Source organism: Frankia sp. AgB1.9, assembly GCF_016786355.1.
In the GTDB taxonomy this organism is placed as follows: Bacteria; Actinomycetota; Actinomycetes; order Frankiales; family Frankiaceae; genus Pseudofrankia.
This window is the reverse complement of sequence record NZ_JADWYX010000010.1, coordinates 1-48,362: the sequence shown is the minus strand read 5'-3', so window position 1 is coordinate 48,362 and position 48,362 is coordinate 1. Positions and strand designations below refer to the sequence as shown.

Genomic DNA, 48,362 nt, shown 5'->3' with positions numbered 1-48,362 from the left:
CGAGCAGGTGGCCCTCGTCTCCCTAGCCGCCCGCGGCATCGGCGCCGCCCCCGGCCCCCCCCGGGGGCCCCCCCCCCCCCCCGCCGGGCCCCCCCCCCCCCCCCCCCCCGGATGTGTCGTCTGGGGCAGGTAGCTCAGTCGGTACGAGCGTCCGCCTGAAAAGCGGAAGGTCGGCGGTTCGACCCCGCCCCTGCCCACCACTTCTGACCAGCGGTTTTGCCTCGCCATTGAGATCGTTCGAGGCAATTTGAAGATCTTTATGTGGCAACGGCTGTAGCAACGGCGACTGCGGTTGGACGGCGGGCGGTCGCCCGCAAACCCCCGCTGACCTGCACAGGCACTTCCGGCAGATCGTCCGCTTCGAGACAGCACGGTCAAGCCGGTTCTCTCGTCCGCCGTGGTGCCACGCCGAGCGCGTCCGACGTTGCGCAAATGCCCTGGTCAGGCGTCCGCTCCCTGACCCAGATCCGGCACCGCTCCGCCTTGAACGGGCTGCTGAAGGCGCAGGATCTGCGCGTCCACACTCGCGGTCCGGCTCGCCTCGTGACTCTCGGGACGGACACCGGCCGTTGCTAGATCGGTAGCTACACATGCGCCGCAGATTCTGACGGAGCCAGCTGATGCAGCCGTCTGACCTGCGCCGACGTGCGCAGCAGAGCGGCCGGACCGTCCGTTTCAACGGCGGATCTCGGGGATGCCCCAGCGGACAGGAACAGAGGTCTCCAAGGCAGTTCGCACGGCGGGCATAGACGGCGCGACGCGCAGAACGGGAGCGCCGTCGGTGATGACGCGGTAGGTGCCGGGGTCGATCGGGTCGTACTAGCGGAAGCGGCACTGGGAGTAGCGTGCACTCCAGGAGGTGGGACGAGGGCGCGAAGGTATGAGGGGCGAGGCGGGCGGATGAAACCCGAGGGATCGGAGCCGGTGCTGTTGAGCCTCGCGACGCTCAACACCCGTGGCGTGCCGCTGACGGGCACGCGCCGTACCGAGCGGTTCGCAGCCATCGGCGTGGAGCTCGAGAGTTCGGCGGTCGAGGTCGTCGGTCTCCAGGAGGTATACACATATCACCACCTCAAGCTGCTCAAGACCCATTTGCCCGCGTTTCCGCATGTAGCGTTCGCCCGCACGCCGGTCGGCCCGGCCGGCGGGGTGGCGACCTTCTCCAGGGTCCCGTTTACCGAGAAGCGGTTCGAGCGATTCGGCCGCCCGCGCGAGGCCTCCGGTGTGCGTTGGCGCACCAGGATCATGGCCGGGCTCAACGGAAACCTGATCACCCGCGTCGCTGGCTACGACCTCTACATCGTCAACACCCATCCGATCGCCAACATGGATGGCGACTGGAGCGAGACAAACCGCTTCTACGCGCTTCAGAGGAGCCAATACGCGGCGCTGACCCGACTCGTAGGCAGGCTCGGGCCGCGCGTGGCGGTCATCGGCGACTTCAACGCGCCTCGTGTCAGCGCCGTCCACACGGCGCTGATGGCCGATACCGGTCTGCGCGACACCTTCGGCCAGCAGTGCCCGCCGACCTTTCACGCCGAATACCTCAGCGGCGGGCGCGAACCGCAGTGCATCGACTTCATCCTGGCCAGCGAGCCACTCGCCGTGAAGCGCGCCGAGCTGCTGCTGGCGGAGAAAGTGTCGATGCCTGGCGGCGCGGGTTTCGCCTCCGACCACGTCGGGCTGCGCGCCGACCTGCTCGTTCCGGTCTAGCTAGAGCTTCGGGCCGGAGGAGGAGTCACGGGCCTCGTTGATCCGGCCCATGAGTCTTGATCGGATGGTCGAACAGCACCGCGGTCTGCGGTGCTAACAGCTCCGAGCGCACCGGGAAGTTGAGGTTGCGGTGGGTGAGGTGGGAGTAGGGCTCGTGCGGCCGATAGTCGATGTAGAAGTGGACGCTGACGCCTATGTCACCACCCACTGTCGAGCGCGCCAGCTGAACGGGGTCAGTCATTCGCTCTCCCGGTCTGCTCGGTCACCGTGACAGCGACACGTCGTCCGTCCGGATCTTCGAGGACGTGATTGCCGGGGGAGAGAGGAATGGTGATGTTGCCGCGTTCCACGGTCAGCCCGATTCGGATCGGATTCGTCGGCTCACGCTGGTCGGCCGGATAGAGCTCGAGCACCGCCCCCCCGGAGGTCCGCGCTGCGAAATGCACGGGGCCGGTGCCGTGCTGCTCCCGGTCCAACGTGAGTCCCAGCGACTCGTAGAACTCGCGGCAGGCTGTGATGTCGGAGCAGTAAAGGACGACCAGCGTCAACGCGGGCCCCGCCATCTGGATCTGGTTCATCGTCCTCCGCACCTGGCGCTCTCTGGCCGGACTCGCGTGCCGTCGCACACATTCTCGGGATTGTGACGCCCTCTGTCGGATTCCGCACTGTATTGAACGTAGCGGCTTCTGACGGGTATGGCGCCGGGGCCGCATAGCCGTGTGCGCTTCACAGGGAAGCGGAAGATCATCGAGGTCGACGTCCACCAGGGCCCCGAAAGCCTCTACGCTTACTGTCGCTTGGACTTTCACCCCGAGACCGCCAAGTGGGTCGTGCATGCAGGGTATTCGCTTTCTCCGGGTTCCGCTGCCCCCGATTCCCGACGACGTCTACGACAGGCTCCCGCAATGACCGCGCCGCGAGGATGCGGCCCGGATCCGTCGCGAAGGCACCCGCGGCTCCGGCAGGCACCGTTCCGGCCGGCCTTCCGCCGGTCGGCCGGCCCCAGGCCGCACCAGCGGACCCCGACGCGGCGGTGCAGCGTCTCCCTGAACTGTCTGGTCTCCCGCCAGATCGCGTCGATGACGGACGGTGTGACGGCGTCGAAGCCGGCCGTCCGTCTCGCAGCTTGCCTTTCTGCGCGTCACTGCCGCGTCCCGCCCTCGCCGGGCCGTCGAGCGGCCATCCGGCAAAACACGGGCGAGCAATGGGCGTGTCACCACTCTGACGGACCAGCATGCACCGTAGGCGCCGAAGGCTCGGGCGGCGGTGCCGAGGGGGCCGTCAGCTGATGGACGAGCCTGATTCACAGCTGACGTGTTCTGACCAGGATCCCCGCGAGGTCTCTGCCTGCGGCGCCGACCGCATGACCTGGCCGGCCTGCGGCTGGAGACTGACAACAGTTTGTGACGTCGCCTGGTCATCGGCCTCGAACCCCTCAACAGGGCGTTTACAGAGTCGCGGCGCTATCAAGGTGTCCGTGCGCGGCGGCCGAGTACGGCCAGGCCGCGCTGCCGACGGCACCATAGTTGGCTTTCCAGCAGCTCCGATGCGTCGTTGTCGCTGCCCGCCATCGTCATGCCACACTGTGGAGTACAGTGCCAGCGAACAAGTGCGCCGGTCGCGACCACGGGGGTGTCGTGCCATTTTTTGCCGTGCCAGAATTTTTCTGTCTGCTCAGCTGCGGGCGTGACCAGCCACGACGGTAGGGCCCTTAAGCCGCGACGGCGTGCGGGGCGCGTCCGATATCCCCGCGCCCGTTGCCACGTACTGAACTGCCGGCGCCGCGACCCATCTTCGCGGTCCCTCACAGGGCTTCCACCAGGCCACCTGGCCCTCCGTCTCCTGGACGGCCAGGACCTGCCTACAGACCCCCGCCGCCCCGCGCACCAAGAATCGGCCGCCCGGCATGAATCTTGCCCGTCATGACCAGCTCCGACGCCTGACCAGGCGCTTTCTACCTGCGAAACGCGAAGGTGTCTGATAGCCGGGTGCCCGGTACCGCCCGGTCACCCGGAAATCGCCGCTGAGACCGCTCCGGCAAGCTACCGAGGCTCCAGCAGAACAGGGCGCCGTGCCCGAGTGCGGGACGCTTGGCGACAAGGCATTCGTTCCATGGCTCGGGGACAGCCGAGCTTCGCTGGCCAGGAGGTATGTGTGGCGGAAGCATCCGACACAGCGTCGAGCGTGGGTCCACGCCCCGGGCTCGTCGGCGACCCGGCGCCCGAACACGGGCCGCTGGCGACGACGGCGCCGGCCGCCGACGGAACCGAAGCGGCGTCGTACCCGCGGTCCGCGCCCGCCGGACCCTACGCGGCCGTCCCGGCCGAACACCCAGCGGCGGATCCACCGGTAGCCGCGGATTCCCTGATCGCCTTGGAGATGGTGGCGGCGCTGCGCGCGGTGGAGCAGCAGGCCCAGGCGTTTCACACCCGGGCGCAGAACTACGAGAACATCGTCCAGCAGATGCAGAGTCGCATCGAGCGGCTGCAGGGCGACCAGATCCAGGCCTTGCTGCGGCCACTCATCCAGCGCATCGCCACGCTGCACGCGCAGGCCGCCCAGGCCGCGCAGGCCGCCCGGGAACGCGGCGAAACGGCAGAGAAGGACCTCAGCTACTTCGCGGTCGCCATCGAGGAAGCCCTCGGGCTGCTCGACATCGAGTCCGTGGCGGCCGCGCCGTCTGTCCGGTTCGACGCGAAGCGGCACCACGCCTCAGGAGTCGTTTCGACCGACGACCCTGGCCAGGACGGCCACATCCACCGTGTCCTGCGGCAGGGCTTCACTTACGTGGGCGCCACAAGGGTATTCCTGCCGGCCCAGGTCAGCATCTTCCGCTATGAACCGCCCGCCGCCGACGCATCGGCGGGCTCGGACCTGGCGCGCGAGCGCGGCGAAGGAGCATCCCTTGACTGACGGCGTGTACGGCATCGACCTCGGAACGACCTACTCCGTCATCGCGCGCATCAACGATCTCGGTCAGGCGGAGCAGCTGCTCAACAATGACAGCCTCCCGACGACGCCCTCGGTCGTGTACTTCGAGGGCGACAGCGACGTGATCGTGGGTGCCGAGGCGAAGCGCCTTCAGCTGCGCGACCCTGACAACGCGTGCTCGCTCATCAAGCGGCATATGGGGACGGATTACCCGCTGGATTTCCGTGGGCAGAAGCACACGCCAGAGAGCATCTCGGCGCTCATCCTCAAGGAGCTCGTGGCGTTCGCCAACGCCGAGACGGGCGAGGAGGTCAGCAAGGTCGTCATCACCGTCCCGGCGTATTTCGGCATCCAGGAGCGGGAGGCGACCAAGCAGGCCGGCAAGATCGCGGGCCTTGAGGTCGTCGGCATCGTCACCGAGCCCGTCGCGGCGGCACTGTCGCTTCGTATCGGTGGCGAGCAGCCGGAGACGCTGCTCGTCTACGACCTTGGCGGCGGAACCTTCGACACGACGGTCATCCGGGCCGAGGCCGGCAAGATCGAAGTCATCGCGATCGATGGCAACAAGGCGCTCGGCGGCGCGGACTGGGACGAGGCCCTGGCGCAGCTGATCGCGGGCGAGTTCATCGCGCAGGCCGGACTGGGCGACGACGACCCCCGGGTCGACGCCGAGTTCGAGGCCGAGCTGATGGGGCTCGCGGAGGACACCAAGAAGGCGCTGACGAAGCGGGAGCAGGCGACGGTCCGCTGCCGGTACGGCGACAAGGACGAGCAGGTGACCGTGACCCGTGCGCGGTTCGAGGACGCGACGCGGCACCTGGTGAGCCAGACGATCGAGATCTCGCAGCGCGTCCTCGCCACCGCCGAGCAGAAGGTGCCGGGCCTGACGGTGGACCGGGTGCTGCTGGTCGGCGGTTCGTCGAACATGCCGATGATCGAGAACGCCCTGCAGAACGAGCTCGGCCGAACTCCGGCGAAGACGCAGTTCGACCTGGCCGTCGCCAAGGGCGCGGCGATCTACGGCCAAGCGGCGATCGACGAGGTCATCTCAACCGACGGGGAGGCGCCCGCGGTGGCCGCCGACGCGGAGGAGAAGTACTACCTCGGCGGCTCCAAGACGCTGCAGCTGACGAACGCGCTCTCGCGCGGCCTTGGCGTCGAGTTCGTCCATGAGGGCACGGAGGACAAGTACGTCGGGTTCATCATGCACGCCAACGACACGATTCCCGCCGTGTCACCGACGATCACCGCGCGAACGGTCGCGAACCGGCAGACCGCCGTCAACGTCGTGCTCTACGAGCAGATCGGCGAGGTCGAGTCGGACGCGACCAGCGACAACAAGCACCTCAAGGACAGCGAGCTGCCGATCCCGTCCCTGCCGAAGGGCTCTCCCATCGAGCTGACGCTCGAGGTGACGTCAGAGGGCCTGGCCAGGGTGACCGCGCACGACCCGGCGGGCGGCAAGTCCATCACCGTCGAGGCCAAAGTGTCCATCCTCAGCGAGGAGGACGTCGATCAGGCGGCCGGCGTGGTCGCCGGCATCAGCCTGCGGTCCTGAAAGGCGCTGAGCCCCGGATGGCATTCGATCCCGCCAAGTACCGCGCCACGGTTCTCGCACCGCTGGCAAAGGACAAGGCACGCACCGAGGCCCTCCAGCAGGTCATTCGTGACCTGCAGGGCGCCGCCGGCCTCGCGGCCGTGGCGCGGCTCGACATGGTGACGCTGTTCGCCGTCGAGCCGTCGATGTCGGCCGCGGACCTGGCGAATCATCTCGAGCGTCTCGTCGCGGCCTTCAACAAGAACAAGAACCTGGCCTCGGCCCAGCTGCTCAAGCGCCTGGTGGAGCTGATCGGCAAGGCGGGCGGGAAGGTCTCCGACCCGTCCTTCTGGGCCAACCTCGCGGCCGCCCGCCAAGGGGTTCTCAGGGCCCAGCTGGACGACCTGGCGCAGGAGCTCGCCCAGGAGTTCTCGCTGAAGGTCATCACACCGGAGCAGGTGGCCGAGCAGGTGGCCAGCGCCGGGCTCGGCGCCCAGGCTGAGGGCCCGCTCCAGGCCGCCCTGGCCAAGCACGGTGTGAACGTGCGGCCCGACTTCGAGCTACCCAAGGTCACCGTGCCAGCCCCTCTCCGCAAGGTGGTGGAGTTCCCGGAGTTCCGCACGGTCGTCGACGTCATCACACGCCCGAAGCGGCTGGAGGACATCGCTGTCGTTGACGAGCTCTCCTACGGCAGCCCCGCGCGGCGCCTCGAGCCGAGCGATGTCGCCGCCGCGAAGCTGCGGTTGCAGCAACAGGAGGCGCAGGTCGAGGAGCGGGCCCGGCACGCGGCGCAGAACGCGCTCGCCGCGCTCACGCAGTACACCTCGCCCGCGGGCCTGCATGCTGTCACCCTTGCCCTGCTCGCCGACACCGTCCGGGACCTGTTGGGGCGGGGCCGATCCAGGCTCACCGTCCGCAACGAGCTGATGCGGCGAGGCGTGCGTGAGGTCGACGCTGCGCGGCTCGTCGCCAAGCTCGCGTCATCGACCCAGGTGCTCAGGTCAGCGGACGTGGCCGACCGGCTGGCCGCGGGCGCCCTGGCCGAGGCGCGCAGGCTGTTCGACGCGCTCCCGGCGCCCGATGGCGCCGACGCCTCCGAGCGGGCGGCCGTCGAGGCAACCCTGGTGACCGCGGAGAAGAAGAAGGCCACCTTCCAGTCCCAGTACGACGCGGCGATGGCCACGCGGAACTACGCCGCTGCGGCGACCGCGCTGCGCGGTGCTCTGACCGTGGACACCGCGGACGAGGATCTCCGACGGCGGCTCACCGCGCTGCCGCCGCTGCCGCCGCTGACCCTCTCGCTACGGGTCGAGGGACGCGCGCTCGACGTCACCTGGCCCGGCGGCGAGGAAGGAAGCCGCTACAGCGTCGTCCGGACGCTCGGGGCGGTACCGGTCCACCACAGCGACGGCGAGGTTCTCGCCGGCAATCTGACCACCACTCGCCATCGCGACCCGCGACCGCCCGTCGGGCGACAGGTGCGCTACGCGGTTTTCGTGACGCGCGACGGCGTCTCCTACTCCGACCCGGTCACGGCCACCGCGGTCGTCCTGCCGGCGCCGACGGCCCTGCGCGCCGACGCCCAGGCGGACGCGGTCTCCTTGTCGTGGTCGACGCCGCCTGAGGCCGCCGGTGTGGTGGTCACCCAGACGGCGCTCGACGGCGCCCAGCAGGCACTGCGGCCGACGACTCCGGGCCAGCTCTCGGTCACCGGGCTGGCCCTCGGTACGCGGTACCTGTTCTCCGTCCGCGCGGTGTACCTGCTGCCCGGTGGCGAGCGACGCGAATCGGCCGCGACGGAGGCGGACGTCACGCCGCGCGGCGTCATCCGGCCCGTGGACGACCTGCGCCTCGAGACGGCGACGGACGCGGGGTATCAGGCAAGCTGGTCGCCTGTCGCGGGTTATGGCGTCGAGCTGTGGGCGCTGCCAGTGACGGCCCAGGTGACCACCGGGGCCAGGCTGTCCTTCACCGCGCTGGAGAGCCAGGGCGGCCGGCGCCTGGCGCTGCGGCCCGCCCAGGCGGCCGGCGGCCGGACGGCCCGCACGCTGGACCCGATGCCCGACGTGCGCCTCTTGGCACCGGTGACCGTCGACGGGGACGGCGGGCTGGTGGGACCGTCCACTGTGATCGGGAACGTGCCGTCGGTCCGGCGGCCGGCGGCTGACCGGTTCGGCTCCGAGCTGCGCCTGTCCTGGGAGTGGCCCCGGGGCGACTACCTCGTCGAGGTGCGCTGGTCCGTCGGCGGCGGCCCGCGGGTCCAGCGCGTCTCGCGTGCCGGCTACGACCAGGACGGCGGCGTCCGGCTCGCCGACGCCGAGGCGGTCAGCGACGTCACCGTCGCGACGGTGGTCCGTGCCGGCTCTCGGGAGTGGCTCTCGCCGGCGGCCGTCGTCCCGGTACCGGGCGGCGGGACGCCCAGAGTCGGATACTCGCTCGCGGTACGGCGCTCCGCGTTCCGTGGCCTCGGCTCGGTGACGGTGACCATCGAGCCCGGCCCGTTCCGGGGCACGGTCGCGGCCCTGGTCGTATTGCGGGAGGCGAAATTCCCGCCCGGCAGCCCCGCCAACGGGACGGTCGTCGAGCGGCGGGTGGTGAACCTCGCGACCGGCGAGCCGGTCAGCTTCACCCTCGACCTGGGCAAGGTCGCGTCGCCGTTCTGGATTCGGCTGTTCCCGGATGCGGGCAGCGACGTGCGCTTCGCAGATCCACCGACCAGTGACATGCGGGGGTAGTCAATGAAGTTGTTCAATCCCGCGACGCCATGCCCGTACTGCTACACGGCGATCAATCCGCACCGGCTGGCGTACAGATGTTCGGGGCGGCACGCCGCCGGCCGGGAGCAGTGCCTGAAGACGCCAGACCAGGCCAGGATCACCCATTTCAATGATTCGGACCCGTACTGGCCGGTCATCATGCCAACCGGATCGGCCTCCGCGCGCTGCCCCCGCTGCGACGCGGCGCCCGGGCCACCGATGTGCCCAGAATGCCATTCACTGCTACCCGCGGAGTACGGGTCGGACTCCGCGCTCATCGGCCTCGTCGGGGTACGCCAGTCGGGGAAGACAGTCATGCTCTCCGTGCTGGACTACGAGCTGCAGAACGCGGTGGCGGACCGTTTCGACGCGACGATCGACGCGCCGGGCGGCCGCTCGGAGCTCGCCCGAAATCTACGGATCTACCGCGACATCATGCTCAAGACCGACGGGCAGCTACCTCAGCAGACCGCGGTCAACAACAGCTCCGCCGCCATCGCGAAGAAGGACCCGGCGGTCTACGCCTGGCGGTATTCCCGCAAGATGGCGATCGGCATCAGCCGCACGCACTCCACCGTCTTCTCCTTCTACGACAACGCCGGCGAGGACTTCGCGACACCGGACAAGGCAATGAGCCAGCTGTACCTCGGCGCCGCGTCCGGGGTAATCCTGCTGCTGGACCCGTTCGGGTTCCCGGCAAACCGGGGGCGCGCCGACGCGCGCGGCGCCTCGCTGCCGGAGACCGGCCCGGAGGCGGTGCTGGACGCCATCACGCTCGTGCTGCGGACGGCGAAAAGAGTCAAGCGCAACGGCCGTATCAAGGAGCCCATCGCGGTCGTGATCTCGAAGATCGACGCTTTCTTCGACGACATTCCACCGGATCACCCGGTCCGCCGGCCGTCGTCGTCGCGCCCCTTCTTCGACGAGACCGAGTCACGCACGGTCCACGACCACATCGGCGCGATGGTCGAGCAGTGGGGCGGCGGATCCCTCATCCGCAAGCTCGACAACAACTACGCCAGCTTCCGCCTGTTCGGGGCGTCAGCGCTGGGCGCCGAGCCCGAGTACTCGTCCGGGCGCGTCAGTAGCCGCGGGCTCCTGCCGCACCGGGTCGCCGAGCCCCTCCTCTGGCTCATGGCGACCCGGAACTTCATTCCCATGACGGGAGCCTGACGTGGCGTTCGACGTGGCCGTCTACACCGACGTGCTCGCGCGGGAGGCCATCGACGGTATCGACGGCTTCAACTTCCAGGCTGTGTCACCGGGAATTTCAGGGACCGACCGGCAGCGGATACGCGAGGGCCTGCTTCACCGGGTGATCCCCTCCTGGTCGCTGGCCCACGACGACCTGAGCCACCCGCCCACCTGCGCCTACATCCAGGTCGACGGGCGGGCATACCTAACCCGCGGCAAGTCCACCGGCCGGACCAACAGCGGGCGCCCGGGCAACCAGCTCACCCAGGCCATCGTCACGTCCGACCTCGACGACTTCGTCCCGTACCGGCCCGCCCAGCTGTACGGCGCACTCACCTGGAACCTGGCGAAGGCGCCGGGTGCCCAGCTTGACCCGTGGACCTCTCCGCTGGAGATCCGCCCCGAGTTCGAAGCCGCCGCGCTGATGGAGTACCTGCGGGCGGACACGTGGGCGGTCGGAGTGCTGCCGCAGTTCCTTACGATGCTCGACGGGGTGCTGGCCGACGAGCCACGCAAGCTGGTCCTCCTGCACCCCGACCTGGACGTCGTCATGCGGTGGATCGCGCTCGGCACCTTGTTCGTCGATGCGGAGACCGCCCGCAAGCTGCAGTTCCGGGCTCTGGTCGACGACCCGAGGCGGGTCAACGCCGGGATCGTCGGGGTCAGCCCGGAGTTCTCCGGCACCGATCTCGGCACGGCCAACGTGCTCGACCTCGTGCGGCGGTCCGCCCCGGGCGTCGGCGTCAGCGACAGCGCGCGCGTCCGCGCGACGTGGTTCCTGGAGCGCGGGGCGGACGAGGCGCTGACCGCCATCGAAATCGCCCAGCGATGGGAGCCGGCACTCGGATCCGCCCTGGCGACCGAGACGGCGCGGCTCATCGCGCTGCCGGGGGACGACCTCGACCGCCAAGCCGCCTGGCAGACGTCGCTGGCCGCCGTCACCGGCCTGGCGGCGGCGGGTCTCGCGGACGATCTGGCGCTGTACGCCGAGGACCTCTGCGAGGCGGCGGCCACCTACGGCCCGACGTCGCCCGCGGAGTTCGGCGTGGCGGCGGCCGCGATGCGCCGGGCGCACGAGGCCGGTGTGGACGAGTTGGCGGCCGGGATCGCGATGCCCACGTTGGAAGCGCTCGCCCGGGTTCCCGCCGCGGCGGAGATCTTCGCGGCGGAGCTGGTCGGTGCGGCGCGGCCGATCACCTGGGGCTCGGCCGAGGCGCGGGAGCAGGCTGGCGGGTATCTGACCGAGGTCCTGGCCGGCGCGCCGCTGGAGCTGTTGCCCGAGCTCTTCACAGCGGCGCTGGTGCTCGGCGCCACCGTTTCGGCGGAACGCCTCGCACGGTCGGCCGCTGACCTCGCCGACCTGTGGCTGCGCGATCCCAGGATCGGACGCGAGCGGTGGCGGCGTTGGTTCGGGAAGGAGCTCGTGGTCGCGGCCGCCGCGGCCAAGCTCGTGACCGCCTACCGGGCGAACGACGGCGTGGCGGTGCAAAGGCTGATGCGCGGCGAATGGGACTTCCTGGCCGCGGCGGACCCGACGCTCGCGGGCTGGATCACAGCCGGCCAGATCGGCCGGCTGCCGGCGACTGAGCGGGCCGCCCGCCTGGCCGGGGTGGCGACGGTCCCGACCGAGGCCTGGCGGGTCGTGCTGTCGAGCACGCGGTTGCCGAACGATGCGGCCCTCTGGGGGGTGTGGATCGCGAAACGTGGGCTGACCGCCGACCTCGCCGGGCTCACCCGCATGTGGCTCGACCAGGCCCTGAAGACCGACCCCAATGACCCGAATGCGCCCATTCCAGGCGACTGGAGCCCGGTCATGCGGAGCCTCGAGGATGCCGGAGACCCTGACCTGGCCCGGATCGCCGGGGAGTACGCGCGGGCGAAGACTGCTTTGGACAAGGCGCGGTCGGCCATCTACGAGAAGCCCAACGTCTCGCTGGACGGCTGCGTGTCCGGGGCGAAGGCGTTCACCCAGCTATTTCTCGTGGAGATCGGCCGGTTGCTGGTCGGTTCCACGAACGCGGACGGCGTCCGCGCGCTGTTGGCCGCGACCGGGCCGTCCGGTCCCACGTCGATCCGCGTCTACCTTCATCGGCTGGTGGACACCGGCCAAGGGTCTCGCGCGATCGCGCTGGCTCTGGCCGCTCGGGAACGGCCGGTCGAAGTGGTCGCCCTCGCAGTCGAGAAGGTCCTTGACCAGATCGCTGCCTCACGGCCCGAGGTCATCCGTGAGGCCCGGCAGGACCGGAGCCTCCGCGAGGAGCTGCAGAACTACCTGACCAGAGGCAGGGAACCCCGCCAGACGCCGCGCAAGTTCGGCAGGCCGTTCAATCGCGGAAAGGAGGGCTAGGTGGAGGAAGTTGTCCTCTGGGTCGTCCTAGGGGCGATCGCGATAGCTGCCGCCGTCTTCGTCGCGTGGGTCGTCCTCGCGCTGGTGGTCCGTATCTTCGCCTGGGTGCTTGTGCTCTGGGCCGTGACCTTCGGGCTCGGGATCGCGGCCGGGTTCTTGATTGGCGTGGTCATCCCACCCGGCGTCCTGCGGGGCAAGGCGACGAACAAGCCGAAAATCGTCACGCCTGACGACGTCGTCGCGGGCAAAGTGCTGGGCAAGGCGCCGCGGGGCCCGGCCAGGAACTTCGGCTGGGACCGGGCCTGGCCCGTCTACAACCCGCACCAGGCGCGGCATGACGCGAACGCCGTCATCGCCCGGGCCCGCGCCGTCGTGCCGGCGCCCTTCCACTGGTTGTTCAAGCAGGACCTGGCCTCAGTCCTGGCCGCCGTACTGTTTCCGCCGTTACTCGGGTTCGCCATCGGTGCCTGGATCTCGGTTCTCGGCTGGTACTGCGTCATGGGGGTCGTCGGCGGCGCCGTCTATCTCGGGCAGCAGGTCGCCATCGCCGGGTACCGCTCCTACGACAGCCTCACCCGGCGCCGCCGCAAGGCGATCCTGCGCTGCGCGCAGTGCTACCGGACGACCTTCGTCCCGAGTTACCGGTGCGCGGGTACGACGTGCACCACCGTCCATCACGACGTCCGGCCTGGCCCGCTCGGAATCGTGCGCCGGCGGTGCGGCTGTGGCACCAGCATTCCCGCGACCGTGGGCGCGGCCGCCCGGCACCTGGCGACGGTCTGCCCCTTCTGCCTCAACGACGTGCCGACCGGCAGCGGGACCCGTCGGGTGCTGCCGCTGCCCGTGATCGGGTCGACCGGCGCTGGCAAGACCCAGTTTCTCTCCAGCGGCGCGGTCGCGTTGAGGACCAAGGTGTTACAGCTGTCCGGTTCGCTGGAGCCGCTGTCGCCCGTCGCCGAGTCGTTTCTGACGGACGCCGCGGCAAACCTCAGCGCCAGGCTGCACATGGCCCCGACGGCCTGGAAGAACCGGCCCGAGGGGGTGCCCCTGCTCCTGACGAGGGGGGGCCGCGAGCTGGAGCTGCAGCTGATGGACGCCGCGGGAGAGGCGTTCGCGGACTGGGAGCGGGCCCGCGACCTGGGCTACATCGACACCGCCGACGTCCTGATCTTCATCCTCGACCCGCTCGCGCTGCCGCCGGTGACGGACCTGCTGCGGGTCGAGAACAAGACCGGCGTGGTGCCGATCGCGATGGGCGACCAGGAGAGCTCCTACGCCGCCGTCGTCGACCGGCTGCGTGCCGAGGAGGTGCGGATCGACGCCAAACGTCTGGCCGTGGTCGTCACCAAGGTCGACGTGCTGCGGACCCTGAGTCAGACCGAGGCCTTCGACCCCGCGGACGGCGAGACCATCCGGCTCTGGCTGCGGGCGAACGGCGCCGACGGGTTCGTCCGGCGTATCGCGCAGGACTTCAAGAACGTCAGCTTCTTCGCCGTCGACTCCTTCGGCCCGCGGGAGAGCTTCGACCCACTGCACCCGCTGCACGTCTTTGACTGGGCGATCACGACGACCGACCGACGACTCAGCGTCCTGCCGCCGCCCGCGGCCGTACTACCCGCCTAAGGAGAGTGGCGTGAAGGACGGAATTCCGCTTGTCTACTGGACATTCCGCACGGCGTGGACGGCATTGCACTTCCTCGTCGTGCTGACGGCCGCGATCCTGCTGCTATGGCTGTACCTCCGCGGCGGGGACGGCAACAGGGCGCTCGGGTCGGCCCTGCACGACCTGCTGGACGTCCAACGCGCGGTGGCCAGGGCCATCCCGTGGCCGTGGCGAGCGTAGGCGCGGCGCCGTGAGCACCAGCGTCGGCATCGATCTCGGGACCACTTACTCGTGCGCGATACATCAGGCACCGGGTGGCGCGGAGACCGCCGTCGAGGCGCACGACGGTGGCGAGCTGACCCCGTCCGTCGTCTATTTCGGCGCCGACGGCCAGGCGGTCGTGGGCGCCGAGGCGAAGCGCATGCTCGGGCGCGATCCCGCGAACGTCGTGACCGGGATCAAGCGGCAGATGGGCCACGTCTTCCCGCTCGAGTTCCATGGGCAGCGCTACACGCCGGAGTCCATCTCCGGTCTTATCCTGCGCAGGCTGGCCGCCGATGCCGCCCAGGTGCTGTCCGTGCCCGTGGCCGACCTGGCCGCGGTGATCACCGTTCCGGCCTACTTCGGTGTCGCCGAGCGGGAGGCGACGTACGCGGCCGCCGAGATCGCGGGCCTGCGCTGTCTGCAGCTGCTCGCGGAGCCCGTCGCGGCGGCGTACGCGTATGGCCTCGCGACCGAGCCCAAGGTGACGTCGCTGGTCTTCGACCTGGGCGGCGGGACCTTCGACGTTGCGGTAGTCGGGATGCACCGCGGTGCCCCGCGGGTCTGGGCCGTCGACGGCGAGACCCAGCTGGGCGGCATCGACTGGGACAGCCGCGTCCAGGACCTGCTGTGGGCGCAGGTCGACGAGCTCCCGGACGCGGAGGAGCTCCGCTACGACGAGGACGTGATGGGCGCCGTGGAGGACGCGGCCGAGCGGGTCAAGCGTCAGCTCACCGGCCGCGCGGGCGTGACCGAGCGCGTCCGGCTGCGCGGGCGGACGCTGCAGCTGCGGGTGGATCGCGAGGCGTTCGAGGAAGCGGCGGGCGACCTGGTGGTGCGCTGCCTCGACACGGTGATCCGGGTCGTCGAGAAGGCGGCCGCGCTCGACGCACCGGCCGTCGGCCAGGTCCTTCTGGTCGGCGGATCGACCCGGATGCCCATGATCCGCGAGGCGCTCCGGACGCGGCTGCGCCTCCCGGTGCGCCTCACGGACCCGGACAAGGCGGTTGCCCGCGGCGCGGCGCTACTGGCCGCGCAGCTTGCCGCCGGTGTGGGTAAGGGCCCCGGTGGCGGCACCGGTCCGACACCGATCACGCCGGTCCTGCCACGGTCCATCGGCATCCTGCTGCGGTCCAGCCGGGAGCCGTACCGGGAGGAGCCGTACGTCCAGCACTTCGTCCCCGCCAATACCCCGCTGCCCATCGACCGCAGGGAGCACGTCGTCGCGACCGTCGCGAACGGGCAGGAGCGGGCGCGCATCCAGCTCTACGAGCAGGGCGGAGCCGTGCCGTCGCCCGAGCCCGCGGACAACCGCGTCCTGCTCGACGGGGAGATCGTCGGCATTCCGCCCCATCCTGCGGGGAGCCCGCTCTCGCTGTTCGTCTCGGTAGATCTGGACGGCCGCCTCACGGTCGCGTCCGCCGACGGCGCTGGCCGCCGGGTCACGCTCGAGGTCGAGGCGTTCATCCACGGAGTACTCGACGACGCCGAGGTGGCCGAGCAGCGCCGGCTCGTCGCCGGTCTGACCCTGGAGGGAAGCGCGTGACGGTCCGGTGGCGCAGGCGCACCTTCGATGCGGCGGGGCTGACCGAGTATCCGGCCGGCCCCGCGCTCAGCAGGCTCGCCGGCGAGCAGAAGGTCTACGTGACCACGCCCGGGTACGACAACATCGGCGAGATTCTGACCTCGATGGGAGTGGAGTTCGAGCCGTTTCGCGGGGAGTTCGACTGCAACCTGCTCTTCGTCAACTGTGGAACGGCCGACCGGGTCGATCCGCGGGCGCTCGCCGAATACGTACGCGGCGGCGGCTGCGTGTACGCCTCGGACCACGAGGATGCCCTCATCAGCGAGGCGTTTCCGGGAGTCTTCGACTTCGCCGGCCACCACGGCAGCCGCTGCCAGCTCACCGCGGACGTGCTCGACCCGGAGCTGCGCGGCATCATCGGCGAGCGGATCACCATCGAGTTCGACATGGGCATCTGGGCGACGATGCGCGATGGGCGGGCAGAGGTGCTGTTGCGGTCCCCGCAGGGGCCCATCATGGTCTACGCGGAACACGGCGAGGGCTCGATCTTCTTCACCTCGTTCCACAACAAGGCGCAGCTCTCGGACCATGAGAAGCAGCTGCTCCAGCTGCTGGTGGCGAAGCAGTTCAGTACGACCACCCATCAGTCGCTCGAGCAGACCAGTCGAGCGTTGGGCCTGTCCCTCGATGCGATCCGGCGTGGTATCGCTCACTGAGAGTCCCGTCAGGACGGCCTCGACCGGTCCTGTTCACGCGAAAGGCGAGGCCTGCGGGATCGTGTCCGGCGAGCGGCGCCGCACCGGCGCGGGTCAACGGGCCGGGCAGAGGGCGAACATGTCCAGCAGCGCGATGTTGTAGAGAACGGCCTGGTCGGCTGTCGAACTGCCCAGGCTGTAACGCTTTCCCATCGAGGGCGTGACCACCTTCCAACTGGCGGCCATATCCGAGCAGTCAGCCTCGCCGTCGCCGAGAATCTGCGCGTCGGTCTTGCCGTCGGCCTGGTCGGGAAACTCCCGGCGAAACCGGCTGACATACCCTGAGGTGTCGTCCTGGTTGCCGGTCTCGCTCGTCGGGCTCGCCGGTGCGTATGTCGTGACGAATGATGGCGTCACATTCGCGGCCGGGGTACCGGTCGCCGTGTCCGCTGGCCTGCAGGCCGCCAACGACGCAATGGCCGCGCCGACAAGGATGAGTCGCCCGTACATATTATTTCCCTTCCGGACCGTTCGTTGCGTGGATATGGATGGTCTCCACGGTGGGCTGACAGGTGCTGCGGGCAGCGGACCGGCATGAATTTTCAGTCCCGATATCCGGCCGTTGCGTGCGAGATGAGTCTGTCCGACAGGGCCCAATCTGACGTCCTACGTGAGCCGACAATCCGGGCTACCACCGTCGCGGTATGCGAGGCGCGCACACGCCGGCGGGAGCAGGCGGTGGCTGGACGTACTGCGCTGGTGGTAGGCGCGGATGACGCCGTCGGGCGGATGTGTCGAGCTGGCGTCCGCGGGACCGTGAACTGCCCGCTTCGAACTCCTGGAAGGCAGTTCCGTGTCTGTTCTTGCCCGGTGGTGCGCTCGCCATCGCCTCGTCGTCGTAGGGGGTTGGGCCGGGATGTTCGTCGTCCTGGTCGCCCTGGTCATTGGGATGGGAAGCAGCTTCAAGACCGTCGCCGACCTGCCGAACAGTGAGTCGGCGCACGCCTATGCGCTGCTGGGGCCGTCGGACGGCTCGACCGAGACCGGCCGGATCGTCTGGCACACCACCGGTCAGGCGGTGGACGCGGCCGAGGTGCGCGGTGAGGTCTCCGGCATGCTGACGAGGGTCGCGGCGCTACCCGGCGTCACGGCCGTGCAGAGCCCGTACACGCCTGGCGGCAGCGGGCAGCTCAACGCGGGCCAGAACACGGCCTACGCGCTCGTGACGGTGACCGACGCCAAGGTGGGCCAAGTCGAGCAGGCCGCGCAGTCGATTGACAGCAGCCGGCTGCAGGTCGAACTCGGTGGTCAGGCGTTCGCGCCGCAGACCAAGGCGGGTGGAATCTCGGAGATCGTCGGCATTCTGGCGGCGCTGGCGATCCTGCTGCTGATGTTCCGGTCGGTGTGGGCGGCGGCCCTTCCGATCGTGACCGGCGTGGCCGGGGTCGTCGTCTCGCTGCTGTTCGTCATGGTCGGCTCGCACGTCGTCAACCTGTCGAGCGACTCGATCACGATGGGGTCGTTGATCGGTCTGGGCGTGGGTATCGACTACGCCCTGTTCATCGTCAACCGGTACCGCAAGGCTTTGGTGGGCGGAACGTCGGTCACCGAGGCGATCGTGCAGGCCGTGACCACCTCCGGCCGAGCCGTCATCTTCGCCGGTCTGACGGTGATCGCCGCGTTGTTGGCGATGTTCGTCGTCGGCATGGGCGTGCTCACCGGGATGGGCCAGGCGGCCGCGGTCACCGTGTTGTTCACCGTGCTCGCGGCGATCACCCTGCTGCCCGCGCTGCTGTCCGCACTCGGTCTGCGTGTGCTGTCCAAGCGTCAGCGCCGCCTGTTGCTGGCCGGTGCGACGCCGGGGGTGTCCGGGGCGGGTGCCGAGACCGGCTCGCGCCGCACCCCGGCCGGCCGGTGGGCCGGGCTGGTGACCCGCCTGCCGGTGCCGATGGCGGCGCTCGCCCTGATTCTGCTGGCCGCGCTGGCGATCCCGGTGCTGTCGATGCGGGTCGGCGAGGCAGATGCCAGCAGCGACCCGACCGGCTCCGCGTCGCGTCAGTACTACGAGCTCATGAGCCCCGCGTTCGGCGCCGGCGTCGACGCGACCCTCCTCCTGGTCGCGGAGACTCCTGACGCCAGGTCCGCCCAGGCGCTGGACACGCTGGCCGGCGACCTGCGCTCGGTACCGGACGTCGCCGCCGTCTCGACACCGTCCTCGGCCCACGCGGGGCTCGCGGTCATCCAGGTCACCCCGACGAGCAGCGCCGGGGCCAAGGCGACCGTCGACCTGGTCGGTCACCTGCGCCAGGACGTGATCCCGGCCGCCGAGAGCGGCAGCGACCTGCGGGTGTACGTCGGCGGCAAGACGGCAACCGACATCGACGTCGCGCACGCGCTGATGAGCAAGCTGCCGCTGTATCTGGGCCTGGTCGCCGTGCTTGGGTTCCTGCTGCTCGCGCTGGCGTTCCGCAGCCTGCTGCTGCCGCTGGTCGGCGCGGTCAGCAACCTCACGACGATCGTCGTCGGCCTCGGCGCGATCACCGCGATCTTCCAGTGGGGCTGGGCCAGCAACCTGCTCGGCGTCGGTGACGGCGCGCCGATCTCCTACATCGTCCCCGTCATGATCGTCGGCGTGATGTTCGGTCTCTCGATGGACTACCAGGTGTTCCTGGTCAGCCGCATGCACGAGGAGTGGACCAACACCCGCGACAACACCCGGGCGATTCGCGTGGGCCTCGGCGAGACCGCGAAGGTCATCGGAACCGCCGCCGTGATCATGCTGTGCGTCTTCTCCTCGTTCGGGTTCAGCGGTCAGCGAATCGTTGCCTGCATCGGCATCGGCTTGGCGCTCGCGGTCATCGTGGACGCCTTCGTGGTCCGCATGGTGCTCATCCCGGCGCTCATGCGGCTGATCGGCGCGCGGGTGTGGGCCTACCCCCGATGGGCCGACCGCATTACCCCCCACCTGTCGGTCGAGGGAGCCGGACCCCAGAATGACGCGGACGGCGACTCCGCTCGTGTCCTGGCAAAGGCCTCATAACCGAGCAGCCGTGACGGCCATTGGGGTCCCCGGGGCCGAGCCTGCCAGCAGCACCACGTGCCCCGGGTCCCCTGGTGGGACGGTCAGCTGAGCGTGTCGAGGGCGCTTCCGTCGGGGTCGACGGCGCGTACGATTCGGCGCCCGATGTCGCCCAGCTGCCGCTGCTGCGTGCGGGTGAGGGGATCGAAGACGAGGGCACGGACCGCCGCGACGTGCCCGGGGGCGGTCGCGACGACCTTGTCCCGGCCCGCATCCGTGAGGATCGCCAGGGTGTAGCGGCCGTCGGTGGGATCTGGTGCGCGGCGTATCCAGCCGGCCTTCTCCAGCCGCCCGGCCACATGGGAGAGCCGGGAGAGCGACCCGTTGGCGAACACGGCCAGAGTGCTCATCCGCAGGGTGCGCTCGGGGGCCTCGGACAGCATGGCCAGCACCTGGTATTCGAAGTGACTGACCCCGGCATCGCGCTGGAGCTGGTCGTCGAGCGCCGCGGGAAGCCTGACCAGCACCTTGGCCAGGGTCAGCCAGACCTGCATCTCCTCGTCGGCCAGCCAGCGCGGCTCGTGCACGTCCACGTCGTCAGCCTAGCTTGAAGCATCAACCGAACCAAACTGACGGATCACTTGACACATCAAGTGATCCGTCTCTAGTTTTGAGTTGAAGCTTCAAGTTATCGGCGCCCGTGGCGGCCAGTCAGGTCGCGAGGCGCACCCGCCCGCCGGGCTCGTCCTCGGGCCCGATCTCCTTGGGAGCACCCATGCGCGCACTAAATGTCCCGACCGCGGGCGAGCAGCCCCGCCTGTCGGACCTTCCCGTCCCCAGCACGACCGAGGGCACCGTTCTGGTCCGGGTGAAGGCGGCCGGTCTCAATGCCCTGGACAACGCCCTGGCCGCCGGGGTGATGGCCGAGATGCTGCCGCACCTGTACCCGCTGGTCCTCGGCCGTGATGCCGCCGGCGTCGTCGAGGCAGTGGGAGCCGGCGTCGACCACGTGGCCGTCGGCGACGAGGTGATCGGCCACATGCTGCTGGCCCCGCCGATCCAGGCCGGCACCCTCGCCGAGTACGCACTGCTGCCCGCCGCCGCCGTCACCCACAAGCCCGCCGGTCTCAGCTTCACCACGGCCGCGGCCCTTCCCCTCGCCGCGGCCGCCGCCCAGGCCGCGGTCGATGCCGTCGAGCCCGAGCAGGGACAGACCGTTCTCGTCGTTGGGGCAGGCGGTGGCGTGGGTTCGTACGCCGTCCAGCTGCTCGCTGCTCGCGGCGTCACCGTCGTGGCCACCGGCACGGCCGACGACGCGGGCAGGCTGACCGCGCTCGGCGCGACCACGGTCGTCGACTACACCGCCGGCCAGGTAGCCGAGCAGGTGCAGGCCGCCTACCCGGACGGTGTCGACGCCCTGATCGACCTCGTCGCCTACACCGCCGAAGGAGCACCGCTCGGGGCGGTCCGCAAGGGCGGCAAGGTGGCCAGCACCCTGGGCGCCGCCGCCGACGAACAAGCCCTCGCCGCCGCCGGTCTGACCGGCACCAGTGTCATGGCCGCGCCGCTGCGTGCGGTTGTCGCGGAGCTCGCGGAGCGCGCCGCGGCCGGCACCCTGAAGGTTGACGTCACCACCGTCCTGCCCCTCGAGCAGGCCACCGACGGGCTCGCCACCCTCGGGGCCGGCGCCGCCCGCGGAAAGATCGTCGTCGAGATCGGCGCCTGACAGGACGCGCGCCGCCCCGTCCGCACGGATCGGCGGCGCACCGTACGCCCCGGCTGGTGCCCGCCCACAACGAAGCGGCGCGGAACCAGCCGGGGTCCCGCGGACGGGGCCACAGAAATCCTCGTCAACGCCCGGCGACCACTCCGCTCGTGTGGCCCTGATCGTTGTTTTGGCCCTGGAATGGTCGTGATGGGACGTTTCCACGACCATTCCATGGCCTAAAACGGCAATCAAGCCGGCACGCCGACCTTGGCGGTCGCGGCACTGATGTCTCGGACTATCAGGAGGATTGACATGCAGATCAAGGAGCTCGGACATCTCGTCTTGTACGTGCGGGACGTCGGCCGGTCGGCCGCCTTCTACCGGGACGTGCTGGGCTGGCGCCAGATCATGCCCGACCCGGCGGGGTCGGCTTCGAGCCGCGTCCGGGCCGCGGCGTTCTCGGCCGGCCAGAGGACACACCACGAGCTGCTCCTCCTTGAGGTAGGCGAGAACGCCGTGCCGATTCCAACCGGGCGCCGTGTCGGGATGTACCACTTCGGGCTAAAAGTCGGCGACAGCGACGACGAGCTGCGCGAGGCATTCGCCCACATCACGAAGGCCGGCGTGAAAATCGTTGGTGCGTCCGACCACACCATCACCCACAGCCTCTACATCCAGGACCCGGACGGAAATGAGATCGAGCTGTATGTCGACGTCCCCGGTATTGACTGGAAGACCGACCCGACCCTGGTGGCCGCCCCGATCCGGCCGCTTCGCCTCTAGCCTCGTGCTGGCCTCGGCCCGACCCCGTCGGGAGACGGATCGTTGTTACGACCCGCTGGGAAGGTCTGGCCTCTAGGGTCGGTGAGGCTGGCGTACCAGGCCCGTCTGGTAGGCGATGACGACGAGTTGAGCTCGGTCGCGGGCGTGGAGTTTGGTCATGGCCCGATGGACGTGGGTGCGGGCGGTCAGTGGGCTGATGACCAGGCGGGCGGCGATCTCGTCGTTGGAGTAGCCCTCGGCGACGAGCGCGACCACCTCCCGTTCGCGCGTGGTCAGGACCGTCAGGGTGTCGGGGGTCGCGCGCGCCATCGTGGGTTCGGGCACGGCGAGGAACCGGGTGATCAGCGCGCGGGTGGCGGCTGGCGAGAGGAGCGCGTCGCCGGCGGCCACCAGCCGGATCGCGGCGAGCAGTTCCTCGGCGCCGACGCCCTTCCCGAGGAATCCGCTGGCCCCTGCTCGCAGGGCGTGGGCCACGTATTCGTCGAGTTCGAAGGTGGTCAGGATGAGCACCCGGGTGGCGGCCAGGTCCGGGTCTGCGCCAATGACGGTGGTCGCGGCGAGGCCATCGGTGCCGGGCATGCGGATATCCATCAGGACGAGGTCCGGATGGTGTTGACGGGCGCGAGTGACTGCCTCTGCGCCGTCGGCGGCCTCGGCGACGACCACCATGTCCGCCTGGGAGTCGATCAGCATTCGGAAGGTGGCCCGCAGCAGAGCCTGGTCATCGGCGAGCAGTACGCGGATCGTCATCGATACCCGTTTTCGTCACTGAGGTGGGCGGCAGCGGAACGCACATGGCAACCTCGAACCCACCCTCGGGCCGGGGGCCGGCGGTCAGCTCGCCGCCGACGGAGCGGGCGCGTTCGCGCATACCGATGAGGCCGAACCCGCCGGGGATCCCCCTGGAGGCCGCCGGTCCGCGGCTGCCGCCCGCCTCCTCCTGATCGGCGCCGGTACGCGTGGGGTGCGGCCGGCCCGTCGGGGCGCCTTCATTGGTGACGCTCATGGTGAGGATGTCGCGGTAGTAAGTGATCTGTACGCGCGCGGTGCTGGTGGCCGCGTGTTTGGCCACGTTGGTCAACGCCTCCTGGGCGACGCGGAACGCGGTCAGATCCACTCCGGGGGAAAGCGGTCTCGCCTTCCCGGCAACGTCGATGGTGACCGCGAGACCGGCTTCGCCGAGCGCGGCGGTCAGGTCGGGTAGCCGCGCGAGTCCAGGGGCGGGTTCCAGCGGGGCGTGTGGGCTGTCGTCCGCCCGCAGCAGGCCGACGGTGGCCTTGAGGTCGCGCAGCGCCGCCGAGGTGGTCGCGGTCAGGCCGGCCAGGATCTCCCGGGCCTGCTCGGGTCGGGTCGTGGAGAGGTGGGCGGCGGTGCTGGCCTGGGCGTTGGCCAGAGTGATGTGGTGGGCCACGACGTCATGCAGCTCCCGGGCGATCCGGGTGCGTTCGTCGGTCACCCGCCGGCGAGCCTCCTGCTCCCGGGTGTGCTCGGCGTGCTCGGCGCGGGCCCGTTCGGCGGCGAGGTAGGCACGGCGTAGCCGCGAGGTGTTGCCGAGCGCGGCGGGGAGGATCAGCCAGGCGGTCGGCCCGATGGTCTTCAGCACCAGCGGGTAGCTGGCTGGATCACCGATCAGCGCGGCGCTCACGAGCAGGGTGGCGGTGGCGCCGGTGAACACGACCGCGGTCGTCCGGTCGGTGTGATCGGCCAGCCAGTAGAGCGCGGCCATGGCAGGGGCGATCAGCAACATGCTCAGCAGGTAGCCGTGCAGCGCCATGCTGGCGGTGCAGACGGCGGCGACCGTCACGACCGTGCGCGGCCGGCGTTCGTGCCACAGCAGCGCGACGCAGGAGATCGCGGCGAGCAGCACCGCCGGCCAGGCGGCGCTGGGGCGGGTGGCGTTGCCGGGAGCGAGCCGGCTACCGGGCCCGGCCGCGACGAACATCAACAGCGCGATCGCCGCGGTGGTTGGCCCTGGGTGGTCGCTCGTGAACCGCCGCCAGCCCGTCACCATGATCATGAATTCCTGTCGGTAGGCGCCGCGCATACGGTACGTGTTCGCCGACCGGCGTAGCTCAGGGTCGTCGGGATGGACCGCCGGGCTGGGGACTCTCATCGGACCGCGGCGGGCTCGCCGGGAGCGCGGCTACCGGTCAGGAAACTTGCCACGAAAGGTCTCCGTGTCTTCTCGGGTCCGTTCAGGCTGCCCTGCCGACCCCCACCCGTCGTCGTCCCTACGCCGACAGTTCCGCGTACCACCAGCGCAGTACCCGCCGCTCAGCCGCGCCGAGCACGGACGCCCCGCCTGTTCACGGTCGCGCGGCGTCGTTCAGGTCGTCAGGGGTTGATGACGGGGGCCAGGGCGTCGCGGACGGCGGTGCTGACCGTGGAGTCCGGCACGTCCACGTACATGTCCGGGGATGGGCCGGTGTCGAAGTAGCCGAGCGTCGTGTAGTTGATGACGCTCGGGCAGCTGGCGCCGGTGACCTGAACGCGCAGGTCGGCCACCACGTGGCCGGTCAGGACCTCGACCACGCGGATCGGAACGGCGACCTTGTGGAACGACACGGTCCTGGTCCCGAAGACGCTCGTCAGACCTGCGTCGGAGTCGTAGTCGCAGCTCTGGACGACGTCCCCGTACTCCTTCGGGCTGACGCAGATCACGAGCGGCGCCCTGGCGACGTCGTCCACCAGCCAGTCGCCCGGCAGCTGGTTCGTGTAGGTGTTCTGGCCGTGGAGCACGGCCCGGTTCGGCGAGGCGGCGCGATACGGGGTCGCGCCGCTCCAGGTGACCGGGTCCGAACAGTAGGACGTGTCCGGACCGGCGCCCAACGCGGCGCGTACGTGATCCAGCTCGATCGCTCGGTTGGCGGCGACGAGTCCGCCGAAGGCCTTGGGGGCCAGCGGGCTCTTCGGGTAGCCGTCGAGCAGCCGCTGGTAGGAGGACTTCGCGCCGTTCCAGTCCTTCGCCTGGAACTCGCGATCGCCGCACCCGAGGAGCGCCGACGGCGCGAGGCGGGGGACGGTGGCCCTCGCCTGGTCCCGGACGGCGTCCCGCGTGCTGTAGGCGCCGAGGGTGTCGAGCACCTTGACGGTGTCGCAGGGGTTCGAGAGCGGCAACCGGCCGAGGAAGTCGTCGAGGGTCCGCAGGACCATGCGGCCGTGGTCGGGCCGCGCGGCGAGAACGGCCGAAAGGTCCTTCAGCGCCGGTGGCAGCGAGCTTGGGTCGCTGTTCGTGACGACCGCGTCGAGGCGGCCCGCGGTGTCCCCGAGCCGGCCGCAGACCCGCCCGGTGCCCGCACCGCGGACGGCACCGGGGGCGTCCGCCAGATAGTCGCCCGCCCAGCGGTCGGCCAGGGCGGCGGTGGCGCGTGGGCAGTCGCCGGTCCGGACCGCGGCGGTGACCCGGCTGTTGATCGAGGCGACGTGGACGCGTAGCAGGGTGGCGGCCACCAGGACCGGCAGGAAGAAGGCCGCACCGAGGAAGAGGCGACTTCTGCTCCCGGCCCGGCGGCGCCGCTGCGGCCAGCCGCCGGCCAGGTACCAGCCGTGCGCGACGAGGGTGAACCACCACAGCAGGACGACGATCTCGAACCACAGGGTCCGCGCGGCGGTGCCGAGGATGATGAGCAGCACGAGCGTGACCAGCCCGGTGAGCGCCGCGAGTCCACGGCGGCCCAGCATCAGGTAGCCGACGTTCAACAGGGACGCGTTTCCAAGTGCCACGGCCACCGGGTCGCTGTTGACGGGTTGTGCCAGGTCGGCGGTGCCCTCGGGGCCGGGCTCCGGCGCGCTCACGAAACAGTTCCCGCGCTGCCGTCGCGCGCGGCGTGGGCTGACATCCCGCGACCCCCTCAGCCGAGCCGGGGCCGGCCCGGCGGGTCCGCTGCATGGTAGGGGTGCGGCGCGCCGCTCTGAGTTGGTTTTGCGCCAATCTTCCGCGGTCATCCAGGCGACAGCGGGAGTTCCTGCCACGGCCGGACGGCGCGTGGCGGGAAGGTGCTGCGCCTGGGTTTCTTGCGAGTGCGAGCGGGCCCATGCTAGACAGTCGCTAACGAAATTTGGCGATCGCCAAATCGTGGGCACCGCGTCTCCAGGACAACGTCGTCCGGGACGCGGTCTGTCCGAGGCCTGGAAGGCGGCAGGGTGACCGACTGGAAGACCATCGACTTCTTCAACGACACGTCACTCGTCGAGGATCCCTATCCCTACTTCGACGACCTGCGTGCCCAGTGCCCGGTGCTGCCGCTGCCGCATCTCGGGGTGGTCGCGGTGACCGGCTACGACGAGGCGCACGAGGTGTACCGCGACGTGGACACCTTCTCCTCGTGCAACTCGGTGATCGGCCCGTTCGCGACCTTCCCGGTGCCGCTCGAGGGCGACGTCGGCGCGATCATCGATCAATATCGGGACCAGATCCCGATGAACGAGCACATGGTCACGATGGACCCGCCGATGCACACCCGCGAGCGCGCCCTCGTCATGCGGATGCTCACGCCGAAGCGGCTCCAGGAGAACGAGGCGTTCATCTGGCGGCTGGCCGACCAGCAGCTCGACGAGTTTCTCGCGGACGGCCGGTGCGAGTTCATCCGCGCGTTCGCGCAGCCCTTCGCGATGCTGACCGTGGCGGACGTCCTGGGGGTGCCCGAGGCGGATCACGAGCGGTTCCGCAGCGGTTTCGGCCTGACCGCGACCCCCGGTGAGGTCGGCGCCGGCGGCGGGCACGAGGACGAGCTGAACGCCCTCGGGTGGCTCGACGACACGTTCGCCCGCTATATCGAGGACCGCCGGACGGCCCCGCGCAATGACGTGCTGACGCAGATGGCGGCCGCGACCTACCCGGACGGAAGCATTCCGGAGGTGGTCTCGGTCGTCCGCGCGGCCACGTTCCTGTTCGCCGCCGGGCAGGAGACCACCGCGCGGCTGCTTGGCGAGCTGCTGAAGTACCTCGCCCAGCATCCGGACGTCCAGGACGACCTGCGGGCGCACCCCGACCGCATCCCGGACCTGATCGAGGAGACGCTGCGCGTCGAGAGCCCGGTGAAGACCGACTTCCGCCTTACCAGGCGGGCCACGAGCATCGGTGGCGTGGAGATCGCGGCGGGTACCCCGGTCATGCTGCTCAACGGCGCGGCCAACCGCGACCCCCGGCATTTCGAGTGCCCGGCCACGGTCGACATCGACCGCAAGAACGTTCGCCAGCACATCGCCTTCGGCCGCGGCGTCCACTCCTGCCCCGGCGGTCCGCTCGCCCGCGTCGAAGGGCGGATCAGTCTGGAGCGCATCCTCGCCCGCACCCGCGACATCCGGCTCTCCGAGGAACACCACGGGCCGGCCGGTGAGCGGCGTTTCCGCTACGAGCCGACCTGGGTGCTCCGTGGCCTGACCGAGCTTCACCTGGAGTTCACGGCCGTCGAGGGAGCAGCCCGATGAGCAGGGTCGCAGTGGTGACGGGTGGCGCTTCGGGTATCGGCCTCGGTGTGGCCCGGCAGTTTCTCGCCGACGGCTACCAGGTCGCCATCCTCGATCGGGACGGCGTCGCGGCGCAGGCCGCCGCCGCCGACCTAGCGGCCGCCGGCAAGGTCCTGGCCATCGAGACCGACGTGGCCGACCGGGCCGCCGTCCAGGGCGCGTTCGACCGGGTGCGGGCCGAGCTAGGGCCGGTCGGGATTCTGGTGACCAGCGCGGGCATCGAGATGTTCACCCCGTTGCTCGACATCACCCCGGAGACCTGGGAACGGGTGCTCGCCGTCAATCTCACCGGGACGTTCACCTGCGTCCAGACCGCCGCGGCGGACATGATTGCCGGTCGCTGGGGCCGTATTGTCACGATTTCCTCGTCCAGTGCGCAGTCCGGCGCGGGAAACATGGCGCACTACACGGCCTCGAAAGGCGGCGTCATCGCGCTGACGAAGTCGCTGGCCCGGGAGCTCGCCCCGCACGGCATCACCGTCAACACCATTCCGCCGACCCTGGTCGACACACCGATGGCGCGTAAGGGCGAGGCCGACGGTGACATTCCAGGGGTCGACCTGATCGCGTCCATGGTGCCGCTCGGCCGGGCCGGCACGGCCGCCGACATTGCCGCTGCCTGTTCCTACCTGTGCTCCGACGGCGGGAGCTACGTCACCGGTCAGGTCATCGGCGTCAACGGCGGCATGTATATCTGACCGGCCCACCGGGCGGTGTCGGCGGCGAGAATCAAGGCCGCCTCGGGCGGCCGGACGGACCGTGGCTGGTTGCCGCCGCGTTCTGGCCCGGCCGTCCGATCTCCGTGTGGCCCTCGTGCCACACCGACCGGGCACCGAGGCCGTGCGGCCGTCCCGACGGTGGGCCTCCGGCGACTCCACGTCGCTTTCTGGCCGCAATGTGGCCGTGGGACGGCCGCAGGTGGGACGCGGCTCGCAGGTCCGGTGTGCGGGAGGCCGCGCTGCGATATGAAGGACAGATGGTCAGCCAACATCGGACGCCGGCGGAGCCGGGGAGGCGCGAGCAACTGCTCGACGCCGCCGAGTGGCTGCTGCTGGAGGAAGGCTACGCCGCCGTCACCTCGCGGCGGGTGGGCGCCCGAGCCGGCCTGACACCCCAGCTGGTGCATTACTACTTCCACACGATGGACGACCTTTTCCTACAGGTATTCCAGCGACGTGCGGAAGTCGGCCTGGCGGCGCTCCGCGAGGTCATGGGTTCCCGCCCGACATTGCGGCAGCTGTGGGACCTGCGCGAGACCGGTCTCACGACCACGAGGTTCAGCCTCGAGTTCATGGCGCTGGCCAACCACCGCAAGGTGATTCGGTCCGCACTCGTCGAGTACTACCAGCGCTATCGCCAGCTCCAGCTCGACGCGTTCACGGTGGCCCTCACCGACCGCGGTGTCCCGCCCGAACGGTGCCCGCCGTTGTTCGCCCAGCTCGCAATGATCGGGATAACCCAGATCATGACGATCGACGCCGACCTCGGTGTCGCCTACGACTTTGAATCCGTGAACGCCTACATCACCCGTCTGATCGAAGAAATCGACGAGCGGTAACGCCCGGGTTGCGCCGGGCGGCCAACCATTTCATCAGGCCTCCTGGGCCGGATAGACGGTGAGATCGGTCGCTTTGATCGTGGCCCAGACCGGCGTGCCCGGGGCGAGCCGGAGATCGGCGAGCGCGGCGGCCGTGATGTCGGCATGGATCGGTGGCTCGGAGGCGATGCTGACGCGGACCCGGTCACCGAACGGCTCGAGGGTCTCGACCGGGCCGGCCAGCACGTTGCGCGGGCTGCCCTGCGGAGGCTGGTCCGTGTACAGGGCGACCGCGGTCGGGCGGATCGCGACGAGAACGGCGGTGCCCCTCCCCGGCGGCGGGCTGTCGGCGGGAACGTGGAGCTGCCCGCCGCCATCGAGGGTGACCAGGTCGCCACTCGCGGTCCCCGCGTAGAGGTTGAGGCCGACGAGGCGGGCCACGTAGCGAGTACGGGGGCGGCGGGCGACCTCGGCGGCCGGGCCCTCCTGGACGATGCGGCCGGCCTCGAGGATGACGATCCGGTCGGCCAGGATCATCGCGTCGAGTGGGTCGTGGGTGACGAGCAGCACCGGCGTCGGTGAGGCGGCGAGCGTGCGGGCGAGGTGGGCCCGTACGTCGGAGCGGGTGGCGACGTCGAGGGCGGCCAGCGGCTCGTCGAGCAGCAGGAGCCGGGGCGCGGGTGCCAGCGCGCGGGCGAGGGCGACGCGTTGCGCCTGCCCGCCGGACAGCTGGCCGGGCCGTCGGTCGGCGTGGTCGGCGAGGCCGAACCGGTCCAGCCAGCCGTCCGCGAGCTGGCGGGCCCGCCGCCGCCCGGTGCGCTCGCGGGCGCGCAGGCCGAAGGCGACGTTGTCGCGGGCGGACAGGTGCGGGAACAGCAGGTAGTCCTGGAAGACGACGCCGACCGGCCGGCGGTGCGCGGGCCTGAACAGGCCGGCGGCCGGGTCGTCGAGGACGTCGCCGTCGAGGACGATGCGCCCGGAGGTGATCGGGGCGAGCCCGGCCAGGGCGCGCAGCAGGGTGGTCTTGCCGGCGCCGTTCGGCCCGAGCACGCAGGTGACCTCGCCGGGGGTCACCGCGAGCGACACCTGGACCGTGAAGGCGCCGACGTCGACGACGATGTCCGCGACCAGCCCGGCCGGCGCGACCGGGCCGGTCGCGGGCGTGGGCCCGGCGACCACGGCGGTCTGGTCCGGGGTGGTCATGCGGCTGCGATCACGCCCCTGGCGCCGGACAGCCAACGGCGCCGCAGGGCGATCAGAACGGTCACACAGACCACGAGCAGCAACAGGGACAGCGCGATCGCGGCGTCCGGGTCGTTCTCCAGCGCCAGGTAGACGGCCAGCGGCATCGTCTGGGTGGTGCCCGGGAAGTTGCCGGCGAAGGTGATGGTGGCGCCGAACTCACCGAGCGCGCGGGCCCAGCACAGGACGGCGCCCGCCCCGACCGACGGGCCGATCATCGGCAGGGTGACCCGCCGGAAGGTCAGCCAGCGGTTGGCGCCGAGGGTGGCGGCGGCGTCCTCGAAGCGTCGATCGGCCGCGGCCAGCGCGCCCTCGACGGACACGACCAGGAACGGCATGGCGACGAACGTCTCGGCGATCACGACGCCGGTGGTCGTGAACGGCAGGGTGATCCCGAAGAGGCTGTCGAGGTAGCGGCCGACCACGCCGTTGCGGCCGAAAGCGAGCAGCAGCGCGACGCCGCCGACGACCGGGGGCAGCACCAGCGGCAGCGTGACCAGCGCCTGGAGCAGGGACCGGCCGGGCAGCCTGGTCCGCGCGAGCACCCAGGCCAGTGGCACCCCGACCAGGATCGAGATGCCGGTCGCCAGGGTCGCCGTCTCCAGCGACAGGACGAGGGCCTGGCGGACCTCCGCCTGCCCGAGCAGGCTCGGCAGCCGTCGCCACGGTGCCCGGACCAGCAGCCCGACGAGCGGGAGGACCAGGAACGCGATGGCCAGGCCGGCGGGCAGGGCCAGCGGCCAGGGCGCCCATCCCTGGCCGGCGCGCCGTGGCCGACCGCGCCCGCGCCCACCGCCGGTGGCGAGGGACTGGGCGGGGCCGGTCACGGGCGGGGCGGTCACGGCTGGGCGAAGCCAGCCTTGGTCAGGACCGTGCGGCCGGTCGCGGACAGCACGTAGGCGACGAAGGCGTCGGCCACGGCCTTGTTCTTCGACGCGGTGAGGGCGGCGATCGGGTAGGCGGTGGAGGCGTTCTCGTTCTCCGGGATCTCGACGCCCAGGACCTTGCTGCCGGCGGCCAGCACATCGGTCTTGTACACCACGCCGGCGTCGACCTCACCCAGCTCGACCGTGGTGAGCACGCTCTTCACGTCGGGACCCTCGGTGACCGGCTTCACCGTGATCTTGGCCTTGTCGAAGGCACTGTGGGCGACGACGCCGCAGGGCACCGCGGCCTGGCAGAGCGCGACCTTGACGCCCGGCTTCGCCAGGTCCTCGATGGTGGCGATGTGCTGCGGGTTCGACGGCGGGACCGCGATCTCCGCCTCGTTCGTCGCGAACGTCGTCGGGTTGGCGGCGTTGTGCTGGTCGGTCACCTGGGTCATGTTCTTGGTGCTCGCGGAGGCGAACACGTCCGCGGGGGCGCCCGAGTTGATCTGCGTGGCCAGGGTGGAGCTGGCGCCGAAGCTGAACTTCACGGTGACGCCGGGGTGCGCGGCCTCGAAGCTCTTGCCCAGATCGGTGAAGGTCCCGGTCAGCGAGGACGCCGCGAGGACCGTGATCGTCCCGGACAGCGCCGGGGTGCTCGACGCGCTCGGGGTGCCGGCGGCACCGCCGGAGCTCGAACCGCAGCCGGCGAGCACGACGACGGTGACCACACCGGCGACGGCTGCCGCCGCGGGGCGGGGTATGCGCATGAGGATCCTCCAGCAGCGAGGTGGGACGACTCGAAACAGCGGGTGGGACGGCGTCGCGTCGATGCGACAGGGTGGGTCGAGGCGACAGGTGGGTCGAGGCGACAGGGTGGGTCGAGGCGACAGGTGGGTCGGCGCGACAGAGCGGGTCGATGCGACAGGGCGTTCAGCGATGCTGCTGGGGGACCTCGACCACGACGTTCGTCGCCTTGACCGCGCCGACCGCCAGTACCCCGGGCTCCAGGCCGAGCTCGTCGGCGGCCTCCCGGCTCATCAGCGAGACGATCCGGTGCGGCCCGGCCTGGATCTCCACCTGCGCCATCACGCCGTCTCGCTGGACCCGGGTCACGATCCCGGGGAAGCGGTTGCGGGCCGACTCGCCGACGATGACCGCTCGGCCGGCGGGGGATTCGAGGCCCTCGGCGAGCTCGGTGGCGAACTGGGCCAGCACGGTGCCCTCGATCGCCTGACGGCCCGACTCATCACGGACCGTCGGCAGTCTGCCGATGTCCGCCCAACGGCGGACGGTGTCGTCGCTGACCCCGAGCAGTCCCGCCGCCTCGCTGATCCGGAAACTCGGCATGGCGGAACGGTACCCCCCGCACTTACGGAAACATCGGCAGAACGGTCCCGAGATTACGGACATCGGACCGCAAAGACAACGGGAATGCGGAAGCCTGCGCCTGTCCGGTGGGTCAGGGGTTGGCCGGCGTCGCTGGGTCGCCCGGGGTCCGCGGGATCGCCGCGGGGTCGGCCCAGCGGTACGTGGAGTGGAAGAAGCCGCGGACCGGCCGGCCCCCGACGCGGAGATTGTGGGTGATGGGCACCGGTCCGGCCGGGTTCGCGACGTCGAACGAGAGGGCGACGTCGTCGGCGCCGTCGAGCGGTGTGTTCGGGTCGTAGACGCGCAGCGTGACCGTCGTGTCGACGAGGTCGTAGCCGTAGGCGAGGACCTGGTGGTTCAGGCCGAGCTTCAGCGGGTCGGCGGAGTGCACCGTGATGATTCCGAGGGCCGGCAGCCGGCCGGAGTCGAGGTCGGTGCGGACCCGCGGCCACTCGTCGACGACCGTGATCCGGCCGAGCCCGGGGCGACGGCCGAGCGCCCAGGTCACGTCGGCGTCCCTGGTCGCCTGGAGCCGGTAGTAGCGCAGCGCGCCGCGCGGCAGGTCCCAGCTGTCGAACAGCCGCCGGACGATGTACCGGTAGAGGGGGGAGCCCGGTCCGGGCGGGACGGTGTCGGGCGGGGGCTCGCGGCGCGCCTCGAACAGGTCACGAACCGCGAAGATCATGCCGCCGCACAGCCCGCGGCTCGCGTCGCCGATCGGGATGCCCTTGCCGAGGCCCGGTATCCGCACCGCGAGGACCGGCTGGTGCGGGAAGTCGTTCGTGAACTGGAAGGCCGAGGTGCTGGGCCGGAACCCGCTCGCCCCCACCGCCGTGCCGCCGATCATGCCTAGCTCCAGACATCGCAGTGGTGCGCTGACCAGGTGCCGGCCACCGCCGCGACCTTGGCCGGGGTCAGCAGCATCCGGTCCTGGCCGCCGCGGACGGTGCGGACGTCGAACCGGGGCCAGGCCGGCGGCGATCCGGCGGTCGTCGCGCCGCCGCCCGGATCGCCGGTGGCGGCGAACCGGGTCCAGTAACCCACCATCGCCCTGGACAGCGAGATCCGTCCCGCGGTGGTCAGCTGGGACGCCGACGTCGAGGGGAACAGGTAGTCGAGATCCCAGCCATGGGTGGCGCCGGTGCCGAACTCGGGCGAGCTGGCCGGCGCGTCGGGAACGTCGAACTCGTAGAGGTAGACCGGCTGCTGGGCGATTCCGGTGGCCAGCTGCGCGAACGTGGTCGTCTGACAGGTGAACATGTCGTCGGTGATGATCCGCGCCAGGCGTTCCCGCGGCGGGACCTGGCCGGCCGGATAGGCGGCCAGCACCCGGTCGGCCCGATCCGGGAAATGGGTGCGGATCAGGGCGTCCACGCCCCAGTCGGTGAAGGGGCCCTCGGTGGCCCAGTGGTTCGTGAACGGCCGGCCCTCGTCGGTGATGGTGCCCATCAGCAGCGGTACCCGGGCCAGCCGGCCGTCCCAGAGCGCCTGGGACGGGGTGAGCGGCAACGTCGTCCCGCCCGTCGTCGGCGCGAACGCGAACGCGCTGAAGATCTCGGTGTCGTCGGCCGCGGCGGTGACCAGCTGGTCCGCCGAGCGGGTCCGCATGCAGACCGCCGCGGTCACCGGGTCGGGGCAGCCGAGCCTGGCCGCGAGGGCCAGCCCGGTCTGGGCGGCCTGGGCCATGGTCGGCAGCTCCCAGCTGCACGGGCCGCTTTCCATGATCGCTCGTTGGAACAGCCCGGTCGCCGCTGGCGCGGCCAGGAGCGCGCAGACATTCACCGAGCCGGCCGACTCGCCCATGATCGTGACATTGTTCGGGTCGCCGCCGAACGCGGCCGCATTGGTGCGTACCCAGCGCAGCGCCGCGATGAGGTCCTCGGTGGCGAAGTTCCCGGCATCCCCCGCGCCCAACGACGGCAGGACCAGGTATCCGAGCGGTCCGAGCCGGTAGTTCGTCGTCACGACGATCGCCGGGCCGCCGGTCACCAGCGCCGACGGATCGAAGGTCTCTCCGGTGCCGCCGACGAAGGCCCCGCCGTGGATCCAGAGGATCACCGGCAGCCGACCGGTCAGCGGGGCCCCCGCCGGCCGGCCGAGCGAGAGGTAGAGACAGTCCTCGCTGGAGATCGCGGCGAAGGCCCCGTCCTGCTTGCACGGTGGTCCGCCGACGGTGCCGTTCCGGACGCCTGACCACGGCGTCGGCTGGCGCGGCGCGGTCCAGCGCAGCGTCCCGACCGGCGGCGCGGCGAACGGGATGCCGTGGTAGCGGTCCATCTTCCCGGTGCGCTGCCCGCTGATTCGGCCTTCGGTCGTGGCGACGACCGGCGGCGGCGCGTCCGGGTTGGCGGTGTAGCCGGCCGGTGAGGTGACTGCCGCGGGCTGGCTGCGCGGCGGGGACCTGTCCGCCCCGGACGTGCAGCCGGCCAGCCCAGCGGTGGCGACCAAAAGGCCCGTCAGCAGGGCCGTCAGCCGAGCGTGCCTGCGCATCTTCGGCCCTCCCGGTCAGGCGGACCCACGTGCTGGGCGCGGTCGCCTGGCTGACGGTCGACCGGCGCGGCCCGGTGCGACGACGGATCTTTAGCCGTCGAGCGTAGTCGGACCGGTGCCGCCTCACCTCGGCGGTGTGGCCTGGTTCGTGCCCCGGTGAGGGATCGGGGAGTTTCGTGCTCGTGCGGTGGGTGGCCTGGCGGTCACAGTGGTCGTGACGTTCGCGGTGGTCGTGACGGTCACGGTGGTCAGCCCCGGTGGGCGCGGCCGACCCGTAGCCGGCGCCAGCCGGAGCCCGCCGCCCCGGCCACCTGGACCGCGGGTACCTCGGCGGGCCCAGCCATGGGCTGGTCCAGCTCGGGCTCGCCGTCGTCCGGCTCGTCGTCCGGCTCGATGTCGTAGGGGTCGGCGTCGGACGCCGGCCCCTCGACGCGGATCGGACGCGGCTGGTCGTCGTGGTTCGCGGACGGCTGACGCGGCACCGTCGGCTCGGCCTCGGTGGCGAGCGGCCGGCGCTCGATGAGCAGCATGGCGAGGTCGTCACGCAGGTGCCCGCCGGCGTGCTCGGTGACCCGTTCGGTCAGCCGGTCGAGCGCCTCCTCGGGAGTGCCCTCGAGCAACAGGTCGAGATGGTCCTCCAGCGGGAAGAACACCCCGTCCGGCGAACGCGCCTCGATCAGTCCGTCGGTGAACAGCAGCAGGCGGTCGCCGATGCTCCAGCGGGCGGACGACGGGGTGAACCGCTCGGCGAGCCCCAGCGGCGGGCTCGGCGACTTCAGCAGCACCTCACCAAGACCGGTGGCCGGTTCGACCACGGAGCCGGCGCCGTCGTCGGCCAGACCCGCGGGCTTCGCCGAAGGCCGAGACAACAGCACGGGCGGGTGATGACCGGCCGAGCAGAGGCTGAGCCGGCCGTCGGGGTGGATGTCGACCAGCAGCGCGGTGACGAAGTCCTCCGGGCCCGCCTCCCGGTTGACGGCCCCGGCGCAGGCCGCCGCCACCTGCTCCGGCTCCAGCCAGGTGACCGCGGCCTCCCGGAAGGCACCGAGGACGACGGAGGCGAGCCTGACGGCGGGCAGGCCCTTGCCGCGAACGTCGCCGATGATGACCCGGATCGTGTGCCGGGTGGCGACGACCTCGTAGAGGTCCCCGCCGACGGTGGCCTCCTCGGCGGCCGACAGGTAGCGGGCCGCGAACCAGGCGCCGTCGATCGTCGTGGGCACCTCCGGCAGCAGCGCCCGCTGGGCGACGTCGGCGACCGCGCGCACCCGCATGAGCTCGGTCTCCCGGTGGCGCAGCTCCGACTCACGGCGGGACCGGTGGATCGCGATCCAGACCGCCACCGCCGACTGCGCGGCGACCAGCCCGATGGCGGCCAGGTGCTGCGAGTTCAGGAAGCGGTGGTCCCACAGGCCGGACACCACGGCGACGACGACCGCCAGCGAGCCCATCGCGGCGGTGCGGCGCGGGCCGCGGGCACCCGAGACGAGCAGGGCGGCCAGTCCGAAGTACCCGGCCATGGCCACGTTGGTGAGCAGACTGATGCCGACCGCGCAGCACAGCACGGCCAGCCCGAGCGCCAGCGCCCGGTCCAGCTTCCAGGGCATGAGGCATTGTCGCTGTCCACCTGCCGGCACTGGGCAGGTACCGCCGGATTCATCGGGGCGATATACGCCGTGTGGCCTCTTCGACCGGAAATTCGCACCCGGAACCGGGCTTGGACCGGTCAGGCCGCCGACGGGGTCGCGCCAGCCCGCTGACCCGGACGCCTTTCGTACCAGCGCTGCGACCGCTCCAGCTGGGCGGCGAGCGAGATCAACAGGCTCTCGCTGTTCGCCGGGCCCATCAGCTGCGCACCGAGCGGCAGACCGGTGGCCGTCAGACCGGCGGGCACGTTGACTGCGGGCCAGCCGAGCACGTTCCACGGCCAGGTGAACGGGCAGGCGGCGACGATCGCGTGGTCGGTCTCCCAGTTCGTCGGGCGGTTGAGCTCGCCGACCCGTGGCGGGGGAACCGCGGTGGTCGGCGCGAGCAGCACGTCGACCGACCGGAACACCCGCCCGATCCGCCAGCGTGACATCGGCTCCGCGGCCCGCGCGGCGAGCAGCAGGGGGCGCAGCATCCGGCCGGTGCGGGCGTTGGCGACGGTGCGGCCGTCCAGCAGCTCCGGATCGGGCACCCGGTGGGCCCAGTCGTCGATCGCCTCCAGCGAACGCGGCAGGAAGATCACGCCCAGCAGGCCGTAGGCCGGGTCCGCGGGGACGACGTCATGCCCGAGCTCCCCGAGCGCCGCGCCGACCTTCTCGACCGCCTCGCGCACAGACGGGTCGAGACTGGCCGACATGCCGCTGTAGGGCACCTTCAGGGACAGCCCGATCCGCAGCCGGCGCGGCTCGCGGCTGGCCGAGGCCTCGAACGGCTCCTCCGGGGCCGGCGGGCGGTCCCGGTCGACGGGCGCGCTGCCGGACAGCACGTCCAGCAGCAGGGCCGCGTCGCCGACGGTCAACGCCAGCGGGCCGAACGTCGTCAGGCCGTTGAACTGCTCGGAGACCGGCGCGCTGGAGATCCGGCCGCGCTGTGGCTTGATGCCGACGAGGTTCGTCCAGGCCGCCGGGATCCGCACCGAGCCGGCGCCGTCCGAGCCGACCGCCGCCGCGACCAGGCCGGCGGCCACCGCCGCCGCGGCCCCGCCTGAGGAGCCGCCCGGGGTGTGGTCGAGGTCCCAGGGGTTGCGGGTGACCCCGAACGCCGGCCCCTCCGTGAACGGCCACTGACCGAACTCGGGGGTGTTCGTCTTGCCGACGATCACCGCCCCGGCCGCCTTCAGCTTGCGCACCATCTCGCTGTCGGCCTGCTGCGGCGGGAACTCGCCGCGCGCCCCGAAGGCCGTCGGCTCGCCGGCGAGGTCGGTGTCGTCCTTGATCGCGATCGGTACACCCAGCAGGGGCAGCCGTTCCCCCGCGCCGATCCGCCGGTCGGCCGCGTCGGCCTCGGCGAGCGCGGCCTCCGGCCGTAGCCGCCGGAACGCGTTGAGCGTCGACTGGGTCGCCTGGATGCGATCGAGCGCGGCGCCGACGAGCTCGCGCGCCGAGACGGCACCACCAGCGAGCGCCGTGGCCTGGTCCCGTAGGCCCAACAGGTCGTCCCGCACCCCGACCTCCCCGAGTCCGCTGCCCAGGAAAACCGTAGCCGACCGCGGCCGCCAGGCTCCTCCCTTCGCCCGAAACGCGCTGGTCAGCCGGTTTCCGCCGCGCGGCGGCCGGCTCGGGTCCCGGCGGTTGGGCCCGCGGCGCGGTGGGGCGGGTGCGATGCCCCACCGTGGTCCGCGCGGTCTTTCGGTCACGCCGCCCCTGTTGGGGTGTCCTTGCGGTGAAGAACGACGGACTATCTCCTTAGCATCACGGGTAGCTCAAGTAATGCGCATTTTGCCGACCATGGCCCGTCTTGCGGGGTGTGGCCGGTGATGTGGGGCGGTCGTTCGCGGCAGCACTCCGCGGCCGGTCGCACCCGTTGGCGATCATTCACCACCGACCGGAGCACCAAGAAGGGATCGAGGTGACCGAGCCAGACAACTCGTCGGAGTCCGCCGGGACCACGCCGGAGGGCACCACCGAGCCCCCGGCCCCCTACTCCGCGTTGTCCGATATCGCACCCGCCGACGACTACCCCACCCCCAGCCAGGAGCCACCCGGCAGCCTGAACGGCGCTTCCGGCGCGAACGGGCACCACCCGGCGGACGCCAGCGAGCCGGCGGCCGAGGCAGTGTCGGCCGGACAGTCGGCGTCGGCCGGACCGTCGGGCGAGGACGCGCCGGCGGAGCCGGCCGACGGCGAGCCGGTCGGTCCCGGGGTGCTCGCCGGCGCGCGCCAGCGGGTCGGCCCGGCGGTGGCCACCGTGCGGGACAAGGTCGGCCCCGCCGTCGCGAAGGTCGGCCCCACCGTCGCGACCGCGCGCGAGAAGGTCGCGCCCGCCGTCTCCAGGATCGGCCCGGCCGTCTCGACGGCGAAGGATCTGGTCGCCCCCGCGGTCTCGACAGCCAAGGACAAGGTCGCCCCGGCGGTCTCCACGGCGAAGGACAAGGTCGCCCCGGCCGTCGCCAGCGCGCGCGAGAAGGTGACGCCGCAGGTGGCCGCCGCGACGGAGCTCACCAAGACCGCGGCCGGCAAGGTCCGCTCCCAGGCGGGCGAACACCCGTGGGTGGCCACCGCGGCGGAACGTGCCGCTGCGGTCGCGTCCAGCGGGAAGACCGCGCGCGAGCTCGGCCAGGAGGTCCGGCGGCACCCCGCCGTCGCCGGGGGTGCTGGCGCGGCGTTCGCCGCGGCCGTCGGGACCCTGTGGCTGCGGCTACGGTCCCGCCGCGGGCCGGACGCCTAGAGGCTCCCGCGCTGGCGGGACCAGGACCTGCCAGGTCCTGACGAGGCTCCCACCGGTCCGCGTCCCGTCGTCCCCCGGCCGATCACGGCCGTCGGGACGCGGGCCGGGACGGGAACCTCCCTGCTCTCAGCCGAGAGCGTCAGGCGATGTCTGCCGGCTGACACCCCCTTGTCATCGGGCGATCCGTCTCATAGGTTCTTCTCAACCTAAGATTTTCTCAATACGAGAAGAACGAGTGGCTCGGCGAAGAACGGCTCACGACGGAACGGAGAGCTCGATGGCGGACGGCGGCCTGGCCGGTGGCGGCGCGGCGGAGGAGGCCGCGTTCCTCGCGTCCTACGACCCGCGCGACTACGAGCCGGTCGCGGTCACCGTCGACGTCGTAGCGCTCACCATCCGGCCGGTCGAGACCCCGGCGGGGGAGGCCGTCCCCACCCTGCACGTACTGCTGGTGCGGCGCGGGCTGGCGCCCTTCGCGGGCCGGTGGGCCCTGCCGGGGGGATTCATCCGGACGACGCTCGGGCCGGATGGCTCGCGCGCCGAGGAGGACCTCGGCGCGGCCGCCGTCCGGGAGCTCGCGGAGGAGACCGGGCTGGCCGCGTCACCGGACCGGCGAGCGGCCGACCGCCGGCTCGACCGGATCCACCTGGAGCAGCTAGGGACCTACGGCACTCCGGGACGCGATCCGAGGATGCGGGTCATCTCGGTCGCCTACCTCGCCTTCGCGCCTGATCTGCCTGATCCCACCGCGGGTGGCGACGCGGCCTCGGCCGCCTGGCTTCCGGTCACGTCGGTCGATCGGGACGGGATGGCCTTCGACCACGCGCGAATCCTCGCGCACGGCCTGGAACGAGCCAGCTCCAAGCTCGAGTACACGCCGCTGGCCACCGCGTTCGTGGCCGCCGAGTTCACCGTCACCGACCTGCGCGCCGTCTACGAGACGGTCTGGGGCCAGCCGCTGCACGCGCCCAACTTCCACCGCAAGGTGCTCTCCGCGCCGGGGTTCGTCGAGGACACCGGTGCCACCACCGCCAGCGGCGGCGCCCGGGGCGGCCGCCGGGCCCGGCTCTACCGGGCCGGCCCGGCTCGGCTGCTGCACCCCGCGCTGCTGCGCCCCGGGAAGGAGGACCTCCGATGATCACAGAAGCCGCCTCGCCCGCCGCCGGAACCGACTCGACGGCACGACCGCCGGTCACGTTCGACGAGATCGTGGACCAGGTGCTGCGGCGGGGCCTGCCCGCGTCGGAGCTGTTCGGCCCGCTCGACCCGGCCGGCACCCAGGCACGGGAGGCCTCGCGCACGGCGCGCCGCGCCTACCGGACCATGGCCCGCCAGGTCCACCCGGACGTCGCCCCCGCCGGCCGGCGCGCGGATGCCGCGGCCGCCTTCGCCCGGCTCACCGAACTGTGGTTCGCCTACCAGGGCAGCGCCGCCGAGGCGCCGACGAGCCCGGGCGCTGGCGAGCGGACCGGCGCGGTCGTCGTCGGCCGCGCCCGGCACGCCTACACCGTCGGCCGCCCGCACGCCGAGGGCGACCTGGCCGTCCTGTACCGGGTCGATCACGTCGAGCCGGCGGACGGCCGCCCCGCGTCGGACACCCTGCTGTGCAAGATCGCACGTTCGGTCGACGACGACGACCTGATCGCCCGGGAGGCGACGGCCCTGCGGCGGATCGCCCGGCTGGGCGACCGCAGGCACGCCGCCTACGTGCCGATGCTGGTCGACACGGCCCGGCTGGCGGACGGCGGGTCCACCCCGGCTCGGCGGGTCAACGTGCTGGCTCGCCTGGACGGCTTCGTCACGCTGGCCGAGGTGCGGGCCGCCTACCCGGCCGGGCTCGACCCGCGGGACGCGGTCTGGATGTGGCGACGGCTGCTGGTCGCGATCGGGTACGCGCACCGCGCCGGTGTCGCGCACGGCGCGGTGTTGCCGCCGCACGTGCTCATCCACCCGGCCCAGCACGGCCTGGTCCTCGTCGACTGGTGCTACAGCGCGATTCCCGAGCCGGCCGACGGCGCGGTCGTCGGCCCCTACCGGCCAGCCGCGGGACGGGACGACCCGAGCCGGCGGATTCCGGCCCTGGTCGCCGCCTACGCCGACTGGTACCCAGCCGAGGTGGCCCGCCGCGAGCCGCCGGCCGCGGCGACCGACATCGCGCTCGCCAGCCGGTGCGTCTCCTACCTGCTCGGCGACGAGGACCCGGCCCGGCTGCCCACGGCGGTGCCGGCGCCGATCCGGCGGTTCCTCACCGGCTGCCTGCCGGCGGCGCCGGCGATGCGGCCGGATGACGCCTGGCGGCTGCTCGGCGAGCTCGACGACCTGCTCGGGCGGATCTACGGCCCGCGTCGCTTCCGCCCGTTCGCCATGCCGGCGCCCGCGACCTGACCCCCGTTCGCCGGACGGCCCGAGCGCCGTCCCTTCTCTCCCTTTCGGCTGTTCGTTCTCTCGTTTTCTGGAGGTCATCATGGGTGGCGGAGCCTGGTCGACGGACGTCTACGACGCGGCCGCGAACTACCGCGCGAGCACGGGCGCGAGCGCGTTCGACTACAGCGACCGGATGCGCGGTGCCGGTCGCGCGATGAAGGTCCACGCGGAGCTGGACCCGTTCGGCGTGGGCAAGCGGGAGAGCCGTGACTCGGCCGAGCACCCGACCTCGCTGGCGATCTCGGTGCTCTTCGACGTCACCGGCTCGATGGGCTCGGTGCCGAAGGAACTGCAGGCCAAGCTGCCGTCGCTGTTCGGGCTGCTGCTGCGCAAGGGCTACGTCGAGCACCCGCAGATCATGTTCGGCGGGATCGGGGACGCGACGTGCGACCGGGTGCCGCTGCAGGTCGGCCAGTTCGAGTCGGACAACCGGATGGACGAGCAGCTCGGCAACATCATCCTGGAGGGTGGTGGCGGCGGCCAGGTCATGGAGTCCTACGAGCTGGCGATGTACTTCATGGCCCGGCACACCGCGCTGGACTGCTTCGAGAAGCGCGCCAAGAAGGGCTACCTGTTCGTCATCGGCGACGAGAAGCCGTACCGGAAGGTCGACGCCGGCCAGGTCCGCGACCTGATCGGCGACCAGCTGCGGGTCGCCATCCCGACCAGGGAGATCGTCGAGGAGCTGGAGCGGACGTACAACGTCTTCTTCATCATCCCGGCCGGGACCGCGCACGCGCAGGACCAGGAGGTGCTGGCGACTTGGCGGGAGCTGCTGGGCGAGCGGGTGATCGAGCTCGACGACCTGGGCCTGGCCTGCGAGACGATCGCGCTGACGATCGGCATCCTTGAGGACTCGATCGACCTGGACGAGGGCCTTGACGACCTGCGCGACGTCGGTGCCGGCGCCGCCGTCGCCCCGGTCGGCAAGGCGCTCGCCCGGATGCGGGCCGGCGCCCCGGCCCGCCGCGAGATCACCGCCGGCCGCGACGGTCAGCCGCCCGCGCGGCGCGGCGGAACCGGCATCGCCCGGCTCTGACTCATCCACCCGGGCACACCCGCCCCCCGGCGCGGCCCGATGGGCTGCACCGGCCCACCCAGACCCGGCGTCGAGCGACCAGGAGGAGCTCTCATGCGGCACACGATCGTCGTCGACCTCGGGTTCGGCGACGCCGGCAAGGGAACGGTTGTCGACCACCTCTGCCGGGTCGCCGCGGCGGACGGGCGGCCGGTGGCGGCCGTGGTCCGGTTCAACGGCGGCGCGCAGGCGGCGCACAACGTCGTCACCGACGACGGCCGGCACCACACGTTCGCGCAGTTCGGCTCGGGCACGCTCACGGGCGTGCCGACGCACCTGTCGCGGTACGTCCTCGTGGACCCGCTGGCGCTCGCGGCCGAGGCGGCGCACCTCGCGGCTCTCGGCGTGCCCGACCCGTTCGCCCGGCTGACGGTGCACGGGGACGCCCTGCTCACGACCCCGTACCACGTCGCCGCGAACCGGACCAGGGAGCTGGCGCGCGGCGGCGGCCGGCACGGCTCGTGCGGGATGGGCATCGGCGAGACCGCCGCCTACGCCCTCGCCCACCCGGACGCCGCGCCTCGGGCGCGCGACTGCGCCCGGCCGGCCCGGCTGCTCCGGCTGCTGACCGAGCTGCGGGACTGCCTGGAGGCTGAGCTCGGCCCGCTGGCGGGACCGGCGCGGGCCGGGGGCGAGCTGCCGCCGGTGGACGCCTGCGTCGAGGTGTTCGGTCAGTTCGCGCGGGCCGTCCGGCTCGTCGACGACCGGCACCTCGCCGAGCTGGCCCGGGTCGGACCGGTGGTCTTCGAGGGGGCACAGGGCGTGCTGCTCGACGAGTGGCACGGGTTCCACCCGTACACGACCTGGTCCACGACGACGTTCGCGAACGCGGAGAAGCTGCTGTGCGACGCGGGCGTGCCTGCCGGCGACGCCCACCGGCTCGGGGTGGTGCGGACCTACACCACCCGGCATGGCGCCGGCCCGCTGGTGACCGAGGACGCCGCGCTGACCGCCGCGCTGCCGGACCGGCACAACGGCACCGGCCGCTGGCAGGGGGCGTTTCGCGTCGGCCATTTCGACGCGGTCGCGCACCGCTACGCCGTCGAGGTCGCCGGCGGGGTCGACGCGGTGGCGCTGACCCACCTCGACGCGCCCAGCCGCCAATCGCTGGGAATCTGCCGGTCCTACGAGGTCAGCCCGGTCGGCCCAGTCGCGCAGCCGACTCCCGGCGGCGCCGACATCTCGGACTTTGACCACATTGGGCCGGCGGTCGCGCGCAACGCTGACCACATGGACGCGAGTGCTGTGCGTGACCCTTCCGGCCCGGCGGAGGCCGAGCCGGCTGGCGGCTCGCGGTGGGTCGAGCGCCTGGTGCCCGGCCCCTCCGGGGACCTGGCGCGAGCGGCGGAGCTGACCGGGCTGCTGTCGCGGGCCCGGCCCGTCCTCGACTCCCGTCCACCTGGCCCGGCGGACTGGCCGGACGTCGTCGCCGACGTGTGCGGTGCGCCGGTCACCATCCGCTCCCACGGACCCAGGAGCGGTGACAAGCACTGAACGGAACAGGTCCACGGCCACTGGTAGCCCCTGCCCCGGGTGGCCAGCCAGCGTGGACAGCGCAAGAACCGAACCCATGGAGGTTCGCCGTGTTGGAGTTCTACGTCTTCACACTGATCCTGGCGCTGGTCTTCGCGTCGGGCACCGTCTTCCTGCTGGTCCTGCTCCGGGTGCTGGAAGAGCGGCGAGACCTCGCTGACACCCGGCTGGCCGCCTCGATCCGAGCCCTGCAGGAGGACCGGCACGCGTAGCGTTCGGGCCATGTCGACCCAACCAGTCCCGGCCGGGCCGGACTTGGCGCCCGCGCTGGTGTTCTCGTCCGCGCCGGGCCGGTGGGTACTGATCGCGACCGTGCTCGGCTCGGGGCTCGCCGCGATCGACGCGACCGCCGTCGGGGTCGCGCTGCCCTCGATCGGGCGCGACTTCGGCACCGGGCTCGCGTCGCTGCAGTGGGTCGTGACCGCCTACACGCTCACCCTCGCGGGACTGCTGCTGGTCGGCGGCTCGCTCGGCGACCGGTTTGGCCGCCGCAAGGTCTTCGTGATCGGCGTCGTCTGGTTCGCGACCGCCTCGCTGCTGTGCGGGCTCGCGCCGAGCGCGTCCATGCTGATCAGCGCTCGGGCGCTGCAGGGAGTCGGCGCCGCGCTGCTCACCCCGGGCAGCCTCGCGATCCTCCAGTCCTCCTTCGGAGCGCAGGACCGCTCCCGGGCGATCGGCGCCTGGTCCGGCCTGTCCGGGGTCGCGACCGCCGTGGGGCCGTTCCTCGGCGGCTGGCTGGTGGCGGCCGTGTCGTGGCGGCTGATCTTCTTCCTGAACCTGCCGCTGGCCGTCGCCGTCATCCTCATCGCGGCCCGGCACGTCCCCGAGTCGACCGACCCGGCGGCGCCGCGGCGGATCGACCTGCGCGGCGCGGCCCTCGGCACGCTCGGCCTGGTCGGGCTCTGCTACGGGCTGATCGAGGGCCCGTCGCGCGGCTGGACGTCGGGACCGGTGATCGTGCCGCTCGTGCTCGGAGCCGGGATGCTGGTGGCCTTCGTGGCCGCCGAACGGCGCACCCACGAGCCGATGCTCCCGCCGAGCCTGTTCGCGTCACGCCAGTTCTCGGCGGCGAACCTGGTCACCTTCGTGGTCTATGCCGGGCTCGGCGGGGCGTTGTTCCTGCTCCCGATCGAGCTACAGGAGGTGGGCGGCTACTCGCCGGTCGAGGCGGGCACCGCCCTGCTGCCCATCACGATCATCATGTTGACGCTCTCGGCGCGGTCCGGGGCGCTGGCCGCGCGGATCGGTCCCCGGCTGCAGATGAGCGTCGGTCCGCTGGTGGCCGGCGCCGGGCTCGCGCTGCTGTCCCGCGCCGGTCACGGCGACGGCTACTGGCGGGACGTCCTGCCCGCGGTGATCGTGCTGGGTCTGGGGCTGGCGACGACCGTCGCGCCGTTGACGTCCACCGCGCTCGCCGCGGCGCCGGTGGAGAAGGCCGGCGTCGCCTCCGCGGTGAACAACGACGTCGCGCGCACCGCCCAGCTGCTCGCGGTCGCCGTCCTGCCCGCCGTGGCCGGCCTCGCCGGAGCCTCCTACCTGCAGGCCGGCGCGTTCAACCACGGCTTCCAGATCGCGATGCTGCTGGCCGCCGCGATCGCCGCCGTCGGCGGTCTCACCGCGGCCGCCAGCATCCGCAACCGGCCTGACCAGCGCGCGCCCCATCGCAGGCACCTGCGGCCCGCGCACTTCACCCACTGCGCCCTGGACGCGACGCCGGTCGCGACCACCGCGGACAACTGCCCGCTGGGCGCCGCGGACCGTCAGCCCAGGTACTCCGCCACGACACCGAGGTAGGCGTCGTTGAGCAGCGAACGCTGGCGGGACAGGAAGTGCAGGATGCGGACGCCGGCACCGCGGGCCTCGTCGACCGAGGAGAACGCCTTGGGCCGGCGGTTCCAGGCCGAGTCCAGGGTGGACACCTTCGTCCCGGTGGCGGCGATCGCCCGGACGAGCGCGAGCTGGTCCTCCCCGCCGAAGCGGTTCCACTCCTGGTGCCACCGGTTGAACATCCTGGACACCCGGCCGTTCTGGTCCCAGAGCATGACGCCGCTGTTGTAGTAGCGCCGGTCGCTCAGGCCGAGCTCCTGCATCAACTGGTATTCGGGTGCGCGCCGGTTCGGGTCGTTGACGCTGCGCGCGATGACGTCGGCGACCGACGAGTGCATGTCCGGCGCCATCGCCATGTCGCGGCCGGCGAGCAGCTCCCAGACCTCGTCGATCGAGGAGATGACGATCGTGTCGGCGTCCAGGAACAGCGTCCGCTCGAACGACCAGCGATTCAGCTGCGTCTTGTGGAAACGGGACGCGAAGCCGCCGGGGAGGCTGCCGACGACGAGGGTCTCGCATTCCAGGTCGACCAGCTCGTGGCTGGGCGCGTCGGTGATGACCCGCACCGGGCCGTCGTAACCGTGCAGGCGCAGCGTGCGCGCGCTGTCCGTGACGAGGTTGGCGTAGCTCTCGCCCAGGGCGAGATAGACGACGCCGCGGTTGGCGCCCGGCTTGCTGGGTCGCGCCCCCTGCCTGGCCGGCTTGCCGTTCTGTGTCGCCAGTCCGTTCTGTGCGGCCGGTCCATGGCCGTTCAGGGAATGGCCGTTCAGGGAGACGTCGAGCGGCGATGCCGAAAGCTGCTCGACCGACGCTTCGTCGCGCCTGTGGCGCAGGCCGTCGCCGCTTGCTCCGTTCAGGTCTGCCGCGGTGAGCTGCTTGGGGATGCTGGGCGGCGGGCTGACCGAGAGCCAGCCGATGGCCCTCGCGGCGAGCATGAAGTCGATCCGGCGCTGGATGTGGTCCGGCCGGCGGTGCAGGGCGTGCGGGTCCGGCAGCTCGCTGCGGTTCATCAGCGTCTCGGGATCCGGGTCGTTCGGCGTCAGGTAGTTGCGCAGCCCGGCGCACAGCCGCATCGCGACGCAGAGCAGCATGTCGTCCTCGGGGACCTGCTCCGCCATGTAGTTCATCAGCCAGCGGAGCTGGGCTATGTGGTGCAGGTTGCGGGTCCGGACGAAGAAGCCGCGGACCAGGATGTCGATCTCCCGTGCCTTGGGCAGCCGGCCGACGTTGCGGGCGGTGTAGACCCCGTCGGACGGGACGATCCGGCCCATCTGGCCGATCGAGCCGAAGCCGGGGAGCGACTCGGCGGTGTTCACGAAGTGTTCGACGCAGCGGGCACCGGGCAGCATGTCGTCGTCGACGAAGAACGTGTACTCGTGGTCGTACGCGGCCAGCGGCACGAACCTGGAGTACGGCCCGGTGTTGTGGCCCCAGCGGTAGACCCGGTCGGCGCCGGACAGCGTCGCCTGGGACAAGGTGTATTGGTCGTCGAGGTGGGTGTCACATACCGTCACCGTGCAGGGCACGGATTGCGCCTGTAGCGCGTCCACGATCCGCTCGACATTGCCTGGACGTTTCCAGTTAATGACGACAGCCTCTACCTTGTTCATGCCACCCGTCGACATCCGCCCATGACGAATACAGCGTTGAACACACGCCTGTCGGCGCGTGAAAAATTGGGTTGACCCGTGACCGGTCGTCGGTACGCCGCGTCGGCGCGGGTACCTGAGAACGGGGGGTTGACCGAAATGTTCGCACGTCAGCAGGCGGATTCTCAAGGGATCCGAAACCTCGACTGAAGTGTGACCTGCATCACATTATGTGCGGTTGGGTTTCCGTGCGGAGTCCGGCCGGCGTGCGTCGTGGCGGGATGCGCGCCGGGCGATGATGTATTTCGGACGCGTTGAGAGATGACGAACATGTTTCGTGTGGCTGAATCTTGCGTGCTGTTTCGGAAACATGACGAGTGGGCCGCGGGCGGCCGTCTGGACAAAGATGCGTACCCGACTCGCTACTTGACGTGACTGTCTTTGGGGCCGACGCGGCGACGGCGACGCCGAGACGCGAACAGGGTCGGCC

Annotated in this window: 39 protein-coding genes and 1 tRNA gene; 24 read left to right on the top strand and 16 right to left on the bottom strand. The window is 71.3% G+C overall.

Features of this window, described 5'->3' with window-relative positions:
• The first annotated feature begins 123 nt into the window (after nucleotides 1-123).
• Both I6A60_RS05545 and I6A60_RS05540 read left to right on the top strand, forming a co-directional pair.
• A tRNA-Phe gene (locus I6A60_RS05545) sits at nucleotides 124-200 on the top strand.
• A gap of 700 nt (nucleotides 201-900) precedes the next feature.
• The gene (locus I6A60_RS05540) at nucleotides 901-1,713 is read left to right on the top strand and encodes an endonuclease/exonuclease/phosphatase family protein (RefSeq protein ID WP_203018725.1); all 813 of its coding nucleotides are present in this window, start codon (nucleotides 901-903) and stop codon (nucleotides 1,711-1,713) included.
• A gap of 25 nt (nucleotides 1,714-1,738) precedes the next feature.
• Here the strand turns inward: I6A60_RS05540 and I6A60_RS05535 are convergent, their stop codons facing one another.
• Together I6A60_RS05535 and I6A60_RS05530 are read right to left on the bottom strand one after the other, a co-directional pair.
• On the bottom strand, nucleotides 1,739-1,954 hold the full coding sequence (locus tag I6A60_RS05535; protein WP_203018723.1) for a hypothetical protein: 216 nt from the start codon (nucleotides 1,952-1,954) through the stop codon (nucleotides 1,739-1,741).
• Nucleotides 1,947-2,291, bottom strand: a complete 345-nt coding sequence (locus I6A60_RS05530) for a VOC family protein (protein WP_238434829.1) — start codon at nucleotides 2,289-2,291, stop codon at nucleotides 1,947-1,949. The genes I6A60_RS05535 and I6A60_RS05530 overlap by 8 nt, the downstream gene beginning before the upstream one ends.
• 1,801 nt (nucleotides 2,292-4,092) lie before the next feature.
• Here I6A60_RS05530 and grpE point away from each other — a divergent pair.
• From grpE to I6A60_RS05485, 9 genes are read left to right on the top strand one after another with little or no spacing between them, the layout of a single operon-like run.
• On the top strand, nucleotides 4,093-4,626 hold the full coding sequence (grpE, locus tag I6A60_RS05525; protein ID WP_203018721.1) for a nucleotide exchange factor GrpE: 534 nt from the start codon (nucleotides 4,093-4,095) through the stop codon (nucleotides 4,624-4,626).
• Nucleotides 4,619-6,202 (top strand): Hsp70 family protein, encoded by a 1,584-nt coding sequence (locus tag I6A60_RS05520; protein ID WP_203018719.1) that lies wholly within the window; start codon nucleotides 4,619-4,621, stop codon nucleotides 6,200-6,202. Before grpE ends, I6A60_RS05520 begins: the two co-directional genes overlap by 8 nt.
• A gap of 17 nt (nucleotides 6,203-6,219) precedes the next feature.
• A complete protein-coding gene (locus I6A60_RS05515) occupies nucleotides 6,220-8,916 on the top strand; it encodes a fibronectin type III domain-containing protein (protein WP_203018717.1) in 2,697 nt (898 codons plus the stop codon).
• Between the two features lie 3 nt (nucleotides 8,917-8,919).
• Nucleotides 8,920-10,110 (top strand): hypothetical protein, encoded by a 1,191-nt coding sequence (locus I6A60_RS05510; protein ID WP_203018715.1) that lies wholly within the window; start codon nucleotides 8,920-8,922, stop codon nucleotides 10,108-10,110.
• A gap of 1 nt (nucleotide 10,111) precedes the next feature.
• Nucleotides 10,112-12,478 (top strand): hypothetical protein, encoded by a 2,367-nt coding sequence (locus I6A60_RS05505; RefSeq protein ID WP_203018713.1) that lies wholly within the window; start codon nucleotides 10,112-10,114, stop codon nucleotides 12,476-12,478.
• Complete coding sequence (locus I6A60_RS05500; RefSeq protein WP_203018711.1) at nucleotides 12,479-14,101, top strand: hypothetical protein; 1,623 nt, start codon at nucleotides 12,479-12,481, stop codon at nucleotides 14,099-14,101.
• A gap of 10 nt (nucleotides 14,102-14,111) precedes the next feature.
• On the top strand, nucleotides 14,112-14,321 hold the full coding sequence (locus I6A60_RS05495) for a hypothetical protein (protein WP_203018709.1): 210 nt from the start codon (nucleotides 14,112-14,114) through the stop codon (nucleotides 14,319-14,321).
• Nucleotides 14,322-14,331: 10 nt separating this feature from the next.
• Nucleotides 14,332-15,888 (top strand): Hsp70 family protein, encoded by a 1,557-nt coding sequence (locus tag I6A60_RS05490; RefSeq protein ID WP_203018707.1) that lies wholly within the window; start codon nucleotides 14,332-14,334, stop codon nucleotides 15,886-15,888.
• Entirely contained in the window at nucleotides 15,885-16,583 is a 699-nt protein-coding gene (locus I6A60_RS05485; protein WP_203018705.1) for a hypothetical protein, read from the top strand. The genes I6A60_RS05490 and I6A60_RS05485 overlap by 4 nt, the downstream gene beginning before the upstream one ends.
• Before the next feature lie 93 nt (nucleotides 16,584-16,676).
• Here I6A60_RS05485 and I6A60_RS05480 read toward each other — a convergent pair whose 3' ends face one another.
• The gene (locus I6A60_RS05480) at nucleotides 16,677-17,072 is read right to left on the bottom strand and encodes a hypothetical protein (RefSeq protein ID WP_203018703.1); all 396 of its coding nucleotides are present in this window, start codon (nucleotides 17,070-17,072) and stop codon (nucleotides 16,677-16,679) included.
• 406 nt (nucleotides 17,073-17,478) lie between these two features.
• On the opposite strand from I6A60_RS05480, the gene I6A60_RS05475 reads away from it, so the two are divergent.
• Nucleotides 17,479-19,602: an MMPL family transporter gene (locus I6A60_RS05475; protein WP_238434828.1), complete on the top strand. Its 2,124-nt coding sequence runs from the start codon at nucleotides 17,479-17,481 to the stop codon at nucleotides 19,600-19,602.
• Nucleotides 19,603-19,685: 83 nt separating this feature from the next.
• Here the strand turns inward: I6A60_RS05475 and I6A60_RS05470 are convergent, their stop codons facing one another.
• A complete protein-coding gene (locus tag I6A60_RS05470; protein WP_203018699.1) occupies nucleotides 19,686-20,174 on the bottom strand; it encodes a MarR family winged helix-turn-helix transcriptional regulator in 489 nt (162 codons plus the stop codon).
• 182 nt (nucleotides 20,175-20,356) lie between these two features.
• Here I6A60_RS05470 and I6A60_RS05465 point away from each other — a divergent pair, with 182 nt between their 5' ends.
• Together I6A60_RS05465 and I6A60_RS05460 are read left to right on the top strand one after the other, a co-directional pair.
• Nucleotides 20,357-21,307, top strand: coding sequence for an NADP-dependent oxidoreductase (locus I6A60_RS05465; RefSeq protein WP_203018697.1), 951 nt, complete (start codon nucleotides 20,357-20,359; stop codon nucleotides 21,305-21,307).
• A 294-nt stretch (nucleotides 21,308-21,601) separates the two neighbouring features.
• On the top strand, nucleotides 21,602-22,072 hold the full coding sequence (locus tag I6A60_RS05460) for a VOC family protein (protein ID WP_203018695.1): 471 nt from the start codon (nucleotides 21,602-21,604) through the stop codon (nucleotides 22,070-22,072).
• Nucleotides 22,073-22,144: 72 nt separating this feature from the next.
• Here the strand turns inward: I6A60_RS05460 and I6A60_RS05455 are convergent, their stop codons facing one another.
• The 3 genes from I6A60_RS05455 to I6A60_RS05445 form a co-directional block, all read right to left on the bottom strand.
• Entirely contained in the window at nucleotides 22,145-22,822 is a 678-nt protein-coding gene (locus tag I6A60_RS05455) for a response regulator transcription factor (RefSeq protein WP_203018693.1), read from the bottom strand.
• Nucleotides 22,794-24,089, bottom strand: coding sequence for a sensor histidine kinase (locus I6A60_RS05450; protein ID WP_203018691.1), 1,296 nt, complete (start codon nucleotides 24,087-24,089; stop codon nucleotides 22,794-22,796). The genes I6A60_RS05455 and I6A60_RS05450 overlap by 29 nt, the downstream gene beginning before the upstream one ends.
• Before the next feature lie 317 nt (nucleotides 24,090-24,406).
• A complete protein-coding gene (locus tag I6A60_RS05445) occupies nucleotides 24,407-25,867 on the bottom strand; it encodes a tol-pal system YbgF family protein (RefSeq protein WP_203018690.1) in 1,461 nt (486 codons plus the stop codon).
• A gap of 348 nt (nucleotides 25,868-26,215) precedes the next feature.
• Here I6A60_RS05445 and I6A60_RS05440 point away from each other — a divergent pair, with 348 nt between their 5' ends.
• The 3 genes from I6A60_RS05440 (at nucleotide 26,216) to I6A60_RS05430 (ending at nucleotide 29,099) form a co-directional block, all read left to right on the top strand.
• Complete coding sequence (locus tag I6A60_RS05440) at nucleotides 26,216-27,502, top strand: cytochrome P450 (RefSeq protein ID WP_203018680.1); 1,287 nt, start codon at nucleotides 26,216-26,218, stop codon at nucleotides 27,500-27,502.
• Nucleotides 27,499-28,239, top strand: a complete 741-nt coding sequence (locus I6A60_RS05435; RefSeq protein ID WP_203018669.1) for an SDR family NAD(P)-dependent oxidoreductase — start codon at nucleotides 27,499-27,501, stop codon at nucleotides 28,237-28,239. Before I6A60_RS05440 ends, I6A60_RS05435 begins: the two co-directional genes overlap by 4 nt.
• 278 nt (nucleotides 28,240-28,517) lie before the next feature.
• Complete coding sequence (locus I6A60_RS05430; protein WP_203018667.1) at nucleotides 28,518-29,099, top strand: TetR/AcrR family transcriptional regulator; 582 nt, start codon at nucleotides 28,518-28,520, stop codon at nucleotides 29,097-29,099.
• 33 nt (nucleotides 29,100-29,132) lie between these two features.
• On the opposite strand, the gene I6A60_RS05425 is transcribed toward I6A60_RS05430, so the two are convergent.
• From I6A60_RS05425 to I6A60_RS05390, 8 genes are all read right to left on the bottom strand, one after another.
• Nucleotides 29,133-30,281: an ABC transporter ATP-binding protein gene (locus tag I6A60_RS05425; protein ID WP_203018665.1), complete on the bottom strand. Its 1,149-nt coding sequence runs from the start codon at nucleotides 30,279-30,281 to the stop codon at nucleotides 29,133-29,135.
• Entirely contained in the window at nucleotides 30,278-31,147 is an 870-nt protein-coding gene (locus I6A60_RS05420; protein ID WP_307873540.1) for an ABC transporter permease, read from the bottom strand. The genes I6A60_RS05425 and I6A60_RS05420 overlap by 4 nt, the downstream gene beginning before the upstream one ends.
• An 11-nt stretch (nucleotides 31,148-31,158) precedes the next feature.
• Nucleotides 31,159-31,956 (bottom strand): molybdate ABC transporter substrate-binding protein, encoded by a 798-nt coding sequence (gene modA / locus I6A60_RS05415; RefSeq protein WP_203018653.1) that lies wholly within the window; start codon nucleotides 31,954-31,956, stop codon nucleotides 31,159-31,161.
• Nucleotides 31,957-32,119: 163 nt separating this feature from the next.
• Entirely contained in the window at nucleotides 32,120-32,536 is a 417-nt protein-coding gene (locus tag I6A60_RS05410) for a molybdopterin-binding protein (RefSeq protein WP_203018651.1), read from the bottom strand.
• A 112-nt stretch (nucleotides 32,537-32,648) separates the two neighbouring features.
• Nucleotides 32,649-33,404 carry a hypothetical protein gene (locus tag I6A60_RS05405; protein WP_203018639.1) on the bottom strand — a complete coding sequence of 252 codons (756 nt, stop codon included), beginning with the start codon at nucleotides 33,402-33,404 and terminating at the stop codon, nucleotides 32,649-32,651.
• Nucleotides 33,405-33,406: 2 nt separating this feature from the next.
• On the bottom strand, nucleotides 33,407-35,047 hold the full coding sequence (locus tag I6A60_RS05400; RefSeq protein WP_203018637.1) for a carboxylesterase/lipase family protein: 1,641 nt from the start codon (nucleotides 35,045-35,047) through the stop codon (nucleotides 33,407-33,409).
• 248 nt (nucleotides 35,048-35,295) lie between these two features.
• Nucleotides 35,296-36,654, bottom strand: coding sequence for a PP2C family protein-serine/threonine phosphatase (locus I6A60_RS05395; RefSeq protein WP_203018635.1), 1,359 nt, complete (start codon nucleotides 36,652-36,654; stop codon nucleotides 35,296-35,298).
• Between the two features lie 119 nt (nucleotides 36,655-36,773).
• Entirely contained in the window at nucleotides 36,774-38,198 is a 1,425-nt protein-coding gene (locus I6A60_RS05390; protein WP_203018633.1) for an amidase, read from the bottom strand.
• A 404-nt stretch (nucleotides 38,199-38,602) separates the two neighbouring features.
• Here I6A60_RS05390 and I6A60_RS05385 point away from each other — a divergent pair, with 404 nt between their 5' ends.
• The 7 genes from I6A60_RS05385 (at nucleotide 38,603) to I6A60_RS05355 (ending at nucleotide 46,250) form a co-directional block, all read left to right on the top strand.
• On the top strand, nucleotides 38,603-39,421 hold the full coding sequence (locus I6A60_RS05385) for a hypothetical protein (protein WP_203018631.1): 819 nt from the start codon (nucleotides 38,603-38,605) through the stop codon (nucleotides 39,419-39,421).
• 277 nt (nucleotides 39,422-39,698) lie between these two features.
• Nucleotides 39,699-40,559: an NUDIX domain-containing protein gene (locus I6A60_RS05380; RefSeq protein ID WP_203018629.1), complete on the top strand. Its 861-nt coding sequence runs from the start codon at nucleotides 39,699-39,701 to the stop codon at nucleotides 40,557-40,559.
• Nucleotides 40,556-41,806, top strand: a complete 1,251-nt coding sequence (locus tag I6A60_RS05375; protein ID WP_203018627.1) for a molecular chaperone DnaJ — start codon at nucleotides 40,556-40,558, stop codon at nucleotides 41,804-41,806. The genes I6A60_RS05380 and I6A60_RS05375 overlap by 4 nt, the downstream gene beginning before the upstream one ends.
• 79 nt (nucleotides 41,807-41,885) lie before the next feature.
• On the top strand, nucleotides 41,886-42,884 hold the full coding sequence (locus I6A60_RS05370) for a hypothetical protein (RefSeq protein WP_203018625.1): 999 nt from the start codon (nucleotides 41,886-41,888) through the stop codon (nucleotides 42,882-42,884).
• 93 nt (nucleotides 42,885-42,977) lie between these two features.
• The gene (locus I6A60_RS05365) at nucleotides 42,978-44,417 is read left to right on the top strand and encodes an adenylosuccinate synthetase (RefSeq protein WP_203018623.1); all 1,440 of its coding nucleotides are present in this window, start codon (nucleotides 42,978-42,980) and stop codon (nucleotides 44,415-44,417) included.
• Nucleotides 44,418-44,506: 89 nt separating this feature from the next.
• A complete protein-coding gene (locus tag I6A60_RS05360; RefSeq protein WP_013428087.1) occupies nucleotides 44,507-44,668 on the top strand; it encodes a hypothetical protein in 162 nt (53 codons plus the stop codon).
• Between the two features lie 10 nt (nucleotides 44,669-44,678).
• Nucleotides 44,679-46,250, top strand: coding sequence for a DHA2 family efflux MFS transporter permease subunit (locus I6A60_RS05355; RefSeq protein ID WP_203018620.1), 1,572 nt, complete (start codon nucleotides 44,679-44,681; stop codon nucleotides 46,248-46,250).
• Here I6A60_RS05355 and I6A60_RS05350 read toward each other — a convergent pair.
• Nucleotides 46,217-47,893: a glycosyltransferase family 2 protein gene (locus I6A60_RS05350; protein WP_203018611.1), complete on the bottom strand. Its 1,677-nt coding sequence runs from the start codon at nucleotides 47,891-47,893 to the stop codon at nucleotides 46,217-46,219. The two genes, I6A60_RS05355 and I6A60_RS05350, sit on opposite strands and share 34 nt — an antisense overlap.
• Nucleotides 47,894-48,362 lie beyond the last annotated feature (469 nt).

Coding starts and splice junctions, on each gene's coding strand:
- I6A60_RS05410 (WP_203018651.1), bottom strand. CDS start 32,536: ATGCCGAGTTTCCGGATCAGCGAGGCGGCGGGACTGCTCGGGGTCAGC.
- I6A60_RS05425 (WP_203018665.1), bottom strand. CDS start 30,281: ATGACCACCCCGGACCAGACCGCCGTGGTCGCCGGGCCCACGCCCGCG.
- I6A60_RS05405 (WP_203018639.1), bottom strand. CDS start 33,404: ATGATCGGCGGCACGGCGGTGGGGGCGAGCGGGTTCCGGCCCAGCACC.
- I6A60_RS05395 (WP_203018635.1), bottom strand. CDS start 36,654: ATGCCCTGGAAGCTGGACCGGGCGCTGGCGCTCGGGCTGGCCGTGCTG.
- modA (WP_203018653.1), bottom strand. CDS start 31,956: ATGCGCATACCCCGCCCCGCGGCGGCAGCCGTCGCCGGTGTGGTCACC.
- I6A60_RS05375 (WP_203018627.1), top strand. CDS start 40,556: ATGATCACAGAAGCCGCCTCGCCCGCCGCCGGAACCGACTCGACGGCA.
- I6A60_RS05365 (WP_203018623.1), top strand. CDS start 42,978: ATGCGGCACACGATCGTCGTCGACCTCGGGTTCGGCGACGCCGGCAAG.
- I6A60_RS05380 (WP_203018629.1), top strand. CDS start 39,699: ATGGCGGACGGCGGCCTGGCCGGTGGCGGCGCGGCGGAGGAGGCCGCG.
- I6A60_RS05430 (WP_203018667.1), top strand. CDS start 28,518: ATGGTCAGCCAACATCGGACGCCGGCGGAGCCGGGGAGGCGCGAGCAA.
- I6A60_RS05480 (WP_203018703.1), bottom strand. CDS start 17,072: ATGTACGGGCGACTCATCCTTGTCGGCGCGGCCATTGCGTCGTTGGCG.
- I6A60_RS05475 (WP_238434828.1), top strand. CDS start 17,479: ATGTTCGTCGTCCTGGTCGCCCTGGTCATTGGGATGGGAAGCAGCTTC.
- I6A60_RS05465 (WP_203018697.1), top strand. CDS start 20,357: ATGCGCGCACTAAATGTCCCGACCGCGGGCGAGCAGCCCCGCCTGTCG.
- I6A60_RS05400 (WP_203018637.1), bottom strand. CDS start 35,047: ATGCGCAGGCACGCTCGGCTGACGGCCCTGCTGACGGGCCTTTTGGTC.
- I6A60_RS05540 (WP_203018725.1), top strand. CDS start 901: ATGAAACCCGAGGGATCGGAGCCGGTGCTGTTGAGCCTCGCGACGCTC.
- I6A60_RS05535 (WP_203018723.1), bottom strand. CDS start 1,954: ATGACTGACCCCGTTCAGCTGGCGCGCTCGACAGTGGGTGGTGACATA.
- I6A60_RS05515 (WP_203018717.1), top strand. CDS start 6,220: ATGGCATTCGATCCCGCCAAGTACCGCGCCACGGTTCTCGCACCGCTG.
- I6A60_RS05460 (WP_203018695.1), top strand. CDS start 21,602: ATGCAGATCAAGGAGCTCGGACATCTCGTCTTGTACGTGCGGGACGTC.
- I6A60_RS05435 (WP_203018669.1), top strand. CDS start 27,499: ATGAGCAGGGTCGCAGTGGTGACGGGTGGCGCTTCGGGTATCGGCCTC.
- grpE (WP_203018721.1), top strand. CDS start 4,093: ATGGTGGCGGCGCTGCGCGCGGTGGAGCAGCAGGCCCAGGCGTTTCAC.
- I6A60_RS05510 (WP_203018715.1), top strand. CDS start 8,920: ATGAAGTTGTTCAATCCCGCGACGCCATGCCCGTACTGCTACACGGCG.
- I6A60_RS05455 (WP_203018693.1), bottom strand. CDS start 22,822: ATGACGATCCGCGTACTGCTCGCCGATGACCAGGCTCTGCTGCGGGCC.
- I6A60_RS05350 (WP_203018611.1), bottom strand. CDS start 47,893: ATGAACAAGGTAGAGGCTGTCGTCATTAACTGGAAACGTCCAGGCAAT.
- I6A60_RS05530 (WP_238434829.1), bottom strand. CDS start 2,291: ATGAACCAGATCCAGATGGCGGGGCCCGCGTTGACGCTGGTCGTCCTT.
- I6A60_RS05370 (WP_203018625.1), top strand. CDS start 41,886: ATGGGTGGCGGAGCCTGGTCGACGGACGTCTACGACGCGGCCGCGAAC.
- I6A60_RS05450 (WP_203018691.1), bottom strand. CDS start 24,089: ATGATCATGGTGACGGGCTGGCGGCGGTTCACGAGCGACCACCCAGGG.
- I6A60_RS05355 (WP_203018620.1), top strand. CDS start 44,679: ATGTCGACCCAACCAGTCCCGGCCGGGCCGGACTTGGCGCCCGCGCTG.